The sequence below is a fragment of the Variovorax sp. DXTD-1 genome, from assembly GCF_003984625.1.
Classification (GTDB): Bacteria; Pseudomonadota; Gammaproteobacteria; order Burkholderiales; family Burkholderiaceae_C; genus Variovorax.
The window spans coordinates 56405-110528 of the sequence record NZ_RWKH01000015.1; the positions used below are offsets into that span (position 1 = coordinate 56405).

Genomic DNA, 54124 nt, shown 5'->3' on the forward strand with positions numbered 1-54124 from the left:
GTCACGCTGCAAGACGCCTGGGACCGCGCCGACGTCACTACGCTGCGCTCCATGATGACCGACAGCATGGTCGACGAGATCCGCACGCAGCTGGCCGACCGCGCCAGCCACACCGGCGGCGCCCCGAACAAGACCGAGGTGGTGATGCTCGACGCCAAGCTGCTCGGCATCGAGGAACTGGCCGATGCCTACATGGCCAGCGTGGAGTTCTCCGGCATGATCCGCGAGGACGACTCGGCCGGCCCGGGCCCGTTCCGCGAAGTCTGGAACATGACCAAGCCCGTCAGCGGCAACAGCGGCTGGCTGGTGGCAGGCGTGCAAGCGTTGCAGTAAGCGCATTCCGGCGGCCATGAGGCCGCTTACAGAACCGATAATGGGGACATGGCCACACCATCGTCCCCATTTTCTTTTCTCGACGACCTGTTCAATCGCATCGGCGAACGGCTGCAGCCGCCCGCTTGGGCTGTGCACGAGATCCAGCACCGCGCGGTGCTGTTTCTCAACCACGTGCTGCAGCAGGAGCCCGAGGCCCAGCAGCGGCTGCTGCGGCAGCAGGGGCGGGTGGTGCGCTTCCAGTGGCGCTTCGTCACGATGGAGCTGGTGGCCACGCCCGCCGGCCTGCTCGACCTGGCCCCGCCGGGCTCGGTGCCTGAGCTCACGCTCACCGTCACGGATGAGTCCCCCTTCGACCTGGCGCGCGCCACGCTGCGCGGCGACAAGCCCTCGGTGCAGATCATCGGCGACGTGCAGCTTGCGGCCGAGGTCAACTGGCTGGTCGACCATGTCCGCTGGGATGTCGAGGACGACCTCGCGCGCCTGATCGGCGACGTGCCGGCACACACCATCGCCAACGGCGCCCGCAAGGTGGCGGGCGCGCTGCGCCAGTTCGTCGGCGGCAAGCCCCCGCAAGCCGGCGGTTCGGCGGCCGGCGCGGCGAGCACGGCCGAATGAGGCGCTTCTACCGCGGATTCTTCATCGTCTGGGTCGCGCTGCGCTACGGCCTGGACGAGCTCGTGCTCACGAGCTTCCAGAAGCCCTGGCTGCGCGTGGTGGCGCGGGTCGTTTCCATCGGCCGCAACCTCGACGCGCCGCGCGGCCAGCGCCTGCGCGAGGCGCTCGAGCGGCTGGGCCCCATCTTCGTGAAGTTCGGCCAGGTGCTCTCCACCCGGCGCGACCTGCTGCCGCCCGACATTGCCGACGAGCTTGCCTTCTTGCAGGACCGTGTGCCGCCGTTCCCGTCGTCCGTGGCCATTGCCACGATCGAGCGGGCCTTCCGCCGGCCGGTGGGCGACGTGTTCGTGCAGTTCGACGAGACGCCGATTGCCAGCGCGTCCATCGCCCAGGTCCACTTTGCGACCATCCGCACCAACCAGGGCGAGGTGCGGGAGGTGGCCGTCAAGGTGCTGCGCCCCAGCATGCGCGGCGTGATCGAGAAAGACCTCGCGCTCATGGCCATGATGGCCGGCTGGGTCGAGCGGCTCTCGCCCGACGGCAAGCGCCTGAAGCCGCGCGAGGTGGTCGGCGAGTTCGACAAGTACCTGCACGACGAGCTCGACCTGGTGCGGGAAGCTGCCAACGCAGCCCAGCTGCGCCGCAACATGGCCGAACTCGACCTGGTGCTCATCCCCGAGATGTTCTGGGACTTCTGCCACCCCGAGGTGATCGTGATGGAGCGCATGAACGGCGTTCCCATTGCACAGCTCGACCGGCTGCGCGCGGCCGGTGTCGACATTCCCAAGCTCGCTCGCGACGGCGTCACGATCTTCTTCACCCAGGTGTTCCGCGACGGCTTCTTTCATGCCGACATGCACCCGGGAAACATCCAGGTGAGCCTCGCGCCGGAGACCTTCGGGCGCTACATCTCGCTCGACTTCGGCATCATCGGCACGCTCACCGAGTCGGACAAGGAATACCTCGCGCAGAATTTCGTGGCCTTCTTCCGGCGCGACTACAAGCGCGTGGCCGAGCTGCACCTGGAAAGCGGTTGGGTGCCCGAAGGCACCCGCATCGACGAGCTGGAGGCGGCAATCCGCACCGTGTGCGAGCCGTATTTCGACCGGCCGCTGAAGGAAATCTCGCTCGGCATGGTGCTGATGCGGCTGTTCCAGACCTCGCGGCGTTTCCACGTCGAGATCCAGCCGCAGCTGGTGCTGCTGCAGAAAACCCTGCTCAACATCGAGGGCCTGGGCCGCCAGCTCGACCCGGAGCTCGATCTCTGGCACACCGCCAAGCCCTTCCTCGAGAAGTGGATGGTCGACCAGATCGGCCCCAAGAAGCTGTTCCAGCAGCTCAAGGCCGAGGCGCCGCGCTACGCAAAACTGCTGCCGCAACTGCCGCGGCTGCTGCACGATTTCCTTGAAAATCGGCCCGCCGACAACCGCCGCGAACTGCTCGAACTGCTGGCCGCGCAAAAGCGCACCAACCGGTTGCTGCAGACCATCATCTACGGTGGCATAGGATTTGTATTGGGATTGCTCGCCATGCAGTTGCTGGTGCGCGTGAAGTTGTTCTAGAGGAGAGTCTCCGTGTTGCTGACGCTGGTTGTCGTTTATCTGCTGGTCACCATTGCGATCGGCCTCTACGCCGCCAAGCGGGTGAAGAACACCACCGACTTCGCCATTGCGGGGCGGCACCTGCCGCTCTTCATGATCGTGACGACCACCTTCGCCACCTGGTTCGGCTCCGAAACGGTGCTCGGCATTCCGGCCAAGTTCATCGAAAGCGGGCTGAGCGGCGTGGTCGAAGACCCGTTCGGCGCGGGCACCTGCCTCATCCTGGTCGGGCTGTTCTTTGCGGGCAAGCTCTACCGCATGACCTTGCTGACCATCAGCGATTACTACCGCGAGCGCTACGGCCGCGGCGTGGAGGTGGCCTGCTCGCTCATCATCATGCTGAGCTACCTGGGCTGGGTGTCGGCGCAGGTCACGGCGCTGGGGCTGGTGTTCAACGTGCTTTCCGCCGGCGCCATCAGCATTCCGCTGGGCATGGTGATCGGGGTGGTCTCCATCCTGGCGTACACCCTCTTCGGCGGCATGTGGTCGGTGGCGGTGACCGACTTCATCCAGATGATCATCCTCGTCGCGGGGCTTGCCATCATTGCGGTGTTCGCCGGCAACATGGCCGGCGGCGCGGACAAGGTGGTGGCCTTCGCGGTCAGCAAGGATCTCTTCAAGTTCTGGCCCGAGCCCAACTGGCACGACATGGTGTTCTTCCTTGCCGCAGCCATCACGATGATGCTCGGCTCCATTCCGCAGCAGGACGTGTTCCAGCGCGTCATGTCGGCCAATGGCGTCAAGGCAGCGACGCGGGGGCCGGTCATTGGCGGCGTGGCGTACATCCTGTTCGCCTTCGTGCCCATGTTCCTGGTGGCCAGCGCGCTCCTGATCATGCCGGAGCAGACGGCCGCGCTGCTGAAGGACGATCCGCAGAAGGTGCTGCCGACCCTGGTGCTCGAGAAGATGCCTTTCGTGATGCAGGTGCTGTTCTTCGGCGCGCTGCTGTCGGCCATCAAGTCGACCGCCTCGGCCACGCTGCTGGCGCCGAGCGTTACCTTCACCGAGAACATCTGGCGCCAGTTCCGCCCGTCGGGCACCGACCGCCAGAACCTCATGACGATGCGCATCACGGTGCTGGTCTTCAGCGCGGCCGTGCTGGCCTACGCGATCCGCATGCAGGGCACGCCCATCTACGAACTGGTGTCGGGCGCCTACCAGGTGCCGCTGGTCGGCGCCTTCGTGCCGCTGGTGTGCGGACTTTACTGGCGCCGCGCTACCACGCAGGGGGCACTCGCTTCGATCCTGTTCGGCATCGGCACCTGGCTGCTCTTCCTGTCGATGCCCTGGAGCGCCGAATTCCCGGCCCAGCTGGCCGGCGTGCTCGCCTCCTTCGGCGGCATGGTGGCCGGATCGCTGGCGCCGCAGTGGGTGACCAACACCCGCACCCCGCACCGGATGCTCGCAGCCTAGGAACGCCCCCCGAAGCGCCTTTGGTGCCTCCCCCCACTGGGGGGCGCACCCGGCGGCCCGGCAGAGCCGGTTCCACGGGTGCACTGGCCGGGCCATGCGGGTTCATGCCTGCAGGGGCACCCTTATAATCGAGGGCTTTGCGAGCGGCCTCTGCTCGGTTTTTGCGCCGCTTTTTTACTCAATTCCATGCCCATTTACGCCTACAAGTGCAGCGCCTGCGGCTTTGCCAAGGACGCCCTGCAAAAAATGTCCGATGCGCCGCTCACGGTGTGTCCGGCATGCGGCGCGAGTGCCTTCGAAAAGCAGGTCACCGCCGCCGGTTTCCAGCTCAAGGGTTCCGGCTGGTACGTGACCGACTTCCGCGACGGCGGCGGCAAGAAGGCCGAAGCCGCCACGGCTGCACCCGCGACCAATGGCGACAGCGCTGCCGCGCCGGCCGCCAAGACCGCGGACGCTTCCAGCCCCGCGCCTGCACCCGCCCCTGCCTCCAGCCCTGCGCCGGCACCAGCTGCCGCGGCCAAGAGCGACTGACGAGCGACCGAGAACAACACACCATGCTCGCCCTGCGCAAATGGCTGTTTTCCGGCTTGCTGGTCATCGTTCCGCTGTTCATCACCCTGGCGGTGCTCAAGTGGATCATCGACACGCTGGACCAGACGCTCTGGGTGCTGCCGCTGGGTTGGCAAACATGGCTGCACGAAAACAACGTGCGCGGCCTCGGCGTGCTGCTCACGCTGGCCATCTTGCTGGGCGTGGGTGCCATTGCAAGCAACTTCGTGGGCAAGCGCCTGCTCGGATGGGGCGACGCGGTGGTGCGGCGCATTCCCGTGGTGCGCTCGATCTACTCGAGCGTCAAGCAGGTGTCGGACACGCTGTTCTCCGAAAACGGCAACGCCTTTCGCACCGCGGTGCTGGTGCAGTGGCCCCGAGAGGGCGTGTGGACCATCGCCTTCGTGACCGGCGCGCCGGGTAGCGACGTGGTCGAGCACCTGGGCGGCGGCGACTACCTCAGCGTCTATGTACCCACAACGCCCAACCCGACGGGCGGTTATTTCGTGATGCTCAAGCGCAGCGACTGCATCGAACTCAAGATGAGCGTGGACGAAGCGCTCAAATACATCGTCTCGATGGGCGTGGTCGTTCCCGGCGGCCCCTCGACCCTCGCGAACAAGTAAGAAACGCGCCTTCGCGGCGCTGGAAATCAAGATATGGCCATGCGTACTCACTATTGCGGTCTTGTGACCGAAGCCCTGATGGGCCAAACCGTCACCCTGTGCGGCTGGGTCAACCGCCGCCGCGACCATGGCGGCGTGATCTTCGTCGACGTGCGCGACCGCGAAGGCTACGTGCAGGTGGTGTGCGACCCCGATCGCGCCTCCACCTTTGCCGTGGCGGAAAACCTGCGCAACGAGTTCTGCGTTCAGATCACCGGCCTGGTGCGCGCGCGCCCCGAAGGCACCACCAACGACCAGCTCAAGAGCGGCAAGATCGAAGTGCTGTGCCATGAACTCAAGGTGCTCAACCCCTCGGTCACGCCCCCGTTCCTGCTGGACGATGACAACCTGTCGGAAACCACGCGCCTCACGCACCGCGTGCTCGACCTGCGCCGCCCGGCCATGCAGCGCAACATGATGCTTCGCTACAAGGTCACGATGGAAACGCGCAAGTTCCTCGACGCCAACGGCTTCATCGACATCGAGACGCCGATGCTCGGCAAGTCCACGCCCGAAGGCGCGCGCGACTACCTGGTGCCTAGCCGCGTGCATGACGGCAGCTTCTTTGCGCTGCCGCAGTCGCCCCAGCTCTTCAAGCAGCTCTTGATGGTGGCCGGCTACGACCGCTACTACCAGATCGTGAAGTGCTTCCGCGACGAAGACCTGCGCGCCGACCGCCAGCCTGAATTCACGCAGATCGACATCGAGACCTCGTTCCTCGCCGAAGAAGAAATCCGCGAGATGTTCGAGGGCATGATCCGCAACGTGTTCCGCAATGCCGCGGGCATCGACCTGCCGGTGTTCCCGACCATGACGTACGCGGACGCCATGTTCAAGTACGGCTCCGACAAGCCCGATCTGCGCGTGAAGCTCGAGTTCACCGAACTCACCGAGCTCATGAAGCGCGTGGAATTCAAGGTGTTCTCCAACGCCGCCACCATGCAGGGCGGCCGTGTGGTGGCACTGCGCGTGCCGGGCGGCGGTGCCGAAGGCGGCCTGTCGCGCGGCGAAATCGACGCGTACCAGGAATTCGTCAAGATCTACGGCGCCAAGGGCCTGGCCTACATCAAGGTCAACGACGCAGCCGCCGGCCGCGAAGGCCTGCAGAGCCCGATCGTCAAGAACCTCGACGACGCCTCGCTGGCCGAGATCATCGCCCGCACGGGTGCCTGCAACGGCGACATCCTGTTCTTCGGCGCCGACAAGGAAAAGATCGTCAACGATGCCATCGGCGCGCTGCGCGTGAAGATCGGCCACAGCGCCTTCGGCAAGAAGGCCGGCCTGTTCGACGACCGCTGGGCGCCTCTGTGGGTGGTCGACTTCCCGATGTTCGAGTTCGACGAGGAAGGCCAGCGCTGGAGCGCCGTGCACCACCCGTTCACCGCGCCGAAGGACGGCCATGAAGACCTCATGGACACCGCGCCCGAGAAGTGCATTGCCAAGGCTTACGACATGGTGCTCAACGGCATCGAGATGGGCGGCGGCTCGGTGCGTATCCACCGCGAGGAAGTGCAGAGCAAGGTGTTCCGCGCGCTCAAGATCAGCGCCGAGGACGCCCAGCTCAAGTTCGGCTTCCTGCTCGACGCGCTGCAATACGGCGCCCCGCCGCACGGCGGCATCGCCATCGGCCTGGACCGCCTGGTCATGCTGATGACCGGCGCCGAGTCGATCCGCGACGTGATCGCCTTCCCCAAGACCCAGCGCGCGCAAGACCTGCTCACGCAGGCGCCGAGCCCGGTCGACGAGAAGCAGTTGCGCGAGCTGCACATCCGGCTGCGCAACGTGCAGCAACCCGCCTGATGCGCCCATGACGACGAGCATCCGGCCCTGGAAGATTCCGGAGTCGGTGCTGGTCGTCATTCATACGCCGGCGCTCGACGTGCTGCTGATCCGGCGCGCCGATGCCAATGACTTCTGGCAATCGGTCACCGGCAGCAAGGACCTGGCCGACGAGCCGCTCATGCTCACCGCCGCGCGCGAGGTGGCCGAGGAAACCGGCATCCAGTGCGGCGAGGGCACGCCGCTGGCCGCGCGGCTGGTCGATTGGCAGCTGAGCAACGTCTACGAAATCTACCCCGGTTGGCGCGCACGCTATGAACCGGGCGTGACGCACAACACCGAGCACCTGTTCGGCCTGTGCGTGCCCGAGCGCCTGGTGCCCACCCTGGCACCGCGCGAGCACACCGACTGGAAATGGCTGCCCTACCGCGAGGCGGCCGACGCGTGCTTTTCTCCGTCGAATGCCGAAGCCATTCTGTTGCTGCCAGAATTTGCCAGATGAACCTGCCGGCACACACCCTTCGGGTCGCGACCTACAACATCCACAAGGGTGTGCAAGGCATCGGGCCGGCAAGGCGGCTGGAAATCCACAACCTGGGGCATGCGATCGAGCAACTGGACGCCGACATCGTCTGCCTGCAGGAGGTTCGCAAGATGAACCGGCAGGCCGCGCTCCGCTTCGAGCGCTGGCCCGAGCTTCCGCAGGCCGACTTCCTGGCGCCCGAGGGCTACACCGCGGTTTATGAAACCAATGCCATCACGCGCCACGGCGAGCACGGCAATGCGCTGCTCACCCGCTGGCCGGTGATCCGCACCGGCCACCAGGACATTTCCGACCACCGCTTCGAACAGCGCGGGCTGCTGCACGTGGTCATCGAGGTGGAGGGCCGGCCCGTGCATGCCATCGTCGTGCACCTGGGGCTCATCAAGGGCAGCCGCGTGCGGCAGGTCGCCCGCCTGCGGGAGTTCATCGAGCGCGAAGTGCCGGCCGGCGAGGCGGTGGTGGTTGCGGGCGACTTCAACGACTGGGGCGCGCGCATGCGCTACGCCATGAACGCCATGGGCCTGCGCGACACCAGCGACCTGCGCGGGTCGCGAACCCTTACCTATCCCTCGCGCCTGCCCGTGGCGCAGCTCGACTTCGTCTATGGGCGGCACCTGGAGCCGGTGGCCTGTTCGGTGCCGCGCGGGCCGATCTGGGCGCGAATGTCCGACCACCTGCCGCTGGTCGCCGACTTTGCGCTGGCATGAGGCGCGCTTTTGCTGGCTTCTCCCTGCTGGGCCTGCAAAATGCGTTCGCTGATACCATGCGCGGATGCTGAGGAAAACCGACGTGGAACCGCGCCCTGACGGAAACAACGACGACGAGGGCACCCCCGTCTCGGTGAAGATCCGCGAACGCCTGACCGCCGCGCGCAAGCGCTTCAACGCCAACGACAACATTGCCGAGTTCATCGAACCCGGCGAACTCGAGTCGCTGCTCGACGAAGTCGAAGTGAAGATGAAGAGCGTGCTCGAAAGCCTGGTGATCGACCTCGAGAACGACCACAACACTGGCAACACCGCACGCCGCGTGGCCAAGATGTACCTCAACGAAGTGTTCAGGGGCCGCTACGTGGCGCCGCCTTCGCTCACCGAGTTTCCCAACGCCGAGCACCTGAACGAGCTGATGATCGTCGGCCCGATCACCGTGCGCAGCGCCTGCTCGCACCACTTCTGCCCGATCATCGGCAAGCTGTGGATCGGCATCATGCCCAACGAGCACACCAACGTGATCGGCCTGTCGAAGTACGCGCGCCTTGCCGAATGGGTCATGGGCCGGCCCCAGATCCAGGAAGAGGCGGTGGTGCAACTGGCCGACCTCATCCAGGAAAAGACCCAGCCCGATGGCCTGGCGCTCGTCATGGAAGCCGAGCACTTCTGCATGGCTTGGCGGGGCGTGAAGGAAATGGACAGCAAGATGATCAACTCCGTGATGCGCGGCGTGTTCCTGAAAGACCCGAGCCTGCGCCGCGAATTCCTCTCCCTGCTGCCGAGGAGGAGCTGAACATGCTGGTCCGACTTCTCTACGCCAGCCGCGCCGTCGATACCAGCCCCGAGGCCATCGACGCCATCCTCGCGCAATCGCGCACGCACAACCCGTCTTGCGGCATCACGGGCATTCTTTGCTACGGCGCCGGCACCTTCCTGCAGGCGATCGAAGGCGGGCGCATGGCCGTGAGCGAGCTCTACGGCCACATCCAGCGCGATGCGCGCCACAAGGACGTGGTGCTGCTTCACTACGAAGAAATTTCCGAGCGCCGCTTCGGCGGCTGGACCATGGGGCAGGTCAACCTCTCCAAGCTCAACGCCTCGACGCTGCTCAAGTACTCGGAAAAGCCCGAGCTGAATCCGTATGCGGTCTCGGGCAAGGTCTCGCTGGCGCTGCTCGAGGAACTGATGGCCACCGCGGCCATCGTCGGCCGCCACTGAAGCCAGTGGTGCCCGCGCCAGGCACTCCGCGTTCCCCCGGCCTCGCATAACCCGGAGTGCCGCTCTCCGCCTTCGCATTGATCCTGCTTGCCGGGATCATTCACGCCAGCTGGAACATCGCCGCCAAGAAGGCGAACGGCGACGCGCGCTTCGCGTTGCAAAGCGGCGTCTTCATGGCTGTTGTGTGGGCCCCGGTGGGCATCACGCTGGGCTGGAGCGTGGTGCCGACCTGGGGCTTGAAGGAGTGGGGCTTCGTCGCGCTGAGCGGCGTGCTGCACGTCATCTACTACGTCATTCTGCTTCGCGGCTACCGCAAGTCCGATCTCACCGTGGTCTATCCGCTGGCGCGCGGTTCGGGACCGCTGCTGTCCTCGCTGGTCGCCATCCTGTTCCTTGGCGAGCGCATCAGCCTGGTTGGCGTTGCAGGCATTTCGGGCGTGGTGCTGGGCGTGTTCCTTGTGGCCGGCGGACCGGGCCTGTGGCGCAAGAAGCATGACCCGGCCCAGCGCGCGCGGGTTCACAAGGGCGTCCGCTACGGCGTGCTGACGGGGGCCTTCATCGCGGCCTACACGGTGGCCGACAGCTATGCGGTGAAATTCCTGGCCATGTCCCCGATCCTGCTCGACTACTTCGGCAACCTGGTGCGCGTGGGGCTGCTGCTGCCCGCCGGGCTGCACGACCGCGCCGAAACGGCGCGGATGTGGCGCGCGCAGTGGAAATACGCGCTGCTGGTGGCGATGATCAGCCCCGTTTCGTATGTGCTGGTGCTCTATGCGGTGCAGCAGGCGCCCATTTCCCATGTTGCGCCGGCCCGCGAAGTCTCGATGCTTTTCGCGGCGCTGATCGGTGGCCACCTGCTGCGCGAAGGCGACCGCCTGCTGCGGCTGCTGGGGGTCGCATTCATTGCCGCCGGGGTGGCGGCACTCGCACTGGGGTGAGATGAACGCGCCGCTGCTGTTCGGATGCGATTTTTCTTGCGCGCCCACCTCGCGCAAGCCGGTCGTCGTTGCCGCCGGACGCACCAGCGGGACGGGCGAGCTGGTGCTGACCGGTCTCCAGCGCTTCACCACACTCGACGCCTGGGCCGAGTGGCTGCGCAGCGAGCCGGCGTGGATCGGCGGCTTCGATTTTCCGTTCGGCCTTCCGCGCGAATTGGTCGAGCATCTGCGGTGGCCGCTGGAATGGAACGCGCTCATGGCCCACTATGCGAGCCTGAGCCGCGCGGAGATTCGCGCCACCTTTGCCGCCTTCTGTGCCGCGCGTCCGGTCGGCGGCAAATTTGCGCACCGCGCAACCGATGCGCCTGCCGGTTCGAGCACGTCGATGAAATGGGTCAACCCGCCGGTGGCGTTCATGCTCCATGCGGGCGTGCCGCCGCTCCTGGCTGCCGGCGCGAGCCTTCCGGGGCTGCACATCGGCAGCAACAAAGACCGCGTTGCGCTCGAGGCCTACCCCGGGCTGCTGGCCCGCGAGCTGATCGGCCGCCGAAGCTACAAGAACGACGAGGCGGCCAAGCAGACGCCGGAACGGCTGGCGGCACGCACGAGCCTGCTCGCCGCGCTCGAGGCGGGCACCACGCGCCTGGGCCTGCGGGTGGCGCTCGGCAGGGCGCAACGCACCGAATTGCTGGGCGATGCGCGCGGCGATCACATCGATGCGGTGCTTTGCCTTGTCCAGACCGCGTGGAGCGCACAGCGCGTATCCACGCCCGGGCCCGGTTTCGGCTTGCCGGAGAACTTCGATCCGATCGAGGGATGGATCGTCACGGCCTGAGCCTTCTTGTCCTACAGGGTTTCGCGCCGGCCGCGACTCCCGCGTCGTCGGCCCGAAAGCTAGATTGGGAAGGCGGTCCGGCCTTGTCCGGACCCCCTGCGCGCAACCCGCGCGCGTCAACCGCTCTTCGGAGCGAAACGGAGGATTCCAATGAAAAGAACTGCCCAGACCCTCGCCATGCCGTTTTCACGCACATGGCTCGCCGTGCTGCTGATGGCGGGCGCGGCATTGACGCTTGCCGCTTGCGACGCCTCGGACAACCGCACCGCGGGCGAGAAACTCGACAGCGCCATTGCAAAGACCGAGAAGGCGGCCGAGACGGCCGCCGCCAAGACAGGCGAGGCCGTCAAGGACGCCAAGGCCGAGATCGATGCCTCCGGCACCACTGCCGAGGTGAAGGACGGCATGGCCAACATGACGGACGCCGCAAAGAGAGCAGGCACAGCCGCGAGCGCGACGGTGGACGATGCCGCGATCACCGCATCGGTGGCCGCGGGTCTGGCCAAGGACCCGGACCTGAGCGCGATCAAGATCGACGTGGACACCAAGGCAGGCGCAGTCAGCCTGAAGGGGCCCGCGCCCACGGCCGCCGCAAAGGCTCGCGCCGAGGAAATCGCCAAGGGCGTGCAGGGCGTGACCTCGGTGGACAACCAGCTTGAAGTGAAGAGCTGAACGCGCTCTGCCTCGTCTCAAACAAAAAGCCCGGTTCGTCCGGGCTTTTTTTGTTGCAGAGCCCTCGCGAGGGCTCGTGAAGATCAGTGGCCGAGCCAGTCCTTGAGCTCGTCCGCGTGCTCTTCCTCGTCGGAAAGAATGTCTTCCAGCATGCGCCGGGTGGTCGGGTCCTTGTCGCCGATCAGCGCGATCATCTGCCGGTACGTTTCCACCGCAATGCGCTCGGCCACGAGGTTGGCGCGCACCATGGCCTGCAGGTCGGTCGATTCGTCGTAGCCGGCGTGGCTGCGTTCGAGCAGGTGGGTGGGGGCAAAGTCGGGCTCGCCGCCCAGTTGCACGATGCGTTCCGCAATGCGGTCGGCGTGGGCCGACTCTTCGTTGGCGTGCACCAGGAATTCTTCCGCAATGGCAGGCGACGACACACCGCTGGCGGTGAAGTAGTGGCGCTTGTAGCGCAGCACGCACACCAGCTCGGTGGCGAGCGCATCGTTCAGCAGCTTCACGACATCGTCGCGCCAAGGGCCGTAGCTCGGCGTGACCGCGCCTTCGTCGAGGCTGTTGGCCGCCGCCTCGATGGCTTTTTCGTCGAGCACCAGGTGCTCGTGCTTTGCCGGGTTGGTAACCGGGGAGTTCGCATTCATGGAGGGTCCTTTCGTGGGCTGGTGTTTTTCTGATGCATCAACGTGTTGACGACGTCTGCCACATCGGATGTCTTGAGCACCGCCGCCAGCACTGCCGTGAACGAGAGCAGGCGCCACGGCTTGATCAACACGATGGCGGCGCCCGTGGCGGCAGCAATGGCCATGAGCTTGGCCGGCTCCTTGCGCGCATAGTGCTCGAGCAAGGGGCGTGCGAGCTGGCCCACCGCATGGGCGGGGTGCCGGCGCCACCAGCGCTCGGTCATGCTGCGCGCCATCGACGTCCACCGATGGCGGCTGCTGCGAGGAGGCGTCTCTTGCTGCGCGCCGTCTGCGGCGTACATCTCCGGATGGTCTTCCTGCGCCGCGTACCGCCTGCCGTGGCGGCTGTCGCGCGGCTCGTCGTCTTCGCCGTTCAAATGCCGCACGAGTGCACGGCGCGAAAGCGCAAGGCGCTCCTGCGGCGTGAGCGAACTGCGGTCAGCGGCGTTCATGGCGAGCTCCTGCTTCGTGCAATGCCTGCAGGTCTGCGTCGACCTGGGCGCGAAGATCGTCGAACGCATAGCCCGGGAACGGCCGGCTTGCCACCCAGGCGCAAATCCCGGCGATCACCAGCGCAACGCCCGGCACCGCCACGAGCACCCAATGGAAGCTGCCATGCAGCACGCCCATCAACACCGCAACCCCGATGAGCCCGAGCGCCAGCATGGCGCTCGCGGCGGCGACCGCGCCCGCAACAATGCGGGCGACCAGCCCGTGCCCCGCCTCGGAGGCTTCTTGCCTGACAAGAGCGGCGTAGTTGGCGGCGTGTTCGGCGATGAGTTCCGGATGCCCGAGCACCGTGGAAAAAATCGGATGAAGCATGGTGCGCGGAATCGGTGGAACGGGGCGTCAGCCGATCAGTATTCGTCCCGGCGGCTGCGGCTGGCCAGCACGATGAGTGCGGTAATTGCCGCGCCGGCTGCCGCAGCAATCAGCACCGAACGCACGGGCTGGTCGGAGATGTAGCGGCCGGTGACGTCTGCTGCCTGCTCCAGGCGGCGCTGTGCGCGAGCGCTGGTGGTCGAAGCGGCGTCGAGGCCGCGCTGCACGGCCTGCTGCACGCGTGCCGCCAGCTGTTCGACAGCCGGTTCCGCGTCGCGGCGCAGTTCGCGGACCTTCTCGCCGGCCGCATTCACCGCGTTCTGTGCGTAGGCGCGGGTGGACTCGACAGCCTCGTTGGCGGTCTGGCGTGCGTCGTCGGCGAGTTGTGAGGGAGTCTTGGTCGTGTTCATGATGAGAATTTCCTTTCCGGGGAGATGAATTGCGGGAGGCTGTTGATCGTAACTAAGCTACTTGCGCCTGAGCACGCCGGCCAGGAAACTGGCAATGGCAAGTACGGCGAAGATCACGAAAAGGATCTTGGCGATTCCTACCGCGCTGGCGGCAATGCCGCCGAAGCCGAACACCGCGGCAATCAGCGCAATGACCAGAAACACCACCGTGTAATGCAACATGTGGACTCCTTCGAGACTTCGCTCGTTGTTGTGGGACTGCGCGTTCAAAAAAGATGAAATGAACGGCACAGGAGCAACCTTAAGTGGCGCCCCTGCAAGGCCCTGTCAGCGGCTGGGCGCGGGGAACGTAGGAGACGACCGAGTTCCCCCTTCACCTGCCGTGCACGGGCGCCGCCGTTCGCGCCGGCCGCGCAGCCGGCTGTGCCTCAGAGCGGCTTGACGACCGGCAGCATCGCGCTCAGGCGCGTGCCCTGGCCCGGCGTCGAAGAGATCGTGAGCTTGCCGCGTGCGGCCTCCACCCGGTGCCGCATGCCCGCGAGGCCGTGCGTCGAAGGGTGGATGCGTTGCGGGTCGAATCCCTTGCCGTTGTCGGCAACTTCCACGATCACGTGGTTCTCGTAGTTCTTCAGCACGATCGTCGCCTCGCTGGCTTCGGCGTACTTTCCGATGTTGGTGAGGCTCTCCTGCACCATGCGGTAGATGGTGAGCTGGCGCGATTCGTCCATGGTCACTGGCTCCAGCGCCATCTGCACCTGGATGCCCGAGCGCTCGGCAAATTCGCGTCCGAGGATTTCCAGCGACGCCACCAGCCCGAGGTTCGACAGCGACGACGGCCGGAGGTCCTCGATGATCCGGCGCTTGAGCGCAATGCCGCTGTTCAGCAGCTCGGTCAGGTGCTGCAGCCGCTGGGTGGCGTCCGGCGCCTCCAGCAGCCTGGACTTGAGGCGGGCCACGTCCAGCTTGGCCGCGGTCAGCAGCGATCCGAGTTCGTCGTGCAGCTCCCGCGCGAGATAGCCGCGCTCGGTCTCCCGCACGTCCTGCAGGTGGGTGGCCAGCTCGGCCAGCGAGGCCGTGCGTTCGCGCACCTCGTCTTCGAGCGCGTTGCGCTCGCGCTGCAGCGTTTCCTGCTGGCGCTCGCCAATGGAGCGCAGTGCATGCGTCTGCCGCAGGTACAGGAAGAACGCGATGAGGGCGGCAAGGGCCACGATGGCGGTGCCGATGCGCGAGAGCCGCAGCGACTTCATCACCTGCACCTGGCTTTCCTGCAGGGTCTTGTTGCTGGCCGCCACAAGGTCGTAGGCACTTTTGCGGATGGCGTCCATTTCCTCGCGCCCCACGTCCGTGGTGATGACGAACTTCCAGGCATCCTCTTTGCCGTCCTGCCGCAGGCGCACGCTCATGTCCATTTCGGCTATCTTGCGCAGCACGTGCTTGGAGAGCTCCGCCAATTGGGTACGCTCGGCGGGCCGTTCGGCGTAAAGTTGGCGCAATGTGGCAAGGTATCCATCGACCTGCTTGACGGCCGTGTCGTAGGGTTGCCGGTAGCTGGTTTCGCCGGTCAGGAGGTAGCCTCGCTGTCCGGTTTCGGCATCGAGCATGCTCTGCAGGATCAGGTTGATCGTGGCGCGCACTTTTTGCGCCTCGTCGATGTTCGCAAGGGCCTGGGTCGACTGGCGGTAGCCGGCCTCGTTGATGCCGACGAGGGCCAGCGCAGCCAGCGCCGCGAGCAGCAGGCTCACGGCCATTTTTGGAGGAGCTAGCCAGTACATGAAACTTTCAAAGGTGCTTTCCGCACAAGTTCGTGAATAATTGACAACAATCAGGGGATCGGCATGTTGCGACTTCCTAGGTCGCAACACAACGAAGAAAGTAACAGATGATCAAAATTGGAATTGTGGACGACCACGCTATCGTGCGTTCGGGCCTGCGGCAGTTCTTCTCCGAGCACGTGGACTTGCGCGTGGCCGGCGAGGCCGCCAGCGGGCGCGAGGCCATCGAGCTGGTGCGCACTACGGAACTCGACGTGCTGGTAATGGACCTTTCCATGCCGGGACAGAGCGGCATCGACGCGCTTGCCATGATCCGCGCCAAGGCGCCGGACGTCGGCATTCTCATCCTCAGCGGCTACCCCGAAGAGCACTACGCGATGAACCTCATTCGCCAGGGTGCAAGCGGGTATCTCAACAAGGAGTGCGACCCGATGGAGATCGTCAACGCGATCCGCACCATCTCGCTGGGCCGCCGCTACATCACGCCGGCCGTGGCGGAACTGCTCGCCCGTCAGCTCGACCGCAAGGATGACGCCGCGCCGCACGAGCAGCTCTCGGAACGCGAATTCCAGGTGTTCCTCAAGCTTGCCAAGGGCGAGACCGCCGGAGACATTGCCAAGACGCTGTCGCTGTCGGTCAAGACCGTGAGCACCTACCGCACGCGCCTCATGGAGAAGATGAACCTGTCTTCCAACAGCGACCTCACGTACTACGCGCTGAAGAACAAGCTGATCGATTGAGAAAAGATTCTGCCGGCGGCTGAAGAAGGAGGCGGGGAGGTCCGGCGGGGCTTCTTCTGCCTCTTTTTCATTCCGTGCCGGTGGCGGGGCGATGGGCCACCGCCTCCAGGGTGCAGAAGTCGACCAGCGCGTCGATCTCATTCGATTTGTCGAACACCGCATCCACTCCGAACTCGGCGCAGCGCCGCCGGATGTCGGGCGTTGCGTAGTTGCTGAGCACCACCACCTTCTGGTTCGGCCGGCGCGAGATGCAGGCCTGGAGCACGCCCAGGCCGCTTCCCTGCTTGAGAAAAAGATCGACCACCGCCAGGTCCCACTCGTCGCTGTGGTCCTGCAGCCATTGGCGCGCATGCGCCTCGGTCTCGGCAAAGCCGACAACCGTCGTGCAGGTGAGTTCTTCCAGGGTACCGATGAGGTTTTCACGGATCGTGAGGTTGTCTTCGACGATGTATGTCTGCAATCTGGTATCCATGCCGAACCGCGCTTCCTCTGTTGGCAGGTGTCTTCGCGACCGCCCCTGCTGGCGATTTGCTGCGCATCGAAGATTGCGGCGTCGCCGGCCCGCATCATGCAGGGTTCGGAGGATGTGTGTTGTAGGCGGGTTCCGACGAGGCGGCCACGCGGCGCCCTTCCGTAGGCAATGCCTCACGGTTTCTGCGGTTCATTGCCGACCCGGGCCATCGAAGGGCGGGTATATCCAGACTCCATGGCGACGAACGTCCTTCGCAACCGACCGCTCTGGCTCAAGCTGCTTGCGGCTTTCGTGCTGCTGTTCGCGGCGCTGGCGGTGGTGGTCGCGTTCTTTCCGTGGGACACGTTGCGCGAGCCGATCAACCGCTACGTCAGCGAGAAAACGGGGCGTAAGTTCGAGATCACCCGCCGGCTCGATGTCGGTGTGGGGCTGCGTGGCGCCACCGTGAAGGTCGACGGCATCGAGTTCGCCAATCCCACATGGGCCCGCGATCCCTACCTGGTCAAGGCTGAGCGCGCCGAGTTCGACATCCGGCTGTGGCCGCTGCTCACGCAGAAGATCGTGATTCCGCGCCTGGCACTGTTTTCGCCCACGCTGGGGCTCCAGATGGAGCCGGATGGACGCCGCACATGGGCGCTCGGCAAGGACACCTCCGATCCTGGAACCGTTCCCGACATCGGGCTGATGCAGGTCGACAACGGCACGATCGATTTTCTCGCCACGCACCTGGGTGTCGACCTGCATGCCGACGTGAGCTACGACACGAGCCGCGGCACGCTGCCGCTCAGCTACCACATCAAGGGGCGCTACAAGGGCCAGCCGCTGACCGCCGAGGGGCGCACGGGCAACGTGCTCCAGCTCAAGTCGGCGGGCCAGGAGCCCTTTCCGATGGAGATCAATGCCGCGGCGGGCCAGACCCGCTTCAAGGCCGAAGGCACCGTGACCGACTTCGCCGATCTCGATGGCATCGACGCGAAGTTCGAACTCAAGGGCCAGACGCTCGGTGCCCTGTTTCCGCTGCTCGGCATCGCGCTGCCGGAGACCTCTCCCTATGCGCTGAGCGGCGACCTGCGCAAGCGCGCCAAGCTGTGGGAAGTGGCGGGGCTCAAGGGCAGGCTCGGCCTTTCCGACATTGCCGGCGACATGCGCTTCGACCAGGCCGGAAAGCTGCCGCGCCTCGCGGGGGAATTGCGCTCGCGCCTGATGGACATGGACGACCTGGGCCCCCTCATCGGCTTGCCGCCCACCGAGCGCTCGGCCAAGGCGGTCGAAGGCGTGGCGCCGCCACCCACCATCAAGCAGGCGAAGCGGGCGGCGGGCGACAAGGTGCTGCCCACCGCAACGCTCGACTTCGACCGCCTGCGCGCGATGAACGCCGACGTGAAATACACCGCCGATCGCATCCGCAATGTGCGCGACGTGCCGCTCGACCGCGGCAGCGTGCAGGTTAAATTGACCGACGGCGTGCTCGCCCTGGACCCGCTCGACCTGGGCGTGGCCGGCGGCAAGCTGGCCGGCGCGATCCGCATCGACGCGACCCAGAACCCGGCGGACATTCGCGCCTCGCTCGACCTGCGCAACATGCAGCTCAACCGCGTGGTGCCGAAGATCGAGACCATGCGCAGCAGCTTCAGCCGGCTCGACGGCCGCGTCAATCTTTCGGGGCGGGGCAACTCGGTGGCCAGCTGGCTCGGCGGCGCCTCGGGCGACGTGGCGGCCCTGACCGGACGCGGGCGGTTCAGCAACCTGCTGCTTGAATTCATGGGCCTGGACGGCGCCGAGATCATCAAGTTCCTGCTGCGCGGCGACCAGAACGTCGAACTGCGCTGCGCCGCGATGGCGTTCGACGTCAACAAGGGCGTCATGACCAGCCGCAGCGTGGTGCTCGACACCGCCGACACCGTCTTCTATGCCACCGGCCAGGCCAACCTTGCAACCGAGAAGCTCGACTTCGTGGTGCGGCCCGAGCCGAAGGACGCGAGCTTCCTCTCGCTGCGCACGCCGCTGGTCATCGGCGGCACCTTCGGTTCGCCGTCCGGCGGGGTTCAGGTGGTTCCGCTGGCGGAACGCGGCCTGGCAGCGCTGGTGCTGGGCGCGCTCAACCCGCTGCTGGCGCTGGCGGCGACCATCGAGACCGGGCCGGGCGAAGATGCGGACTGCAAGGGCGTGCTGTCGCAGGCCAACAAGCCCGGCTCCGGCGCAGCCGCCGGCGCGGCAAAGGCCAAGGGCGCGAAGCAGCGCTGAGGCCGGGAAGAGACCAGGAGGGCGCCGAAGGAGCGAGGTGCCCTCAGGCGGCGCCCGCGCGATGCGCGCACACGCTGCAATGCGGGTCTCGCGCAATCTGCAGCGTGTCGAATGCCGTGCGGCGCCCGTCGAACATCAACAGCTTGCCTGCCAGCGACGGCTCGATGCACGCGAGCAGCTTGAGCGCCTCGCTCGCCTGCAGCGTGCCGATGGTGCCCACCACGGGACCGAACACCCCGAGCACGGCGCAGAGCGTTTCCTCGAAGGCCGCATCGGGCGGAAAAATGCACGCGTAGCAGGGAGACGCTTCGTCGCGCGTGTCGTAGACGCTCAACTGGCCGTCGAAACGGATGGCGGCGCCTGCCACCAGCGGCTTGCCTTGCGCCACGCAGGCGCGGTTCACCGCGTGCCGCGTCGCAAAGTTGTCGCAGCAGTCGATCACCACGTCCGCCGCCCCGACCAGGCGCGACAGCAGCGCCTCGTCGGCACGGGTGGCGTGCGTTTCGATGGAGATGCCGGGATTGATGTCGCGCATGGCCTGCGCGGCCGATTCGACCTTCAGGCTGCCCACCCGCGCATGGGTGTGGGCCACCTGACGCTGGAGGTTGGTCAGGTCGACCTCGTCGTCGTCCACCAGCGTGACGTGCCCGACACCCGCCGCAGCAAGGTACAGGGCCACCGGCGAGCCCAGGCCGCCCGCGCCGATGACCAGCGCGCGGCCGGCGCTGACGCGCGCCTGGCCGTCGATGCCGAATTCTTCGAGGAGGATATGGCGCGAATAGCGCAGCAGGTCGTCGTCGTTCATGGTGGCTCACCCCGGCTTGTGCCAAACGAAAAAATACCGCGGCCCGGCAGCGCCGGTTCCGCGGTATTTCCGGATCTGAAAGCGCCGAGCTCCCGATCAGTTCTCTTTTTTCTCTTCCTTGTTGTCGACGATGACCTGCGTCTTGCTGACCAGCACCGGCTGGCCCTTGAGGCGGTTGAGCGCCTGCATCAGCGGAAAATCCTTGTCGGTGCCGAACTCGGGCACCTTGCGGTCCTGCGGCGGCTTCTTGGCTTCTTCCTCGAGGCGCTTGCGGGCTTCGTCGCGGGCCTTTTCGCGTTCCGGGTCCTTCGTCTCGGGGCCCTGGCCGCTGGCCAGGTGCTTTTCGAGGTCGGCCTCGCGCATGCGCAGGGCGGCGAAGGGGCTGCCCTCGGCGCTCTCGTCGATCAGCACGTTGGGCACGATGCCCTTGGCCTGGATCGAGGTGCCGCTCGGCGTGTAGTAGCGCGCCGTGGTGATCTTCAGGCCCGTGTCCGGGCCGAGCGGGCGCACCGTCTGCACCGAGCCCTTGCCGAAGGTCTGGCTGCCCATGATGGTGGCGCGCTTGTGGTCTTGCAGCGCGCCGGCGACGATCTCGCTGGCCGAGGCCGAGCCTTCGTTCACCAGCACCACCAGCGGCACGGTCTTCAGGGCCGCGGGCAGGTTGCGCAGCGGGTCGCTGCCGGAGCGACGCTGGTAGAACTCGGGCGCCGCCTTGTAGACCGACTTGCTTTCGGCCAGCTGGCCGTCGGTGGAGACCACGGTCACGTTCTCGGGCAGGAAGGCGGCCGAGATGGCCACCGCCGCGTCGAGCAGGCCGCCGGGATCGTTGCGCAGGTCGAGCACCAGGCCCTTCAGGTTGGGGTCTTCCTTGTAGATTTCCTCGACCTTCTTCACGAAGTCGTCCACCGTGCGTTCCTGGAACTGCGAGAGGCGGATCCAGCCGTAGCCGGGCTCCATCACCTTGCCGCGCACCGACTGGGTACGGATTTCCTCGCGCGTGATCGTCACCGGGAAGGTGCGGCTTTCGTCCTTGCGGAAGATGGTCAGCAGCACCCTGGTGTTGGCCTCACCGCGCATGCGCTTGACGGCCTCGTTGAGCGACAGGCCGCGCACGGCCGTGTCGTCGATCTTGGTGATCAGGTCGTTCGGCTTCAGGCCCGCACGGAAAGCCGGGGAGCCCTCGATGGGGGACACCACCTTGATGAGGCCGTCTTCCTGCGAGATTTCGATGCCCACGCCGACGAAGCGGCCGGTCGTGCCTTCCCTGAATTCCTTGAAGGACTTCTTGTCGAAGTACTGGGAATGCGGGTCGAGGCCGGCCACCATGCCGGAAATGGCGTCGGAAATGAGCTTCTTCTCATCGACGGGTTCGACATAGTCGCTCTTGACCATGCCGAAAACGGCGGCGAGTTGCTGCAATTCCTCGAGCGGGAGCGGCGCGAGCGAGCCGCGTGCGACCGTCTGCAACGAGACGGTGGTCAAGACGCCGGCAACGGCGCCGGCGGCGACCCAGCCGGTAATCTTCAATTTGTGGCCCATCATGAGTGATTGTCCTTGTCGGCTGTCGAACCAATATACACAGCTTGGAAGCAAATTGCCTGCCGGGGTTCCACGGGGGAGCGCGGCCGAGGGGTTTTAATTCTTCAGCCCTTGCCTTGCGAGGCAACCGCCGCGGCGGCCTTTTCGGCGGCTGCGGCGTCGCCCAGGTAGTAGTGCCGCAGGGGCTTCAGGTCGTCGTCGAGCTCGTAGACCAGCGGAATGCCGTTGGGAATATTCAGGCCGACGATCGCGTCGTCCGAAATTCCGTCGAGGTACTTGACCAGCGCCCGGATCGAATTGCCGTGCGCGGCCACCACCAGGCGGCGCCCGGTGCGGATGGCCGGCGCCATCGATTCGTTCCAGAACGGCAGCACGCGCGCCACCGTGTCCTTCAGGCACTCGGTCAGCGGAATCTGCTCGGGCGAGAGCTTGGCGTAGCGCACGTCGCTGCGTTCGCTGCGCGGATCGTCGGCTTCCAGGGCCGGCGGCGGGGTGCCGTAGCTGCGGCGCCAGACCAGCACCTGCTCATCGCCGTATTTCTTGGCGGTTTCGGCCTTGTTCAGGCCCTGCAGGGCGCCGTAGTGGCGCTCGTTCAGGCGCCACGAGTGCACCACGGGCAGCCAGGTGCGGTCGAGTTCGTCGAGGGTGTGCCAGAGCGTGCGGGTGGCGCGCTTGAGCACGCTGGTGTAGGCCACGTCGAAGTCGTAGCCCTCGGCCTTGAGCAGCCGGCCGGCCTGCTTGGCCTGCTCGATGCCGGTTTCGGTCAGGTCGACGTCGGTCCAGCCGGTGAAGCGGTTTTCGAGATTCCAGGTCGATTCGCCGTGGCGGATCAGTACCAGTTTGTGCATGTGGGAGGCCTTTGGCAGCGCTTGGGAAAACCAGCATTCTAAAATCCCGGGTTTGCCATCCAAGGAACCCCCGTGAAATTGATCGAATTCGTCACCGCGAACTGGATGCTGATCCTGATTGCACTCAGCTCGGGTGGCATGCTGGCCTGGCCGCTGATTCGCGGCGGCGCCGGCGGCGGCACCCTCACGGCCCAGGGCGCGGTGCACCTCATCAACCGCGAACGCGCGGTGCTGGTGGATGTGCGCGAACCCGAAGAGTTCGCCACCGGCCACATGATCGGTGCCAAGAACGTGCCGCTGAACCTGCTGGAAGAAAAGCTGACCGGCACGGTCAAGAACAAGAATGTGCCGCTGCTCTTGGTGTGCGCCACCGGAGCCCGCGCCCAGCGCGCCGTGGCCATGGCCAAGAAACTCGGTTACGAGCAGGCCCAAGCCGTCTCCGGCGGCCTCAAAGCGTGGAAAGAGGCTAACCTGCCGGTTGAAAAAGCCTAAGTCTTCCCAAGGTACAGCGTATGCAAGCCGTCAAGATGTACACCACCGCGTTCTGCCCGTACTGTGTTCGTGCGAAGCAGATCCTCAAGTCCAAGGGCGTCGACGAGATCGAAGAAATTCGCATCGACACCGATCCCGAGGCCCGCAGCACCATGATGGAAATCACCCAGCGCCGCACGGTGCCCCAGATTTTCATCGGCGACACCCACGTGGGCGGCTGCGACGACCTGATGGCGCTCGATAGCCGTGGCGGCCTGGTGCCCCTGCTGCAAGCCGCCTGAAGACGAATCAGCCGGGTGTCACGGAAGCGGTCCGGGCGCCGGGCGATAATCGCCTGCTCATTCATCTGCAGCCCGCTGCGGGAACCTCTCCCCGGCGGGCATTGTTTTGATTCTCGAAAGTTCAGCCATGGCCGACCAGCAAGCCCAAGATCCCATCTTCCAGATCCAGCGCGTCTACCTCAAGGACCTGTCGCTCGAACAGCCCAATTCGCCCGGCATCCTGCTCGAACAGGAGCAGCCCACGGTCGACATCCAGCTCGGCGTGGACGCCCAGCCGGTCGCTGAAGGCATCTTCGAGATCACCGTGTCGGCCACCGTGCAGACCAAGATCCAGGACAAGACCGTGTTCCTGGTCGAAGCCAAGCAGGCCGGCATCTTCGAGATCCGCAACCTGCCCGAAGACCAGATGGGCCCGATCCTCGGCATTGCCTGCCCGCAGATCGTCTACCCGTACCTCCGTGGCAACGTGGCCGACGTGATCCAGCGCGGCGGCTTCCCGCCCGTGCACCTGGCGGAAATCAACTTCCAGGCCATGTACGAGCAGCAGCAGGCGCAGGCCGCCGGCCAGCCCGCCCCGACGCTCGCACAGTAAACCGGCACAACGCCGCCAACGCCGATGAAGATCTGCGTTCATGGCGCCGGTGCCTGGGGCACGGCGGTGGCCGTCAATGCGGCCCTCAACACCGCCGTCGGCCACGAGGTCACGCTCTGGGCGCGCGATGCCGCCCAGGCAAATGCCATTTCGAAGGGGCGCGAAAACAGCCGCTACCTGCCGGGGTTGGCGCTGCCGGCCTCGCTCGGGGTGCGGGCCGGCGACATCGGCCAGGCGCATGCCGGCGCCGACCTCGTCATCGTGGCCACGCCCATGGCGGCCCTTCGTGAACAGCTCATTGCGCTGCGCGGTTGCACCGTGCCCGTTGCGTGGCTCTGCAAGGGCGTGGAGCCCGCGCTCGACGCTTCTTCCCCCACTTCCTTCGGCCTGCTCGCCCATGAGATCTGGGCCCAGGTCGCTCCAGATTTGATAGCGGGCGTGCTCAGCGGCCCGAGCTTCGCGCAAGAAGTGGCCGAAGGCCGCCCCACCGCGCTGGTGGCCGCGAGCCCGCATGCGGCGGTGCGCGATGCGCTGGTCGATGCCTTCCACGGCCCGGCCCTGCGCGTCTATGCCAACGACGACATCGTCGGCGTCGAGGTGGGCGGCGCGGTGAAAAACGTGCTGGCCATTGCCACCGGGCTTTGCGACGGCCTGGCGCTGGGGCTCAATGCACGCGCCGCGCTCATCACGCGCGGCTTGGCCGAAATGACCCGCTTCGGGCTGGCGCTCGGCGCGCGGGCCGAGACTTTCATGGGCCTTTCGGGCCTGGGCGACCTGGTGCTGACCTCGACCGGTGACCTGTCGCGCAACCGCAAGGTAGGCCTGCTGCTAGCGCAAGGGCAGACCCTGGCGCAAGCCGTCGCCTCGCTCGGCCATGTGGCCGAAGGCGTGTATTGCGCGCGCACCGTGGTGCAGCGCGCGCGCGGCCTGGGCGTGGAAATGCCCATTGCCGAAGGCGTGGTTGCGCTGCTCGACGGCCGGGTGAGCCCGCGGGAAGCCGTCGCCTCGCTCACCGGCCGCGATCCGGTGCCTGAAACCGTCCGGGCGCACGGGTCCCGCGGTTCACCCTGACAAGACGGAAGAGACAAAAAGAGCCATGAGCCCTCGCTTTGATTTTTCGGCGCCGGCCGTGGCCGCGCTGGCCCAGGCCGACGCCGCACGCGCCTTGCAGGAAGACGTGGCCGACGGTGACCTGACCGCCTCGCTGGTCGACCCCGGCCGCCGGGCCCGCGCCCGCGTGCTGGCGCGCGAATCGGCCGTGCTGTGCGGTGCGCCGTGGGTGGAAGCCACGCTGCGGCAACTCGATCCGCAGGCCCGCATCGAGTGGCTGTGCGGCGAAGGCGAGCGCTGCGCGGCCGACCAGACGGTGCTCGAAATCGAGGGCTCGGCCCGCGCGCTGCTGACGGCCGAGCGCACCGCGCTCAATTTTCTTCAGCTGCTGAGTGCGGTCGCCACCAAGACCGCGCTGTATGCCGACGCCGTTCGCGGCACGCGCGCAAGCATCGTCGACACCCGCAAGACCCTGCCGGGCCTGCGCCTGGCGCAGAAGTACGCGGTGCGCACCGGCGGCGGCGTGAACCACCGCATCGGTCTTTACGACGCGGTGCTCATCAAGGAAAACCACATTGCGGCGGCCGGCGGCGTTGCCGCGGCACTGCGTGCCGTGGCGCCGGTGGCGGATCGCGCGGCCTTTGTCGAGGTCGAGGTCGAAACGCTGGCGCAGCTGCAAGAGGCATTGGACGCTGGCGCGCGCATGGTGCTGCTCGACAACATGGACTTGCCCACGCTGCGCGAAGCCGTTCGCATCAACGACGCGGCCGGCAACGAACGCAAGGCCGTGCTCGAAATATCGGGCGGCGTCACGCTCGAAGGCCTGCGCACCCTGGCCGAAACGGGGGTAGACCGAATCTCGGTCGGCGCACTCACCAAGGACGTGAAAGCCATCGATTTTTCGATGCGCTTCCAGGAAAGCTGAGGGCGGCGGCCGTGGCTTCTTCTTTCGTCATCGACGTCGACTACGAACAGCCGGTGGCAGAAGCCGGATCGGCCTGCGACACCCGCCACGCCTGGGCGCGCGTGCCGCCCGAACCTTCGCCCGATGAGCGCATCGCCCTGAAGGAGCGCATTCGCCGCCTGCTGCGCGAGCGCAATGCGGTGATGGTGTCGCACTTCTACGTGCACCCTGACCTGCAGGACCTGGCCGAGGAAACCGGCGGCATCGTGAGCGACTCGCTCGAGATGGCGCGCTTCGGCCGCGACCACGCGGCGCAGACGCTGGTGGTGTCGGGCGTGCGCTTCATGGGCGAAACCGCCAAGATCCTCTCGCCCGAGAAGCGCGTGCTCATGCCCGACCTGGACGCCAACTGTTCGCTCGATCTCGGCTGCCCGGTCGATGAGTTCAGCGCGTTCTGCGACCAGCACCCCGACCGCACCGTGGTCGTCTACGCCAACACCAGCGCGGCCGTGAAGGCCCGCGCCGACTGGCTCGTCACCTCCAGCTGCGCGCTCGACGTGGTGAGCGCGCTGCACGCGCAAGGCCGCAAGATTCTCTGGGGCCCGGACCGCCACCTGGGCGACTACATCCAGCGCCAGACCGGCGCCGACATGGTGAGCTGGAACGGCGTCTGCATCGTGCACGACGAGTTCAAGGCGCTGGAACTCGAACTGCTCAAGAAGGCGCACCCCGCCGCGAAGGTGCTGGTGCATCCGGAGTCGCCGGCCGACGTGATCGCACTGGCCGACGCGGTGGGATCGACCTCGGCGATCCTGAATGCGGCACGGCGCATGGACGCGAAGGAATTCATCGTCGCCACCGACAGCGGCATGCTGCACAAGCTGCGCACGCTGAACCCGGAAAAGACCTTCATCGAGGCGCCCACGGCCGGCAATGGCGGCACCTGCAAGAGCTGCGCGCATTGCCCGTGGATGGCAATGAATGGGCTCGCGGAGTTGGCGAATGCGCTGGAAACCGGCGCGGGCGAAATTCAGGTCGATCCGGCGCTCGGGCTGCAGGCGCGGGTGCCGATCGATCGGATGCTGGCGTCTACTGCGGGCCTCAAGAACGGCCAGGCGCCCGGAAGCTTGGTGGCAGGCATCGGCGCCGCCTGAGGTGTTGTTCCCTCTCCCCGAGGGGAGAGGGAGCAACAGACCTCAAAACTCCAGCGTGCAGCTGTCCCCCAGCGCCTCGCGCCACACACGCACCCGCGCGAGCGAGGGGCGAAATTCCGGCAGCGCGTCCGCAATGAACAGGCACAGGTTTTCCAGTGTCGGCGGATGCAGCCCCGCCACGTCGTCCAGCAAGTGATGGTCCAGCAGCTCGCGCACCTCGTCCAGCCGGCGGCGCAGAAGCCCCAGGTCGACCACCATGCCCGTGACCGGATCGCGCTGGCCCGCAAGCCACACTTCGGCGTGGTACGTATGGCCGTGAATACGGCGGCTGCCTTCGACCTCGATGTCGCGCTTCAGGGTGTGGGCGGCGTCGAAGAAAAAGCGTTGGCTGATGGTGAATCGCATCTGGAAAGTCTCTCCGCGCTCAGCGGATACCGGTGATCTTGTGGGTTTGTACGCTGAGGCGCCACACGGGCTGACGCATGCATTCGGCAATGCACAGTTCGGTGTTGGCCACGCGGTCGGGCCCGTCCATCGGCTGGAGGAAACGGTGCGTGAACTCGCCGGTGCGGGCCATGGTGTCGAGGTCGAATTCGGTCTGCGGCCAGACCAGCTTCAGCTCCTGTCCGCGCTGCTGGACCCAAGGTGCACCGGCCTTGGGGCTGATGCAGAGCCAGTCGATGCCTTCGGGCGCGGCGACCGTGCCGTTGCTTTCCACGGCAATGCGAAAGCGCCGTGCATGCAGCGCGTCGACCAGTGCGGCGTCCACCTGCAGCAGCGGCTCGCCGCCGGTGAGCACCACCAGGCGGTGCTCGGCATCGCCGGCCGGCCATTGCGCGGCGATGGTGTCGGCCAGCAGCTCGGCGTTCTTGAACTTGCCGCCCAGCGTGCCGTCGGTGCCCACGAAATCGGTGTCGCAGAAACGGCAGACGGCCGTATCGCGATCTTCCTCGCGGCCCGTCCACAGGTTGCAGCCCGCAAAGCGGCAGAACACGGCCGGCATGCCCGCTTGGCCGCCTTCGCCCTGCAGGGTGTAGAAGATTTCCTTGACGCTGTAGGTCATGAAGCCGGCGCCTCGATTTCGAGGTTGTCGATCAGCCGCGTGCCGCCCAGCCGTGCCGCGGCCAGCGCCACGAGCGGTTCGCCAGTCAGCCCGAAAGTGGGCGCCTGCAGATCGGCGCGGCGGCGCAATACAAGATAGTCCGGTTGCCAGCCGCGCTCTGTCAGCGTCTGCATTGCCCGCGCTTCGATTGCGGCCAAATCGCGTTCGCCGGCTTGCACGGCTGCGGCCATGGCCTTTAGCGCCTTCGAGAGCTGCACGGCCTCCGCGCGCTCGGTCTCGCTCAGGTAGCCGTTGCGCGACGACAGGGCGAGGCCGTCGTCTGCGCGGAAGGTTTCGCTGCCGACGATCTCGATGGGCAGTGCGAACTGCCGCACCATGTGGCGGATCATCATCAGCTGCTGGTAGTCCTTCTTGCCGAACACGGCCACGCGCGGCTGCACGCACTGGAAGAGCTTCATCACCACCGTGCACACGCCCACGAAGAAGCCCGGGCGGAAGTGGCCTTCGAGGATGTCGGCCAGTGCCGGATCCGGGTGCACCTTGCAGGTCTGCGGCTCGGGGTAGAGCGCTTTTTCGTCGGGCGCGAACAGCACGTCGCAGCCGGCCGCGCGCAGCTTCTCGCAGTCGCTGTCCCAGGTGCGCGGATAGGTGTCGAAATCTTCATGCGGCAGGAACTGCAGGCGGTTGACGAAGATGCTCGCCACCGTCACGTCGCCCAGCGGCTTGGCCTGCTTGATCAACGCGAGGTGGCCGTCGTGCAGGTTGCCCATGGTGGGAACGAACGCGGGGTGCCTGAAAGCGGCCAGATGGCTGCGCAGCTCGGCGATGGTGTGTGCGATGTACATGGTCTGTGCTCCTTACCAGGCGTGGAGTCGATCGTCGGGGAAGCTGCCGTCTTTCACGGCCTGCACGTAGGCCTTGAGGGCGGGCAGTACGCCCGGCGCGTCGGCCATGAAGTTGCGCACGAACTTCGGCATCTTTCCGAGGTTGATGCCCAGCATGTCGTGCAACACCAGCACCTGGCCGGCGGTGCCCTTGCCCGCGCCGATGCCGATGGTGGCGCAGTGCTTCAGTTCATCCGTGAGCTCCGCGGCCAGCGCGGCCGGCACCATCTCGAGCACCAGCATCGTGGCGCCGGCATCCTGCAATGCGTGGGCATGCTGCTTCAGCAGCGCGCCGGCCGCATCGCCCTTGCCCTGCACGCGATAGCCGCCCAGCGCATGCACGGTCTGCGGCGTGAGGCCCAGGTGGGCGCAAACCGGAATGCCGCGCTCGACCAGGAAGCGCACCGTCTCGGTGGTCCAGCCGCCGCCTTCGAGCTTGACCATGTGCGCGCCGGCCTGCATCAGCACCGTGGCGCTGGCGAGCGCCTGTTCGCGCGATTCCTGGTAGCTGCCGAAGGGCAGGTCGGCAATCAGCCAGGCCGTGCCTTGCACGCGGCGCAGGCCGCGCGAAACGCTGTCGGTGTGGTAGCGCATGGTGTCCAGGCTCACGCCCACCGTGCTGTTCAGGCCCTGGCAGACCATGCCGAGCGAATCGCCGACCAGCAGGCAGTCGACACCTGCCGCATCGGCCATGGCCGCGAAGGTGGCATCGTAGGCGGTGAGCATCGAGATCTTCTCGCCGCGCGCATGCATGTCGGCCAGGCGCGGCAGGCTCACGGGCTTGCGCGATGCGGGCAGCGAGGCCGAGGGCAGCGTGCCGTAGGGCGTGGCGGCCGCTGGCGTTTCGGAAGGGGTTGCTGTGGTGTTCGACATGGTTGGGTTTCTCCCTGCGGGCGTCGGTGGCCGGGCATCCTTGAATGAAGAAAAAGTTGAAAGCGGGTGGGGCGGTCAGCGGACCGGCGGCGTCAGTACCGTCGGCGCGCAGGGCTCGGCGAGCGAAGGATAGTCGCGGCTGAAATGCAGCCCGCGGCTTTCGTGGCGGGCCTGCGCCGAGCGAACGATGAGTTCGGCCACCTGCACCAGGTTGCGCAGTTCCAGCAGGTCGCGCGTGACGTGGAAGTGGGCGTAGAACTCGTGAATCTCGGCCTGCAGCAGCGCGATGCGATGGCTCGCGCGCTCCAGCCGCTTGTTGGTGCGCACGATGCCCACGTAGTCCCACATGAAGCGGCGCAGCTCGTCCCAGTTGTGGGAGATGACCACGGCCTCGTCGGCGTCGGTCACGCGGCTATCGTCCCACTGGGGCAATGCAACGCCGGCGCGCCCCGGGGCCGCCGCAATTGCACCGGCCGCGGCGCGCGCGAACACCATGCACTCGACCAGCGAGTTGCTCGCCAGGCGATTGGCGCCGTGCAGGCCGGTGCAGGCGGTTTCGCCGATGGCGTAGAGGCCGGGCACGTCGGTGCGGCCGGCCAGGTCGCTCAGCACGCCGCCGCAGGTGTAATGCGCGGCCGGCACCACCGGGATGGGCTCGCGCGTGATGTCGATGCCCAGTTCGGCGCAGCGCGCGAGGATGTTGGGAAAGTGCTCGTTCAGGAACGCCGGGCTCTGGTGCGAGATGTCCAGGTACACGCAGTCGAGCCCGTGCTTCTTCATTTCGAAGTCGATGGCGCGCGCCACCACGTCGCGCGGCGCGAGTTCGGCGCGTTCGTCGTGCCTGGGCATGAAGCGCGTTCCTCCCGCCGATTCGGGCAGCTTCAGCAGCCCGCCTTCGCCGCGCACGGCCTCGCTGATCAGGAAAGACTTCGCGTGCGGGTGGTACAGGCAAGTGGGGTGGAACTGGATGAACTCCATGTTCGACACCCGGCAGCCCGCGCGCCAGGCCGCCGCAATGCCGTCGCCGGTGGCCGTGTCGGGATTGGTCGTGTACAGGTAGACCTTGCCGGCGCCGCCCGTCGCGAGGATGGTGTGCGGCGCGCGAAAACTCAGCACCTCGTCGGTTTCGTCGTCGAGCGCGTACAGGCCCAGGCAAGCCGGGTCGTCCAGCCCCAGCTTGGGCCCGGTAATCAGGTCGACCAGCGTGTGGTGCTCGAAGAGGGTGATGCTCGGCGTGCGGCGCACGCGCTCGATCAGCGTCTGCTGCACGGCCGCGCCGGTGGCGTCCGTCACGTGCACGATGCGGCGCTGGCTGTGGCCGCCTTCGCGCGTCAGGTGCAGCCCACCGTCGGCTTCGGCGGAAAACGGCACGCCGAGTTCGCGCAGCCAGTCGATGGCTTCGGGCGCATGCTCGACGACGAAGCGCGTGGCCTCGGGATCGCAGAGCCCGGCGCCGGCCACCAGCGTGTCTTCCACGTGCGCATCGAAGCTGTCGCCCGCGGCCAGCACGGCCGCAATGCCGCCCTGCGCCCAGGCGCTGGAGCCGTCGTTCAGTGCGCGCTTGGTCAGCACCGCCACGCGGTGCGTCGGCGCCAGGTGCAGCGCCGCCGAGAGGCCTGCGAGGCCGCTGCCGACGATGAGGACGTCGAAGTCGCGCACGGCGGAGTTCACGGGGACGGAAACCGGTAAGGTCAGGCCGGCGAGTAGGCCAGTCGGACGTAAATGGGAGCGAAGGCCTCGGCCTGCGTGATGTCGATCAGCGTTTCTTTCGCGAGCTCGAGCATCGCGATGAAGGTGACGATCAGCACCGGCGCACCGCGCGACACGTCGAACAGCTTTTCGAATTCCACGAAGCGCTGTCCCTGCAGGTGCCGCAGCACGATGCTCATGTGCTCGCGCACGTTGAGTTCCTCGCGCGAAATCTTGTGGTGCTGAATGAGCTTGGCGCGCTTCATGATGTCGGCCCACGCGTCGCGCAGCTCGACCACGTTCACGTCGGGGAAGCGGGGCTTGAGCGATTGCTCGATGTAGACCTGCCCCTTCCAGAAGTCGCGCCCGTAGGTCGGCATGGCGCTGATGGAGGCGGCTTGCAGCTTGGTCTGCTCGTATTCGAGCAGGCGGCGCACCAGCTCCGCGCGCGGGTCTTCGGCCTCTTCGCCTTCCGCCACCTTCTTGGGCGGCAGCAGCATGCGCGACTTGATCTCGATCAGCATCGCGGCCATCAGCAGGTACTCGGCCGCGAGCTCCAGATTGGTCTGGCGAATCTCGTCGACGTAGCTCAGGTATTGCCGCGTGAGCCCCGCCATCGGGATGTCGAGGATGTTGAAGTTCTGCTTCCTGATGAGGTAAAGCAGCAAGTCCAGCGGGCCTTCGAAGGCCTCCAGAAAAACCTGCAGCGCCTCGGGCGGGATGTACAGGTCCTTCGGCATCGCGAACAACGGCTCGCCATAGAGCCTGGCGAGCGCGACCTGGTCGACCACCTCGGGCATGCTGGCCACGAGCGTGTCGTTGTCCTCGTTGTCCTTCATTGCGCGCTTGCTATCATTTCAATAGCTGCGGGCGCGATGACGGCCAACGATGGGTGCCGGCTGGGCACCATTACTTGCTTTGGGTCTGGTAGACGTACGGCTGCTGCGGCACGCGGGCTTCGCTGTATTCCTCGAGCAAGCTGCGGTCGAGGTGTTTGTCCCACAGCAGGGCCCGGCCGGCGCGCTGTTCGGCTTCCAGCGTCGGCTTCTTTTCTTTCATCTCCTCGATGAAGCTGGTGATCTCGGAGGTGTAGTGGGGGCGGCGGAAAATGGACATAGACTGGACCTTTGTAGCGCGAATTTTACCGGGGATGGCATGAAGCGACGACAACAGTGGCGGATCGGCACGGCAGCGGCCTTGCTGGCGGTGGTTATGGGGCTTGCGGGATGCGACCCGCAGCGCATCGACGAACTGGAGGAGGGCGTGTCCACCGAGGCCGATGTGCGCGCCCGGTTCGGCGAGCCCGAGAACATCTGGGACGTGCCCAATGGCCGCGTGCTCGAGTACAACCGCCAGCCGCAGGGCCAGAAAAACTACATGATCACCATCGGCGCCGACGGCAAGATGAGCGCGCTGCGCCAGGTGCTCACGCCCGAGAACTTTGCCAAGGTGCAGCCGGGCATGATGATGGAAGACCTGCGCAAGCTGCTCGGAAAGCCTGCGAAGGTCACGCCCTACGCGCTCCGGCGCGAAACCGAATGGGAATGGCGCTGGGTCCAGCCCCCGAATTCGCCCATGGTGTTTACCGCCACGCTCAACGACGACCAGCGCGTGGTGCGCAGCGGGTCGTCGCCCGACCGGAGCACCGAGGCGAACTGAGACCTGAACGGCCTTAGCTTTCCGCTGCGTGCGGCTGGCCGCTCGTCAGCTCGTCGGCAAAGCCCGAGCGCACGATCACCTCGAGCGGCTGCGGCTGCAGCGACTCCAGGCGCAGCAGCCCGTCGCGCGCCAGCACCGCCCGGTGCAACTGGCGCAGCGCATCGACGCCGGTCGCGTCCAGGTAGATCAGGTGCGTGGCGTCGAGCACCACCGTCATGCCGCGCGGCGCGCTCTCGGCCGCGTTGACTGCCTCATCCAGCTTGGCCGCCGCGCCGAAGAACAGCGCGCCGTAGAGCCGGTAGGTGAGCACCGGCGGCTGCATCGTGACCAGCTCGACGCTGAAAAGCCCGCTCATGCGGCGGATAAAAAGCGCGCAGGCCAGCACGATGCCCACCTGCACTGCGACGGTCAGGTCGAAAACGACCGTGAGAAAGAAGGTGCCGAGCATCAGCAGCCGGTAATGGCGGCTGAAGTGCCGCAACTGGCCGGGCGTGAACTCGCGCCACTCGCCCATGTTCAGGCCCACGAACACCAGAATGCCCGCCAGCACCGCGAGCGGCACATGGCGCGCCAGCGGTGCCGCCAGCAGCACGACCACCATCAGCGTGACCGCATGCACGATGCCCGCGATAGGCGAATTGCCGCCCGAGCGAATGTTGGTCACCGTCCGCGCGATGGTGCCGGTGGCCGGCATGCCGCCGAAGAATGGCGTCACCAGGTTGGCGATGCCTTGCGCCATCAGTTCCTGGTTCGGGTCGTGGCGCGGCTGTCCGCTGATCTGGTCGGCCACCCGGGCGCACAGCAGCGACTCGATGGCGCCCAGCAGCGCGATGGTCAGCGTTGGCGTGACCAGCTGCTTGACGGTTTCCCACGAAAAATCGGGCAGCGCGAAGGCCGGTACGCCTTCGGGAATGCCGCCGAAGCGCGTACCGATGGTCTCCACCGGCAGGTCGAAGCCCCATGACACCAGCGTGAGCGTGACCAGCGCGACGATGGGCCCCGGCATGCGCGCGCCCACCTGCACCGCGCGGGTTCGCGCGATGCGCCCCGCCAGCCGCTGCACCGCGTGCCCCACCTTTGATTCGCCGCGCAGCAGCAGCGGCCAGATCACCAGCCCGGCCACGCAGGCCAGCCCCAACGCGAACGCATAAGGGTTGAAGGTACCGATCTGCAGTGCCATGGCGTGCAACTGCGAGAACACGTCGGCCGGCATCTTCTCCACCGTGAGGCCGAGCAGGTCCTTGAGCTGCGACAGGAGAATGAGCACCGCGATGCCGTTGGTGAACCCGACCACGATCGACAGCGGCACGAAGCGCACCAGCCGGCCGAGCCCGAACAGCCCCGCCGCGAACAGCAGCACGCCGGCGCAGGCGGTCGATATCAGCAGGTTCGCCAGGCCGTAGCGTTCGACGATGCCGTAGACGATCACGATGAAGGCGCCCGCCGGCCCGCCGATCTGCACCGCCGAGCCGCCCAAGAGCGAGATCAGGAAGCCCGCGATGATCGCCGTCCAGATGCCGGCTTCGGGCTTGAGCCCGGAGGCGATGGCAAATGCCATGGCCAGCGGCAGCGCCACGATGCCGACCGTGGCGCCCGCGCCCAGGTCCTTGAAGAAGCGTCCCCGGTCGTAGCCCGCCATGGCGTCCAGCAGGCGTGGGCGAAAGCGGGTGATGTTCAGCGGTGAATGCATGGGCATCCATTGTGTACCCCGCTTCCCCGGCACCGTACGCCGCCCAGCCGGGGCTGGCGGCGTCACCCGCCCGCTGATCGCTCGGCCGGGCTCAGTTGCTGTCGGGAATCACCGCGTCGGCCGCCGCACCCACGGCCTTGCCGGTGATGCGCGCGGTGCCGATGGCGGCATCGGCTGCCAGGCCCACCGCGCCGGCACCCACGCTCACGGCGGTACCTGCCACGGTCATCACCGCGCAGCCGCTCAGCATGGCCGCGAATGACAACAGAAGGATGGTGCGCTTCAGCATGGTGCGGTCCTCTCGAAAATCAGCGAACCCGCATGCCGGGCGTGGCGCCGGGCCAGGGTTCGAGCACATGGATACCCGGGTTGGTTTTTTCGTCGGCATGGCTGGCGGCCAGCACCATGCCTTCGCTGATGCCGAACTTCATCTTGCGCGGCGCCAGGTTGGCGACCAGCACCGTGAGCTTGCCCACGAGCTGCTCGGGCTGGTAGGCCGAGGCGATGCCGCTGAACACGTTGCGCGTCTTTTCTTCGCCCGCGTCGAGCGTGAGGCGCAGCAGCTTGGTCGAGCCTTCGACCTTCTCGCAGGCCACGATCTTCGCAATGCGCAGGTCGATCTTCGCAAAGTCGTCGATGGTGATGGTGGGCGCGATGGCCTCGCCGCCGGGCAGCGCACCGGCCGCGGCTTCCACGGCCGCTGCCGCCACCGGCTCGGGCGCATCGAACAGCTTGTCGACCATCTTCGCGTCGGCACGCTGCATCAGGTGCTTGTACTCGCCGATGGCATGGCCCACGGGCAGCGCCTCTGCGCCGTCGGCCCAGGTGAGCGGCGCAATCTTGAGGAAGGCCTCGACATTCACGGCAAGCGCCGGCAGCACCGGCTTCAGGTACAGCGTGAGCAGGCGGAAAGCCTCGATGCACACCGTGCACACATCGTGCAGACGCGCCTCCTGGCCTTCTTTCTTGGCGAGCTCCCAGGGCTTGTTCTGGTCGACGTACTCGTTCACCTTGTCGGCCAGTGCCATTACCTCGCGCAGCGCGCGGGCGTAGTCGCGGCCGTCGTAAAGCGAATGAAGTTGCGGCGCCGCGTCGCGCAGCGCAAACAGCAGGGCGTCGCCGTCGGCCGAAATCTCGCCCAGCTTGCCGCCGAAGCGCTTGCCGATGAAGCCCGCCGCGCGGCTCGCAATGTTGATGTACTTGCCGACCAGGTCGCTGTTGACGCGCGCCACGAAGTCTTCGGGGTTGAAGTCGATGTCTTCGTTGCGGCCGTTGAGCTTGGCCGCGATGTAGTAGCGCAGCCATTCGGGGTCGAGCCCGATCGAGAGGTACTTGAGCGGGTCGATGCCGGTGCCGCGACTCTTGCTCATTTTTTCGCCGCTCACCGTCAGGTGGCCGTGCACGTACACCGCATCGGGCGCCTTGCGGCCGCTGAAATGCAGCATCGCGGGCCAGAAGAGGGTGTGGAAGGTGATGATGTCCTTGCCGATGAAGTGCACCTGCTCCAGGTCCGGGTCGGCCATGTACTCGGTGTACGAGATGCCGTCGCCGCCGAGTTCGATGCAGCGCTTGTCGAGCAGGTTTTTCAGCGAAGCCAGGTAGCCCACGGGCGCATCGAGCCACACGTAGAAGTACTTGCCCGGCGCATCGGGAATCTCGATGCCGAAGTAGGGCGCGTCGCGGCTGATGTCCCAGTCGCCGAGGCCGCCCTTGCCTTCGTCGTCCTTGTAGAGCCACTCGCGGATCTTGTTCTGCACCTCGGATTGCACGTGGCCGGGGGCGGCGGTCCAGTCCTTCAGGTAGGCCTCGCAGCGCGGGTCCGAGAGCTTGAAGAAGAAGTGGTCCGAGCTGCGCAGCTCGGGCTTGGCGCCCGAGAGGGCCGAGTAGGGGTTGATCAGCTCGGTGGGCGCGTACACGGCGCCGCACACCTCACAGTTGTCGCCGTACTGGTCTTTTGCGTGGCAGTTGGGGCATTCGCCCTTGATGAAGCGGTCGGCCAGGAACATGCCCTTGGCCGGGTCGTAGAACTGCTCGACGCTCTTGGTGCTGATGAAGCCATTGGCGCGCAGGTCGCGGTAGATGTCCTGAGCGAGCTGGTGGTTCTCTGGCGCGTCGGTCGAGTGCCAGTTGTCGAACGAGATGTAGTAGCCGTCGAGATAGGGCTTGCGGCCCGCGGCGATCTCGGCCACGAAGGCCTGCGGCGTCACGCCGGCCTTGTCGGCCGCGATGGTGATGGCCGCGCCGTGCGCGTCGTCGGCACAGACGAAGTTGACCTCGGCGCCATTCATTCGCTGGTTCCGCACCCAGATGTCGGCCTGGATGTATTCCATCATGTGGCCGATATGGAACTTGCCGTTGGCGTATGGCAGGGCGGTGGTAACGAAGAGCTTGCGCGGGGCGGACATCGGGGAGGGCGCTTTCGGGGAGTGGCTGACTGGCTTCGGAGGCGGCCAGGGGCTGCATCCGGGAACCGGGCATTTTAGGTGGCAGCATCGCCCCATGCCGAACACCCTCGATCTCACCGCCTACATTGCCGGGTTTACCGCCTCGCCCCTTGCGCCGTGGAGCGGCCTGATGCCCTGGGAAATCACCACACGGGCCCCGGAAATCGTTCGCGGCCTGCTGGCGGCGCTGCCGGAAGGCGAATTTGCCGTGCAGGACGAGGTGGCCGTTCACCGCAGCGCCAGCGTGGAGCCCGGCGCAGTGCTGAAAGGCCCGCTGATTCTCGGCGCCCGCTGCTTCGTGGCGGCGGGCGCCTACCTGCGCGGCGGCAACTGGGTGGGCGAGCGCTGCACCATCGGGCCGGGCACGGAGCTCAAGTCTTCCTTCGTGTTTCCGAGCACGGGTATCGCGCACTTCAATTTCGTCGGCGACTCGGTGCTGGGCGCGGGCGTCAACCTGGAGGCCGGCAGCATCGTCTGCAATCACCGCAACGAGCGTGCCGCGAAGGAAATTCTGGTTCGAAGCGGCGAGGGCGGCGCATTGAAAGCGATTGGTTGCGAGAAGTTCGGCGCCCTCATCGGCGACGGCGTGCGCATCGGCGCCAACGCGGTGATTGCCCCCGGCGCACTGTTGCGGCCGGGCCTCGTGGTGGGCCGCGCCTGCCTGATCGACCACGAGCTGCCGGACCCCAAGTGACCCGAAAGCCCGCGGGGTGTCTCCCGTGCGACGTATGCTCCACCCCGCGCATTTCGCCAACGCTCCGCCCTGATATGGCGAAGAGATATACAAGATAGATACACAGAAAGCGAGTTTTCCGATGACCACCCCCATTCCCGCAACCCTGATTCCCGGCGATGGCATCGGCCCCGAAATCGTCGACGCCACGCTGGCCGCTTTCGATGCGCTGAAGGCTCCTTTCGAGTGGGACCGCCAGATTGCCGGCCTCGGCGGCGTCAAGGCCTCTGGCGATCCGCTGCCTCAGGCCACGCTGGACAGCATCCGCCGCACCCGCCTGGCGCTCAAGGGCCCGCTCGAAACACCGTCGGGCGGCGGCTACCGCTCGTCGAACGTGCGCCTGCGCGAAGAGTTCCAGCTCTACGCCAACCTGCGCCCCGCCCGCACCATCGTTCCGGGCGGCCGCTTCGACAAGATCGACCTGATGGTCGTGCGCGAAAACCTCGAGGGCCTCTACATCGGCCACGAGCACTATGTGCGCATCGACGGAGACCCGCACGCCGTGGGCATGGCCACCGGCATCAACACGCGCCAGGGCTGCCTTCGCCTGCTCGAATACGCGTTCGAGACCGCCATTGCCACGGGCCGCAAGAAGGTCACGCTGGTCCACAAGGCCAACATCATGAAGGTGCTGACCGGCCTGTTCCTGGAGACGGGCCTCGACCTGTACGAGAGAAAGTACAAGGGCAAGTTCGAGCTCGACTCGATCATCGTCGACGCCTGCGCCATGAAGCTGGTGCTCAACCCGTGGCAGTTCGACATGCTGGTGACCACCAACCTGTTCGGCGACATCCTCTCCGACCTGGTGGCCGGTCTGGTCGGCGGCCTGGGCATGGCACCGGGCGCCAACATCGGCGCCGATGCCGCGATCTTCGAGGCCGTGCACGGCTCCGCGCCCGACATCGCCGGCAAGGGCATCGCCAATCCGACCGCGCTGCTGCTGGCCGCCGCGCTGATGCTCGAGCACGTCAAGCTGCCCGACCTGGCCACGCGCCTGCGCAAGGCCATCGACGACACGCTCAACATCGACAAGGTGCGTACCGGCGACCTCGGCGGCACCGCCAACACGGCGGCGTTCACCAAGGCGCTGGTCAGCCGCATCCAGAACGGCTGAGGCGCAGGCGGCTTTCCATTACTTCATGAGAAAGCTGCTGCTCCTGCTGGCGCTTTGCGCGGCCGGCGTGGCCAGTGCGGCCGGCATGGCCAGCGCGGCAGCCGCGGCGGAAGATCCGCCGCGCTACACCGTCGTCAGGGTCGACCTGCGCACGGAACGGCTCGAGCTGTTCCTGCGCGACGACACCGGCGTCGAGTTCAAGAGCCTCGAACGTCTCGAAGCCTGGCTTGCGGGGCGCAACCGGCAGCTGCTGTTCGCGATGAATGCCGGCATGTACCACGCCGACTTCTCGCCCGTGGGCCTGCTGGTGCAGGAGGGGCGCGAGGTTTCACCGCTCAACCTGTCGGCCGGCGCGGGCAACTTCTTTCTCAAACCGAATGGCGTGTTCCTGGTGTCCGATGCCGGGCCGCGCGTGGTCGAATCGTCGGAATATCCGGCGCTTGCGAAGAGCGGTGTTCGGCTGGCGACCCAATCGGGCCCGCTGCTGCTGCGTCATGGCGCGGTGCATCCGGCCTTTATTCCCAATTCGGATTCGCGCAAGATTCGCAACGGAGTGGGCGTGTCTGGCCATACGGCAATTTTCGTGATCAGCGAGCAGCCGGTGAACTTCTACGAGTTCGCGCTCTATTTCCGCGACGTGCTGCATTGCCGCGATGCGCTCTACCTCGACGGCACCGTGTCAGCGCTGTATTCGCTTGCTTTACGGCGCAGCGATCTCACGAGGGAGCTGGGCCCGATATTCGGCGTGACCGCACCGTGAACCGGCCGTTGCCACCAATGATTTCATTCAGAATTTTCGAATCATGACCCAGGCCCTACCCATTCTTTCGCTGGTCGAAACCCGCGTGCTCGGCGTGCTGGTCGAAAAGCAGCGCACCGTGCCCGACAGCTATCCGCTCACGCTCAATTCGCTGGTTTCGGGCTGCAACCAGAAGACCAGCCGCAACCCGGTGCTCGACCTCAGCGAGGCGCAGGTGCAGGCCGCCATCGACAGCCTGAAGGGCTACAGCCTGGTGGCGGAAACCAGCGGCGGCCGGGCATTCCGCTACGAGCACAACATCGATCGTGTGCTGCGCGTTCCGTCGCAGTCGGTCATCTTGCTTACCGTGCTGATGCTGCGCGGCCCGCAAACGGCCGGCGAGCTGCGCATTGCCTGCGACCGCATGCACAACTTCGCCGACATCTCGTCGGTCGAAGGATTCCTTGACGAACTCGCGGAACGGCCGGCCGGTGCGCTGGTCGTCAAGCTCGCGCGCCTGCCCGGTGCGCGCGAAAGCCGCTGGGCGCATCTGCTGAGCGGTGCGCCGGCCGAAGAGGTCGCCGGACCTGGCGGCGCTTCGGCCGATGGAGCCTACGCGCCGCACGACGCATCGCTCGGCGAGGTTGCGGCGCTCAAGGCCAACGTGGCGCGGCTCGAGGCCGAGCTTGCGTCGCTCAAGGCGCTGTTGGGGCGGGTGTGTTCCGAACTCGGGATTTCCGAGGCGGGGTAGCGGGTGCGCCGTCAGCAGCGGCCGGTTGTGCGTTGCGCCTGAACTGCGGTATCTTGCGCAGCACATGAAACATACATGCCCGAGTTGCCGCGAGCCGGGAATCGGCGAGTTGGCCAAGCGCTGGTCGAGCCGCGGCGGCCCTGCCACTTGTGAAGCCTGCGGTGCTCTCAGCCATGTGCTGGCAAGCACTTCGAGCGGCATTTGGGCCGCGGGCGTCGTGATTCTCGTGGTGTCGCTGATCGGCGCGCTCGGCCTGCATTCTTCCCTGTTCTTCTTCAGTGGACTGGTGCTCGCCATTGCTTGCAACCTGTGGGCATGGAAGCGTGCAAAGCTGGTGCCGATCTCGAAGGAAAGTGCAGCCCGTGCGACGACCGCGAACTGGTTCGTCACGGGCATCATCGTTCTCTTCGGACTCAATTGACTCAAGTGCCAGGACATTCAACTCACTCGGCGAGCGACCCGCGCTCCGCAGCCTTCATCCAAGACGGTTTCCTTCGCGTCGACAACGCCTTCTCTCGTGAACTCGCAGAGGAGGCCCGCGCGATTCTCTGGCGGGATACCGGATGCAATCCGGACGATCCGTCGACCTGGACCAAGCCCGTTGTCAGGCTTGGCATGTACCCGCAGCGGCCTTTCGTCGAGGCCGCCAATACACCGCGCCTGCACGATGCCTTCAACCTGCTCGTCGGCCCCGGCCGATGGCAGCCGTGCCGCAGCATGGGCACCTTTCCCGTGCGCTTTCCTTCGGCCGAAGATCCAGGCGACGCCGGCTGGCACATCGACGTGAGCTTCGGGCTGGAGAACCCGGACTTCATGTCATGGCGCGCGAACGTTTACTCCAAGGGGCGGGCACTGCTGATGCTCTTCCTGTTCTCGGATGTGGGCGAGCACGACGCGCCCACGCGTATTCGCGCCGGCTCGCATGCCGATATCGCCCGCATGCTAGCGCCGGCGGGCGAGGAAGGCCTGTCGCTCGGTGAACTGGCGCGCAACGGCTTTGCCGAGTCCGCCGCGCGGCCCGAGGTGCTGGCGACGGGCGCGGCGGGCACCGTGTACCTGTGCCATCCGTTCCTCGTGCATTCGGCCCAGCCGCACCGCGGCACGCAGCCGCGCTTCATGGCGCAACCGCCATTGCTTCCCGCACAACCGTTCAATCTCGATGCGCCGCCGCAGGCGCGCTGCCCGGTCGAAGAAGCGATCGTGCGGGCGGTGAACGGCTAGCCGGGCACTACAGGCGTCATGACCGGCGCCACTTGCGCAGGCTGCTGCGCCTTGCTGGCCAGCTGCAGCAATTCGTCGACCTCCCAATGGTCGTCCGCATGCGCACCGTACTTGCAGGCCACGATGCGGCCCTCTGCATCCACAAGAAAATCCGCGGGCAGGCCGAGGATGCCGTTCTCCGCCCTTCTGTAGAAGCGTCCGGTCGTCAGCACCCACCGCAGGCCGCTCCAGAAGACGCGGGGGTTCAAGAGCGCCTTCGCGGATGTTTCGACGCCGTACGCCTTGAAGTGCTTCTTGCCGGCGTCGGCAACGCAGTCGAACGGCAGCTGCGCCTGGTACTTGAGCATTTCTTCGCGCGAGGAATGAAAGAAGACGACCTGGCGAATTCCCACCGCGGCAATTTCCGCCTGGCGCCTGCCCATGGTGAGCAGGTGGAAGTTGCACACGGGGCAGCCCGCGAACCGCCGGAACTGCAGGTGCACATGGCGCGACATCGGGTCCGGAAGATCGACCGGCTTGCCATGGATCGTGCTTGCCGCAATGACGGGGACTACATCCCCGGACGCGAGTTTCATTCGAATTTCCTTTAACGTACGATGTACGTATTTGAATATACTCGCCTCTTTCAAACTGCGTCAACATTCGCCTCCATGGGACGACCCGCCAAATTCACGCATTCGCAACTCCAGGCCGCCGCACTGGCCCTTGTCGACAGGGAAGGCCTTGCGGGGCTTTCCATGCGTGCGCTTGCCGCCGAACTCGGCACGGGCGCCATGACGCTCTACAACTACGTGAAGCAGCGCGAGGACATCGATCTGCTGGTGGTGGAGGCGGTGATCGGCGAGGCTCACTGGGCGCCCGACGCCTACCCGCAGTGGCAGGACGAAGTCCGTGCGATCGCTACCGCCTTGTGGCAGGCCGTGCGAGCGCATCCGCACGCCATTCCGCTGATCCTCACGCGCCGAAGCCGGTCGCCGGCGGTGTTCGAAGTGACCGAGGCGATGCTGCATGCGCTCGCTCGCAGCGGGCGCTCGGGGGAGGGGCTGCTCGTTGCGTTCCGCGCCGTGTCGGCGCTGATCACGGGGCTTGCGCAAGCCGAGCTGGCGGGCCCGCTGGCGCTGCAGGCCACGGAGTCGGCGGAGCTCACCATCGCGCGCTTCAGGGCCTTGCCAAAAGACCGTTTCGCGCACCTGATCGACATTGCGAACGCGGCCGCAGGCAGCACGGCCGACGGCGAATTTCACGCGAGCCTAGATCTGCTTTTGGCGGGCCTGTCCGCAAACGGCGGCGGCGGGCGCTGACCTGCCTCAGGCGGCGGCGTTCCACCCGAAGAACCGCAGCACTTCATCCTTCTGCCGCATTGCGTCGGCCCGCCCGAGCGCCATCAGCTCGCGCGTGTAGCCCGACTCGAACAGCAGGTAGCTCGCAAGCGCGCCGCCCTTCACGTCGGCCGCAACCTTGGAGCCACCGAGCAGGTGGCGCACCGCGCCGGGCAGCGCGTCGACATGGCGCGCCGCAATCACGTCGAGCCGCTCCGACGGAGAAATCACCAGCAGGTCGAGTGGGCGCAGCGAGCTCGACTTGCGGGCTTCTTCGGGAATGAGGCCGAGGGTGTGGTTGATGCGCCGCAGGCGTTCGATGTCCACCGCCAACGCGTCCAGAAAGATGCTCGACAGCGCATGGCCCGCGATCTGTGCCATCGTCGGATAGCCGCTGTAGGTGTTGGGCGCGTCGGTGTCGCGCGGCTCGTGCATGCGGCCGGCGCCAATCACCAGGATGCGCTGGGCGCCCAGGTGAATTGCCGCTGCAATGGGCGCCGACTGACGCATCGAGCCGTCGCCGAAATACTCGGTATGCCCCTGCATCGGCAGCGCCGTCGCCGGAAACACGAAGGGAATGGCCGACGAGGCCAGCAGGTGCGCGTGGCTGATGCGGTCGCGCACGGAAAGCCGCTGCGAGCGCACCCACGGTTCCATCGGCACCGCGGCCTCGAAGAAGGTGACGTGCTCGCCCGAGCTGTAGCTCGACGCGGTGACGGCCAGCGCCTGGAGGTGGCCTTCCTGCATGAGCTGCGGCAGGCGCTCGAGCGGCACCATGCGCGCCAGCAGGTCGGCCAGCGGCGCGTTATCGAGCAGGGAGCGCGGCTTGATGCGCATCCAGTTGGCCGCAAATCGCCCCAGGCCGAGCAGCATGCGCCAGCGCGTGCCGCTGCCGAGGACCGAGAGCGAATCGGCGCGGTAGACCTGCCCGGCGCGGAAGTCGCGCCAGACCTGCGCAATGTGCGCGACCGCGCCGTCGAAATCGTCGGCGCCGCAGGCCAGTGCAGCGGCGTTGATGGCGCCGGCCGAGGTGCCGGTGATCACGGGAAAGGGATTGGGCTGGCCTGCGAAGCCGGCGGTTCGCCGAATCTCGGAAATGGCTTCGAGCACGCCGACCTGATAGGCAGCCCGGGCGCCGCCGCCGGTGAGCAGGAGACCGGTGGCGGGGGGTGTCTCGGGCATCTTCTTGTTGCTGTTTTCTGTTGAAAAGGGGGCTTGCGCCCCGGGGTTCTCGGGAAATTCTGCCTTGCCGGGCCGCCGGCGTTGCCCCCAGGTGCAGGAAGGCGAAGCCGCACGAAGTGCGCGGAGGCGCCGGGCGAGCCACTAGACTACCCGCCATTCAGGAGTTAGATCAATGGCACTCACCCCAGAAGGGCTCATGGACGCGCTCAAGGCCGTCCAGGACCCGAACACCGGCAAGGATTTCGTGGCGACGCGCTCGCTCAAGAACCTGCAGATATCGGACGGCGACGTGTCGTTCGACCTCGAGCTCGGCTACCCGGCCAAGAGCCAGCATGCGGCCCTGCGCAAAGCGCTGGTGGCGGCCGCCAAGACGGTGCCGGGCGTGAGCAACGTGTCCGTCAACATCGTCACCAGGGTCATCAGCCATGCCGTGCAGCGCGGCGTGCAACTGATGCCCAACGTGAAGAACATCATTGCGGTGGCGTCCGGCAAGGGCGGCGTGGGCAAGAGCACCACGGCGGCCAACCTGGCGCTGGCGCTGGCCGCCGAAGGGGCGGCCGTCGGGCTGCTGGACGCCGACATCTACGGCCCGAGCCAGCCGATGATGCTGGGCATCGAGGGCCGGCCCGAGAGCGAAGACGGCAAGACCATGGAGCCGCTGGAGAACCACGGCGTGCAGGTCATGTCGATCGGTTTCCTGGTCGACCAGGACGAGGCCATGATCTGGCGCGGCCCCATGGCCACCCAGGCGCTGGAGCAGCTGCTGCGCCAGACCAACTGGAAAGATCTGGACTACCTGATCGTCGACATGCCGCCCGGCACCGGCGACATCCAGCTGACCCTTTCGCAACGTGTGCCGATGACCGGCGCGGTGATCGTCACCACGCCGCAGGACATCGCGCTGCTCGACGCCAAGAAGGGCATCAAGATGTTCGAGAAGGTCGGCGTGCCGATCCTGGGCATCGTGGAGAACATGGCGGTGCACATCTGCTCGAACTGCGGCCATGTCGAGCACATCTTCGGCTCCGAAGGCGGCAAGAAGATGGCCGCGCAGTACGAGATGGAATACCTGGGCGCGCTGCCGCTGGACATCAACATCCGCCTGCAGGCCGACAGCGGCAAGCCCACCGTGGTAGCCGACCCCGACGGCGAGGTGGCCGGCATCTACAAGGCCGTTGCGCGGCAAGTGGCCGTGGGCATTGCCGAGAAGGCCAAGGACTTCTCGTCGAAGTTTCCGACCATCTCGATCAGCAAGAACACCTGACGCATGGTGCGCTCGCCCAGCTTCAGTGAACGTGTGCCGGAGCAGGCGAAGTGAACCTGCTGGCTTCGATGCGCTACCTGGTGGCGCTGAGCGAGCACAAGCATTTCGGGCGCGCGGCGCAGGCCTGCCACATCACGCAGCCGGCGCTCTCCAACGCGCTGCGCTCGCTCGAAAGCGAGTTCGGCGTGGTCATCGTGAAGCGGGGGCGCGTGTACGTGGGCCTCACGCACGAGGGCGAGCGCGTGCTGGCCACCGCGCAGCGCATGCTGCGCGACAACGAGGTGCTGCTGCAGGAATTGCGCAGCGAAGAGGGCCAGCCGCGCGGGCGGCTGCGCATGGCGGCGGTGCCCACTGCCATTCCGATGCTGTCGCGCTTTGCCGCGATGCTGCACGAGTTGCACCCGGGCATCGTGCCGGCCGTGCTGTCGATGAGCTCGCAAGAGCTGGAAACAGGGCTCGAAAGCCTTTCGGTCGACCTGGCGCTCGGCTACACCGAGCGCATGCACCTGCCGGGCATCAAGCTCACGGCCTGGCCGCAGAGCGTGGAGCACTACTACCTGCTGCGGCGCGCCGAACGGCCCTCGGCCGACCGGTTGCGCATCGGCCAGCCGATGTCGTGGGCCGATGCCGGCAAGCTGCCGCTGTGCCTGCTCACGCCCGACATGCACAACCGCTCCATCATCGACCAGGCGTTGCGCGAAGCCGACACGGCCGTGGCGCCGGCCATCGAGACCAACTCGGTACTTACCCTTGCCCTGGCCGTGCTGGCGGGCACCGTGAGCAGCGTGCTGCCCGGCGCCATGGTCGCGGCCGTGCGCAGCTACCGCGAGCTGGAGGCGCTGCCGCTCGTGGGGCCGGAGGTCAAGACGCCGCTCGGTTTCATGACCCAGACCGGCGTGCGCCCCTCGCGGGCGCTCGATGCCGCCCTCGTATTCCTGCAGACGCCGGGCTGGCGGGAGCAGGTGCGGCTGCACAGCGGCGCGCTCGGCGAATAACTGGCCGGCGGGCGCGGCCGGCTCGGGCCCGGCGCACCATTTAGTTATTGAATCGATCGATGCGCCGATCGAATTTGACGGGCCCAGGGTGGCCCCACACACTCGGTCAGCCCTCAAGCATTGGGGGCAGTTCCGAGACATCGAGAAAAGGCCCAGGCAGTGAACAACCACCCAGCCACGACCCGCGAGACAACCAAGGCGGCCCCCACGCACACCATCGTGCCGCTTGCCACCGCCGACGAGATGCGCGAGCGCATCCGCCGCAAGAGCAAGCTGAAGGGCCGGCAGCCCGAGGAGGCGGCGCTGCTCGAAGTGCGCACGCTCATCGGCGCGCCCCCCGCCGAGGGCCACCGGCGCGACCTGCTCATCGAGCACCTGCACAAGCTGAACGACGCTTTCCGCTGCCTGCACGACCGCCACCTGGTGGCGTTGGCGAAGGAAATGAACATCCCCATGGCCGAGGTGTACGAGGTCGCGACCTTCTATCACCACTTCGAAGTGGTGCGCGGCGGCGACGAAGCGCCGGGCCTTACCGTGCGCGTATGCGATGGCCTGGCCTGCGAACTGGCCGGTGCCAAGGATCTGCTGGCGCGGCTGCCCGAATTGCTGGGCGTCGACGGCGACGATGTGCGCGTGATTGCGGCGCCCTGCGTCGGCCGCTGCGAGCAGGCGCCCGCGGTGGTTGTCGACCGGCAGGCCGTGCCGCTCGCGACGACTGCCAAGGTGCTGCAAGCCCTGAAGTCCGACCCCGATGAAGCCACGGTCGCGTATTTCGACGCGGCCGAGTTCGCGCTCAAAAGCGTCTCGCCGCTGCCCGGCGCCATCGAGCGCATGCCGGCGTTCACCGACTACGCCACCTACCGCGCGAACGGCGGCTATGCCCTCGCTTCAGCGCTGGTCAACGGCGAGGAAGACGCCGAGGCCATCATCAAGACGATGGAAGACTCGGGCCTGCGCGGCCTGGGCGGCGCGGGCTTTCCGGCCGGGCGCAAGTGGCGCATCGTGCGCGACCAGCCTGCGCCCCGGCTCATGGCCGTGAACATCGACGAAGGCGAGCCCGGCACCTTCAAGGACCGCACGTACCTCGAGCGCGATCCGCACCGCTTTCTCGAAGGCCTGGTGGTGGCGGCGCAAATCGTCGGCATCGAGCAGTGCTACATCTACCTGCGCGACGAATACCACGACTGCCGCGCGCTGCTGGAACGGGAGCTGGCCCGGCTTCAGGCCGATCCGCCGTGCGCGCTGCCGCGCATCGAGCTTCGGCGTGGCGCGGGCGCCTACATCTGCGGCGAAGAGTCGGCCATGATCGAAAGCATCGAAGGCAAGCGCGGCGAACCGCGCATGCGTCCGCCCTACATCGCGCAGGTGGGTCTGTTCGGCCGGCCGACGCTGGAGCACAACTTCGAAACCCTCTACTGGGTGCGCGACATCGTCGAAAAAGGCGCGGCCTGGTTCAGCGGCTTTGGCCGCAATGGCCGCAAGGGGCTGCGCAGCTTCAGCGTGAGCGGCCGGGTGAAGCACCCGGGCGTCAAGCTCGCGCCGGCCGGCATCACCGTGCAGGAGCTCATCGACGAATACTGCGGCGGCATGCTCGACGGCCACTCGCTGTATGCCTACCTGCCAGGCGGCGCGTCGGGCGGCATTCTGCCGGCGCGCATGAACGACATTCCGCTCGACTTCGACACGCTGCAGCCCTACGGCTGCTTCATCGGATCGGCCGCCGTGATGGTGCTGAGCCAGCACGACCGCGCACGCGATGCCGCGCTGAACGTGATGCGATTCTTCGAGCACGAAAGCTGCGGCCAGTGCACGCCATGCCGCGTGGGCACCGCCAAGGCCGCGGCGCTGATGCAGGCCCCCACGTGGGACAACACCACGCTCGAAGACCTCGCTCAGGTGATGGGCGACGCTTCCATTTGCGGACTCGGACAGGCGGCCCCCAACCCGATCCGCTGCATCCAGCAATATTTCCCCGAGGAGGTGGCATGAACGCCCCGTCCAAGCTCGCGGAGCTCATGCCGCAAACCATCGAATTCACGCTCGACGGCCAGCCCATCCAGGCCTTTGGCGGCGAAACCATCTACAAGGCGGCCGAGCGCCATGGCGTGGAGATTCCCCACCTGTGCTTCAAGGACGGGTACCGCGCCGACGGCAACTGCCGCGCCTGCGTGGTCGAGGTGAAGGGCGAGCGCACGCTGGCGCCCAGCTGCTGCCGCAACGTGACGGCCGGCATGGAAGTGAAGGCCACCAGCGAGCGCGCCCTCAAGAGCCAGAAGATGGTCGTCGAGATGCTGCTGTCCGACATGCCCGACCAGGGCTACAAGTGGATCGGCGACGACGCCACCCAGCAGCACGGCGAGCTCAGCGCCTGGGCCAGGAAGCTCGACATCGCGGTGCGCCCCGAACTCAAGGCCCTGCGCCGCGAGCAGCCCAAGACCGACATCTCGCACCCGGCCATGGCCGTCAACCTGGACGCCTGCATCCAATGCAACCGCTGCGTGCGCGCCTGCCGCGAAGAGCAGGTCAATGACGTCATCGGCTATGCCATGCGCGGCGCGGACAGCAAGATCGTGTTCGACCTGGACGACCCGATGGGCGACAGCACCTGCGTGGCCTGCGGTGAATGCGTGCAGGCCTGCCCCACGGGCGCGCTCATGCCCAAGAGCCACATCGGCTCGCAGGAGGTCGATCGCAAGGTCGATTCGGTGTGCCCGTTCTGCGGCGTGGGCTGCCTCGTGACCTACAACGTGAAGGACGAGAAGATCGTCAGCGTCGACGGCCGCGACGGCCCGGCCAACCACAACCGCCTGTGCGTGAAGGGCCGCTTCGGTTTCGACTACGCGCACCATCCGCAGCGCCTGACCAAGCCGCTGATCCGCAAGGCCGGCGTGCCGAAGGACTTTGGCGATACGCCGCGCCCGGACGACTGGAGCGAGTATTTCCGCGAGGCCACCTGGGAAGAAGCGCTCGCGCTCACTACCGGCAAGCTCTCGGGCCTGCGCGACACCTACGGTGCCAAGTCGCTCGCGGGCTTCGGCTCGGCCAAGGGCAGCAACGAAGAGGCCTACCTGTTCCAGAAGCTCGTGCGCACGGGCTTCGGCAGCAACAACATCGACCACTGCACGCGCCTGTGCCACGCATCGAGCGTGGCCGCGCTGCTCGAAGGCGTGGGCTCGGGTGCGGTGAGCAACCAGGTCAACGACGTGGAGCATGCGGGGCTGATCTTCGTCATCGGCTCCAACCCCACGGCCAATCACCCGGTCGCCGCCACCTGGATGAAGAACGCAGCCCAGCGCGGCGCGAAGATCGTCTTGGCCGACCCGCGCCGCACCGACATCAGCCGCCATGCCTGGCGCACGCTGCAGTTCAAGGCCGACACCGACGTGGCCATGCTCAACGCGCTCATTCATGCGGTGATCGACGAAGGCCTGGTCGACCAGGAGTTCGTGCGCACGCGCGCCAGCAACTACGAGGCACTGCGCGAGAACGTGAAGGGCTACAGCCCCGAGGCGATGGCACCCATCTGCGGCGTGCCGGCGGAAACGCTGCGCGAAGTGGCGCGCGCCTTCGCCACCGCCAAGGGCGCGATGATCCTCTGGGGCATGGGCATCAGCCAGCACGTGCACGGCACCGACAACGCGCGCTGCCTCATTGCGCTGGCCACCGTCACCGGGCAGATCGGCAAGCCCGGCTCGGGCCTGCATCCGCTGCGCGGCCAGAACAACGTGCAGGGCGCGAGCGACGCGGGGCTGATCCCGATGATGTTCCCCAACTACCAGCGCGTCGACAACCCGGCGGTGCATGCGTGGTTCGAAGACTTCTGGGGCACCTCGCTCGATGCCACGCCGGGCTACACCGTGGTCGAGATCATGCACAAGGCGCTGGCGCCCGACACCGATCCGCACAAGGTGCGCGGCATGTACATCATGGGCGAGAACCCGGCCATGAGCGACCCCGACCTGAACCATGCGCGCCATGCGCTCGCGAGCCTGGAGCACCTGGTGGTGCAGGACATCTTCATGACCGAGACCGCGTGGCTCGCCGACGTGGTGCTGCCCGCGAGCGCCTGGCCCGAGAAGACCGGCACGGTGAGCAACACCGACCGCATGGTGCAACTCGGCAAGCGTGCGCTCAACCCGCCGGGCGATGCGCGGCCCGATCTCTGGATCATCCAGCAGATCGCCAAGGGCATGGGCCTTCAGTGGAACTACGAGGGCGAAGAGTCCGGCGTGGCGGCGGTCTACGAGGAAATGCGCCAGGCCATGCATGCGGTGATCAGCGGCATCAGCTGGGAGCGGCTGCAGCGCGATTCGAGCGTGACCTACCCTTGCCTGAGCGAGGAAGACCCAGGCCAGCCGACCGTGTTCATCGACGACTTCCCGACCGCCGACGGCCGCGTGAAACTGGTGCCCGCCGACATTATTCCGGCCAACGAGCGGCCCGATGCCGAATACCCGTTCGTGCTCATTACGGGCCGCCAGCTGGAGCATTGGCACACCGGCAGCATGACGCGCCGCGCCACCGTGCTCGATGCGCTCGAGCCCATGGCCACCGCGTCGATGAACCAGGCCGATCTGGTGAAGCTGGGGCTCCAGGCCGGCGACGTGATCACCGTGCAGTCGCGGCGCGGCGAGGTGGCCATCCACGTGCGGCGCGACGACGGCACGCCGAACGGCGCGGTGTTCGTGCCCTTCGCGTACTACGAGGCGGCGGCCAACCTGATGACCAATGCCGCGCTCGATCCGCTCGGCAAGATTCCCGAGTTCAAGTACTGCGCGGTGCGCATTGCGCGAGGCGGCCAGCCGATGGCGGCGGCCGGCTACGGAACCGGGTCTGGGGTGCCGGCGGCAGTGGATTGACGCGGGCGGTGGCGGGCGGAGCGTGGGCGCGGGCATGGTTTAACCTTTGCGCCCCAGTTCCACCGCACCGCTCATCACCACCGGCATGAAAACCAGAGTCCAGTTCCGCCTGCGCATCTACAGGGACGACAGCATTGCCTTCGGCCCCGGCAAGATCGACGTGCTGGAAGCCGTGGCGGAAACCGGATCGATCTCGGCCGCAGCGCGCAAGCTGGGCATGTCGTACCGGCGCGCCTGGATGCTGATCGACGAGATGAACAACGCCCTCAGTTCCCCGGCCGTGAACACCGCGGCCGGGGGGGCGCGCGGCGGCGGCACGGCGCTCACCCCGGTGGGCGAGGAAATCGTGAAGCGCTACCGTGCCATCGAGAACGCGGCGCGCCTCGCGACGGCGAAGGACGTCCTTGCGCTGACGCGCCTGCTGGCGCCCTGATCTTCCGCAGTTTTCTCCCGTATTCCTGAACCGCCGGAGCCCTTCCAAAGGGCTCGGCGGCGGCGCATGCAACAATTGCGTTGTATCTTCATGAATACGACGCACGCCCTCATTGCCTCGACCGACTGGTCCCCTCTGGTGCTGTCGCTCAAGGTGGCCGCGGTCGCGACCCTGCTGGCGCTCGTTGCCGGCGTGGCGCTCGGCTGGGTGTTCGCGCGCAAGCGTTTTCCGGGCCGCACGGTGCTCGAAGCGGTGTTCATGCTGCCGCTGGTGCTGCCGCCCACAGTCATCGGCTACGCCATCCTGGTGGCCGCGGGGCGCCACAGCCCCCTTGGCCGCTGGCTGCGCGAGCACCTCGACTACAGCATCATCTTCAGCTGGCACGGCGCCGTCGTCGCATCTGCCGTGGTGGCGCTGCCGCTGGTGTTGAAGTCGGCCAGCGCCGCCTTCGCAGGCGTGGACCGTTCGCTCGAAGCCGCCGCCAGCACGCTGCGCCAATCGCCGTTCTCGGTTTTTTGGCGCGTCACGCTGCCGCTGGCCTGGCCTGGCATCCTGGCCGGCACGCTGCTCGCGTTCGCGCGGGCCATGGGCGAGTTCGGCGCCTCGCTCATGGTGGCGGGGTCCATTCCCAAGCAGACGCAGACTTTGTCGATGGCCATCTACGACGCCGCGCAATCCGGCAACGACGACCTGGCATTGCTGCTGGTGGCGGTGACCTCGCTGCTGTCGATCACCGTGCTGGTGCTGTCGAACCGGTTTTTCTCGCTGCGCTGAGCGGACCCTCCCCAACCCCGAAGACCACATGCGCACGCTCCGTCTCCTTTCTCTTCTCTTGGCCATGGCACTGCCGCTGGGCGCGGCGGCGCAGCAGATCACCGTGTCCGCCGCGGCCAGCCTGACGGATGCATTCAAGGAGCTGGGCCCCAGGTTCGAAGCCGCGAAGCCGGGCGCCAGGGTGCGCTTCAATTTCGCGGCCTCGGGCGTGCTGCTGCAGCAGATCGGGCAGGGCGCGCCGGTCGATGTGTTCGCGAGCGCCGACCAGGAAACCATGGACCGCGCCGCCGTGCAGAAGCTCGTCGATGCGGACACGCGCCGGAACTTCGCCGGCAACAGCCTGGTGTTGGTCGAGCCGCTCAGGGATGCGGCCGGCGTGAAATCGCTGCAGGACCTTGCCGGCGCGGGCGTCCGAAAAATCGCAATCGGCAAGACGGCCACCGTGCCGGTGGGCCGCTACACGCGGCAGGTGCTGGAGGGGGCAGGGCTCTGGAGCGTGCTCGAGCCGAAGTTCGTGCAGGCCGACAGCGTGCGCCAGGTGCTCGACTATGTGGCCCGCGGCGAGGTCGAGGCCGGGTTCGTCTACCGTACCGACGCGGCCATGGCGGGCGACAAGGTCAAGACCGCGTTCGCGCCCGCAGGCCACATGCCCGTGACCTACCCCGCCGCCGTGGTGGCCGACAGCAGGCAGAAGGCATTGGGTGCGGACTTCATCGCCTTTCTTTCCAGCGATGCCGCGCGCGAAGTCTTCGCGCGCTACGGATTCACCAGGCCATGATCGACGTCGACCTGAAGCTCACGGTCACCGACGGCACGCGCCGCTTCGACCTGGCGGCGCGCTTCGCGACCGACGTGCCTTTTGCCGCGCTGTACGGTCCCTCGGGCGCGGGCAAGACGCTCACGCTGCAGGCCATTGCGGGGCTGCTGCATCCCTCCGAGGGCCATGTGCGGCTCGACGGCCGCACGCTCTACGATTCCGCCCACCGCATCGACGTGCCGGCGCCGGCGCGGCGCATCGGCTACCTGTTCCAGAACTACGCGCTGTTTCCGCACCTGTCGGTGCGCGAAAACGTGGCTTTCGGCCTGACCGCATGGCACCGGCGCAAGCTGCCGCCGCGCGAGGCTGAAATGGTGCAGTCGCTGCTCGAAGGTTTCGGCCTCGCGGCGCTGGCCGACAGCCGGCCGCAAAAGCTCTCGGGCGGCCAGCAGCAGCGGGTGGCGCTCGCCCGCGCGCTCGCCTGCCAGCCGCAGGTACTGCTGCTCGACGAGCCCTTTGCCGCGCTCAACCCCATGCTGCGCAGCGAATTGCGCAACGAGCTGGCCCAGGTTCGCCGCCAGTGGGGCATTCCGGTGCTGATGATCACACACGACATCGAGGACGTGCTGGCCCTGGCCGATGTGGCCTTCGTCTACAACAACGGCCAGGTGGTGCGCGAGATCGATCTGCACAACGCCGAAAGCCGCGATTTCGCGCTGCGTGAAGTGGGCGGCGTGCCGGCCGCGGAAGCCACGCCGCTGCACCGAAAACTGCGCAGCCTGCTGCTGCACGGCACTTCCGGCGCTTGAGCCATTTGGCGCGGATGACCCTCGGCGCGAAAGCGGCATGCGGCGGCGCTACGATCGGCGGATGAATCCTTCCATTGACGTTGCCGTCGTGATGCGCCGCGAGCGCGTCGACAGCCGTTGGCAATCCTGGCGCTGGATTCTCGAAAGCGTCGGCCCCGACCAGCCTGGTTTCGGCACCGAGCCGCGCCTGCT

The 54124-nt window shown here is 66.7% G+C and carries 61 protein-coding genes (2 of these 61 cut by a window edge); 39 read left to right on the forward strand and 22 right to left on the reverse strand.

Features of this window, described 5'->3' with window-relative positions; translation table 11 throughout:
- The 14 genes from EJI00_RS15385 to EJI00_RS15450 all read left to right on the forward strand — a co-directional run.
- Positions 1-333 carry the final stretch of a Tim44 domain-containing protein gene (locus EJI00_RS15385; RefSeq protein WP_126748375.1) on the forward strand. 693 nt of this gene lie to the left of the window's left edge, so 333 of the gene's 1026 nt are visible here — the last part of the coding sequence; the start codon falls outside the window, past its left edge; the stop codon is at positions 331-333.
- A gap of 48 nt (positions 334-381) precedes the next feature.
- Positions 382-951, forward strand: coding sequence for an SCP2 domain-containing protein (locus EJI00_RS15390; RefSeq protein ID WP_126748376.1), 570 nt, complete (start codon positions 382-384; stop codon positions 949-951).
- Complete coding sequence (gene ubiB, locus EJI00_RS15395) at positions 948-2513, forward strand: ubiquinone biosynthesis regulatory protein kinase UbiB (protein WP_126748377.1); 1566 nt, start codon at positions 948-950, stop codon at positions 2511-2513. The genes EJI00_RS15390 and ubiB overlap by 4 nt, the downstream gene beginning before the upstream one ends.
- A 12-nt stretch (positions 2514-2525) precedes the next feature.
- Positions 2526-3965, forward strand: coding sequence for a sodium:solute symporter family protein (locus tag EJI00_RS15400; RefSeq protein WP_126748378.1), 1440 nt, complete (start codon positions 2526-2528; stop codon positions 3963-3965).
- Positions 3966-4151: 186 nt separating this feature from the next.
- Positions 4152-4496, forward strand: coding sequence for an FmdB family zinc ribbon protein (locus EJI00_RS15405; protein ID WP_126748379.1), 345 nt, complete (start codon positions 4152-4154; stop codon positions 4494-4496).
- A 23-nt stretch (positions 4497-4519) separates the two neighbouring features.
- The gene (locus EJI00_RS15410) at positions 4520-5140 is read left to right on the forward strand and encodes a DUF502 domain-containing protein (protein ID WP_126748380.1); all 621 of its coding nucleotides are present in this window, start codon (positions 4520-4522) and stop codon (positions 5138-5140) included.
- Positions 5141-5173: 33 nt separating this feature from the next.
- Positions 5174-6979 (forward strand): aspartate--tRNA ligase, encoded by a 1806-nt coding sequence (gene aspS, locus EJI00_RS15415; protein WP_126748381.1) that lies wholly within the window; start codon positions 5174-5176, stop codon positions 6977-6979.
- Between the two features lie 7 nt (positions 6980-6986).
- Entirely contained in the window at positions 6987-7460 is a 474-nt protein-coding gene (nudB, locus tag EJI00_RS15420; protein WP_126748382.1) for a dihydroneopterin triphosphate diphosphatase, read from the forward strand.
- Positions 7457-8209 (forward strand): endonuclease/exonuclease/phosphatase family protein, encoded by a 753-nt coding sequence (locus tag EJI00_RS15425; protein WP_126748383.1) that lies wholly within the window; start codon positions 7457-7459, stop codon positions 8207-8209. The genes nudB and EJI00_RS15425 overlap by 4 nt, the downstream gene beginning before the upstream one ends.
- Positions 8210-8273: 64 nt before the next feature.
- The gene (folE, locus tag EJI00_RS15430; protein WP_126748384.1) at positions 8274-9005 is read left to right on the forward strand and encodes a GTP cyclohydrolase I; all 732 of its coding nucleotides are present in this window, start codon (positions 8274-8276) and stop codon (positions 9003-9005) included.
- Positions 9006-9007: 2 nt separating this feature from the next.
- Positions 9008-9430, forward strand: a complete 423-nt coding sequence (locus EJI00_RS15435; protein ID WP_126748385.1) for a BLUF domain-containing protein — start codon at positions 9008-9010, stop codon at positions 9428-9430.
- Between the two features lie 56 nt (positions 9431-9486).
- Positions 9487-10368: an EamA family transporter gene (locus EJI00_RS15440; protein WP_126748386.1), complete on the forward strand. Its 882-nt coding sequence runs from the start codon at positions 9487-9489 to the stop codon at positions 10366-10368.
- A 1-nt stretch (position 10369) separates the two neighbouring features.
- Positions 10370-11203, forward strand: coding sequence for a DUF429 domain-containing protein (locus tag EJI00_RS15445; RefSeq protein ID WP_126748387.1), 834 nt, complete (start codon positions 10370-10372; stop codon positions 11201-11203).
- 150 nt (positions 11204-11353) lie between these two features.
- Entirely contained in the window at positions 11354-11875 is a 522-nt protein-coding gene (locus tag EJI00_RS15450; protein WP_126748388.1) for a BON domain-containing protein, read from the forward strand.
- Between the two features lie 83 nt (positions 11876-11958).
- Here the strand turns inward: EJI00_RS15450 and EJI00_RS15455 are convergent, their stop codons facing one another.
- The 6 genes from EJI00_RS15455 to EJI00_RS15480 form a co-directional block, all read right to left on the reverse strand.
- Positions 11959-12516 (reverse strand): bacterioferritin, encoded by a 558-nt coding sequence (locus EJI00_RS15455; protein WP_126748389.1) that lies wholly within the window; start codon positions 12514-12516, stop codon positions 11959-11961.
- Positions 12513-13007: a hypothetical protein gene (locus tag EJI00_RS15460; RefSeq protein ID WP_126748390.1), complete on the reverse strand. Its 495-nt coding sequence runs from the start codon at positions 13005-13007 to the stop codon at positions 12513-12515. The genes EJI00_RS15455 and EJI00_RS15460 overlap by 4 nt, the downstream gene beginning before the upstream one ends.
- Positions 12994-13377 (reverse strand): phage holin family protein, encoded by a 384-nt coding sequence (locus EJI00_RS15465; RefSeq protein ID WP_126748391.1) that lies wholly within the window; start codon positions 13375-13377, stop codon positions 12994-12996. The genes EJI00_RS15460 and EJI00_RS15465 overlap by 14 nt, the downstream gene beginning before the upstream one ends.
- 35 nt (positions 13378-13412) lie before the next feature.
- Positions 13413-13787 (reverse strand): hypothetical protein, encoded by a 375-nt coding sequence (locus EJI00_RS15470; RefSeq protein WP_126748392.1) that lies wholly within the window; start codon positions 13785-13787, stop codon positions 13413-13415.
- A gap of 57 nt (positions 13788-13844) precedes the next feature.
- Positions 13845-14009 carry a DUF1328 domain-containing protein gene (locus EJI00_RS15475; protein ID WP_126748393.1) on the reverse strand — a complete coding sequence of 55 codons (165 nt, stop codon included), beginning with the start codon at positions 14007-14009 and terminating at the stop codon, positions 13845-13847.
- Positions 14010-14215: 206 nt separating this feature from the next.
- Positions 14216-15535 (reverse strand): CHASE3 domain-containing protein, encoded by a 1320-nt coding sequence (locus tag EJI00_RS15480; protein ID WP_126748474.1) that lies wholly within the window; start codon positions 15533-15535, stop codon positions 14216-14218.
- A 131-nt stretch (positions 15536-15666) separates the two neighbouring features.
- Between EJI00_RS15480 and EJI00_RS15485 the strand changes: the two genes are divergently transcribed.
- Positions 15667-16299 (forward strand): response regulator transcription factor, encoded by a 633-nt coding sequence (locus EJI00_RS15485; RefSeq protein WP_015866882.1) that lies wholly within the window; start codon positions 15667-15669, stop codon positions 16297-16299.
- A 67-nt stretch (positions 16300-16366) separates the two neighbouring features.
- Here the strand turns inward: EJI00_RS15485 and EJI00_RS15490 are convergent, their stop codons facing one another.
- The gene (locus EJI00_RS15490) at positions 16367-16771 is read right to left on the reverse strand and encodes a response regulator (RefSeq protein ID WP_126748394.1); all 405 of its coding nucleotides are present in this window, start codon (positions 16769-16771) and stop codon (positions 16367-16369) included.
- Positions 16772-17005: 234 nt separating this feature from the next.
- Between EJI00_RS15490 and EJI00_RS15495 the strand changes: the two genes are divergently transcribed.
- Positions 17006-19015, forward strand: a complete 2010-nt coding sequence (locus tag EJI00_RS15495) for an AsmA family protein (protein WP_126748395.1) — start codon at positions 17006-17008, stop codon at positions 19013-19015.
- 43 nt (positions 19016-19058) lie between these two features.
- Here EJI00_RS15495 and EJI00_RS15500 read toward each other — a convergent pair whose 3' ends face one another.
- The 3 genes from EJI00_RS15500 to gpmA form a co-directional block, all read right to left on the reverse strand.
- Entirely contained in the window at positions 19059-19820 is a 762-nt protein-coding gene (locus tag EJI00_RS15500) for a HesA/MoeB/ThiF family protein (RefSeq protein WP_126748396.1), read from the reverse strand.
- Positions 19821-19916: 96 nt separating this feature from the next.
- Positions 19917-21359, reverse strand: a complete 1443-nt coding sequence (locus tag EJI00_RS15505) for a S41 family peptidase (protein ID WP_126748475.1) — start codon at positions 21357-21359, stop codon at positions 19917-19919.
- A 104-nt stretch (positions 21360-21463) separates the two neighbouring features.
- Complete coding sequence (gene gpmA / locus EJI00_RS15510) at positions 21464-22207, reverse strand: 2,3-diphosphoglycerate-dependent phosphoglycerate mutase (RefSeq protein ID WP_126748397.1); 744 nt, start codon at positions 22205-22207, stop codon at positions 21464-21466.
- A gap of 105 nt (positions 22208-22312) precedes the next feature.
- On the opposite strand from gpmA, the gene EJI00_RS15515 reads away from it, so the two are divergent.
- The 6 genes from EJI00_RS15515 (at position 22313) to nadA (ending at position 26680) form a co-directional block, all read left to right on the forward strand.
- A complete protein-coding gene (locus EJI00_RS15515) occupies positions 22313-22699 on the forward strand; it encodes a rhodanese-like domain-containing protein (protein ID WP_409514025.1) in 387 nt (128 codons plus the stop codon).
- 20 nt (positions 22700-22719) lie between these two features.
- The gene (gene grxC, locus EJI00_RS15520; protein WP_126748399.1) at positions 22720-22980 is read left to right on the forward strand and encodes a glutaredoxin 3; all 261 of its coding nucleotides are present in this window, start codon (positions 22720-22722) and stop codon (positions 22978-22980) included.
- Positions 22981-23107: 127 nt separating this feature from the next.
- Positions 23108-23572 (forward strand): protein-export chaperone SecB, encoded by a 465-nt coding sequence (gene secB / locus EJI00_RS15525; RefSeq protein ID WP_126748400.1) that lies wholly within the window; start codon positions 23108-23110, stop codon positions 23570-23572.
- Between the two features lie 24 nt (positions 23573-23596).
- Positions 23597-24643, forward strand: a complete 1047-nt coding sequence (locus tag EJI00_RS15530; protein WP_126748401.1) for an NAD(P)H-dependent glycerol-3-phosphate dehydrogenase — start codon at positions 23597-23599, stop codon at positions 24641-24643.
- 25 nt (positions 24644-24668) lie between these two features.
- A complete protein-coding gene (gene nadC / locus EJI00_RS15535) occupies positions 24669-25547 on the forward strand; it encodes a carboxylating nicotinate-nucleotide diphosphorylase (RefSeq protein WP_126748402.1) in 879 nt (292 codons plus the stop codon).
- 11 nt (positions 25548-25558) lie between these two features.
- The gene (nadA, locus tag EJI00_RS15540) at positions 25559-26680 is read left to right on the forward strand and encodes a quinolinate synthase NadA (protein ID WP_126748403.1); all 1122 of its coding nucleotides are present in this window, start codon (positions 25559-25561) and stop codon (positions 26678-26680) included.
- A gap of 42 nt (positions 26681-26722) precedes the next feature.
- Here nadA and EJI00_RS15545 read toward each other — a convergent pair whose 3' ends face one another.
- The 7 genes from EJI00_RS15545 to EJI00_RS15575 form a co-directional block, all read right to left on the reverse strand.
- Entirely contained in the window at positions 26723-27085 is a 363-nt protein-coding gene (locus EJI00_RS15545) for a 6-carboxytetrahydropterin synthase (RefSeq protein ID WP_126748404.1), read from the reverse strand.
- A 19-nt stretch (positions 27086-27104) separates the two neighbouring features.
- Positions 27105-27743 (reverse strand): 7-carboxy-7-deazaguanine synthase, encoded by a 639-nt coding sequence (queE, locus tag EJI00_RS15550; RefSeq protein ID WP_126748405.1) that lies wholly within the window; start codon positions 27741-27743, stop codon positions 27105-27107.
- A complete protein-coding gene (gene panC, locus EJI00_RS15555) occupies positions 27740-28588 on the reverse strand; it encodes a pantoate--beta-alanine ligase (RefSeq protein ID WP_126748406.1) in 849 nt (282 codons plus the stop codon). Before panC ends, queE begins: the two co-directional genes overlap by 4 nt.
- A gap of 12 nt (positions 28589-28600) precedes the next feature.
- Positions 28601-29500 (reverse strand): 3-methyl-2-oxobutanoate hydroxymethyltransferase, encoded by a 900-nt coding sequence (gene panB, locus EJI00_RS15560; protein WP_126748407.1) that lies wholly within the window; start codon positions 29498-29500, stop codon positions 28601-28603.
- 75 nt (positions 29501-29575) lie between these two features.
- On the reverse strand, positions 29576-31159 hold the full coding sequence (gene nadB / locus EJI00_RS15565) for an L-aspartate oxidase (RefSeq protein WP_126748476.1): 1584 nt from the start codon (positions 31157-31159) through the stop codon (positions 29576-29578).
- A gap of 32 nt (positions 31160-31191) precedes the next feature.
- The gene (locus tag EJI00_RS15570) at positions 31192-32028 is read right to left on the reverse strand and encodes a segregation and condensation protein A (protein ID WP_126748408.1); all 837 of its coding nucleotides are present in this window, start codon (positions 32026-32028) and stop codon (positions 31192-31194) included.
- A 70-nt stretch (positions 32029-32098) separates the two neighbouring features.
- A complete protein-coding gene (locus tag EJI00_RS15575; protein ID WP_126748409.1) occupies positions 32099-32305 on the reverse strand; it encodes a DUF3460 family protein in 207 nt (68 codons plus the stop codon).
- A 39-nt stretch (positions 32306-32344) separates the two neighbouring features.
- Between EJI00_RS15575 and EJI00_RS15580 the strand changes: the two genes are divergently transcribed.
- A complete protein-coding gene (locus tag EJI00_RS15580; protein ID WP_126748410.1) occupies positions 32345-32848 on the forward strand; it encodes an outer membrane protein assembly factor BamE in 504 nt (167 codons plus the stop codon).
- A 13-nt stretch (positions 32849-32861) separates the two neighbouring features.
- On the opposite strand, the gene EJI00_RS15585 is transcribed toward EJI00_RS15580, so the two are convergent.
- The 3 genes from EJI00_RS15585 to metG form a co-directional block, all read right to left on the reverse strand.
- Positions 32862-34538 (reverse strand): SulP family inorganic anion transporter, encoded by a 1677-nt coding sequence (locus EJI00_RS15585; protein WP_126748411.1) that lies wholly within the window; start codon positions 34536-34538, stop codon positions 32862-32864.
- Between the two features lie 91 nt (positions 34539-34629).
- On the reverse strand, positions 34630-34827 hold the full coding sequence (locus EJI00_RS15590) for a hypothetical protein (RefSeq protein ID WP_126748412.1): 198 nt from the start codon (positions 34825-34827) through the stop codon (positions 34630-34632).
- 19 nt (positions 34828-34846) lie between these two features.
- Positions 34847-36943 carry a methionine--tRNA ligase gene (metG, locus tag EJI00_RS15595; RefSeq protein WP_126748413.1) on the reverse strand — a complete coding sequence of 699 codons (2097 nt, stop codon included), beginning with the start codon at positions 36941-36943 and terminating at the stop codon, positions 34847-34849.
- Between the two features lie 94 nt (positions 36944-37037).
- Here metG and EJI00_RS15600 point away from each other — a divergent pair, with 94 nt between their 5' ends.
- The 6 genes from EJI00_RS15600 to EJI00_RS15625 all read left to right on the forward strand — a co-directional run bounded on the left by EJI00_RS15600 (position 37038) and on the right by EJI00_RS15625 (position 41540).
- A complete protein-coding gene (locus EJI00_RS15600) occupies positions 37038-37676 on the forward strand; it encodes an LpxA family transferase (protein ID WP_126748414.1) in 639 nt (212 codons plus the stop codon).
- 121 nt (positions 37677-37797) lie between these two features.
- A complete protein-coding gene (locus tag EJI00_RS15605; protein ID WP_126748415.1) occupies positions 37798-38829 on the forward strand; it encodes an isocitrate/isopropylmalate dehydrogenase family protein in 1032 nt (343 codons plus the stop codon).
- A gap of 25 nt (positions 38830-38854) precedes the next feature.
- Positions 38855-39589: a phosphodiester glycosidase family protein gene (locus tag EJI00_RS15610; protein WP_126748416.1), complete on the forward strand. Its 735-nt coding sequence runs from the start codon at positions 38855-38857 to the stop codon at positions 39587-39589.
- A 43-nt stretch (positions 39590-39632) separates the two neighbouring features.
- Positions 39633-40319 (forward strand): YceH family protein, encoded by a 687-nt coding sequence (locus EJI00_RS15615; RefSeq protein WP_126748417.1) that lies wholly within the window; start codon positions 39633-39635, stop codon positions 40317-40319.
- Between the two features lie 64 nt (positions 40320-40383).
- Positions 40384-40740 carry a hypothetical protein gene (locus EJI00_RS15620; protein ID WP_148110637.1) on the forward strand — a complete coding sequence of 119 codons (357 nt, stop codon included), beginning with the start codon at positions 40384-40386 and terminating at the stop codon, positions 40738-40740.
- Positions 40741-40934: 194 nt separating this feature from the next.
- Positions 40935-41540, forward strand: coding sequence for a phytanoyl-CoA dioxygenase family protein (locus EJI00_RS15625; RefSeq protein WP_260590740.1), 606 nt, complete (start codon positions 40935-40937; stop codon positions 41538-41540).
- Here EJI00_RS15625 and EJI00_RS15630 read toward each other — a convergent pair.
- A complete protein-coding gene (locus EJI00_RS15630; protein ID WP_126748420.1) occupies positions 41537-42115 on the reverse strand; it encodes a redoxin domain-containing protein in 579 nt (192 codons plus the stop codon). The genes EJI00_RS15625 and EJI00_RS15630 overlap by 4 nt on opposite strands.
- 75 nt (positions 42116-42190) lie before the next feature.
- Here EJI00_RS15630 and EJI00_RS15635 point away from each other — a divergent pair, with 75 nt between their 5' ends.
- Entirely contained in the window at positions 42191-42841 is a 651-nt protein-coding gene (locus EJI00_RS15635) for a TetR/AcrR family transcriptional regulator (protein WP_126748421.1), read from the forward strand.
- A gap of 6 nt (positions 42842-42847) precedes the next feature.
- Here EJI00_RS15635 and EJI00_RS15640 read toward each other — a convergent pair whose 3' ends face one another.
- On the reverse strand, positions 42848-44041 hold the full coding sequence (locus EJI00_RS15640; RefSeq protein ID WP_126748422.1) for a patatin-like phospholipase family protein: 1194 nt from the start codon (positions 44039-44041) through the stop codon (positions 42848-42850).
- 172 nt (positions 44042-44213) lie between these two features.
- Between EJI00_RS15640 and apbC the strand changes: the two genes are divergently transcribed.
- From apbC to EJI00_RS15685, 9 genes are all read left to right on the forward strand, one after another.
- On the forward strand, positions 44214-45305 hold the full coding sequence (gene apbC / locus EJI00_RS15645) for an iron-sulfur cluster carrier protein ApbC (RefSeq protein WP_126748423.1): 1092 nt from the start codon (positions 44214-44216) through the stop codon (positions 45303-45305).
- 50 nt (positions 45306-45355) lie between these two features.
- Positions 45356-46300 carry a LysR substrate-binding domain-containing protein gene (locus EJI00_RS15650; protein WP_126748424.1) on the forward strand — a complete coding sequence of 315 codons (945 nt, stop codon included), beginning with the start codon at positions 45356-45358 and terminating at the stop codon, positions 46298-46300.
- A 243-nt stretch (positions 46301-46543) separates the two neighbouring features.
- A complete protein-coding gene (locus tag EJI00_RS15655; RefSeq protein WP_185868150.1) occupies positions 46544-48289 on the forward strand; it encodes an NAD(P)H-dependent oxidoreductase subunit E in 1746 nt (581 codons plus the stop codon).
- Complete coding sequence (gene fdhF, locus EJI00_RS15660) at positions 48286-51159, forward strand: formate dehydrogenase subunit alpha (RefSeq protein ID WP_126748426.1); 2874 nt, start codon at positions 48286-48288, stop codon at positions 51157-51159. Before EJI00_RS15655 ends, fdhF begins: the two co-directional genes overlap by 4 nt.
- A gap of 85 nt (positions 51160-51244) precedes the next feature.
- Positions 51245-51592: a winged helix-turn-helix domain-containing protein gene (locus EJI00_RS15665; protein ID WP_126748427.1), complete on the forward strand. Its 348-nt coding sequence runs from the start codon at positions 51245-51247 to the stop codon at positions 51590-51592.
- Positions 51593-51682: 90 nt separating this feature from the next.
- On the forward strand, positions 51683-52366 hold the full coding sequence (gene modB, locus EJI00_RS15670; protein WP_126748428.1) for a molybdate ABC transporter permease subunit: 684 nt from the start codon (positions 51683-51685) through the stop codon (positions 52364-52366).
- Between the two features lie 28 nt (positions 52367-52394).
- Positions 52395-53144, forward strand: a complete 750-nt coding sequence (modA, locus tag EJI00_RS15675; RefSeq protein ID WP_126748429.1) for a molybdate ABC transporter substrate-binding protein — start codon at positions 52395-52397, stop codon at positions 53142-53144.
- The gene (locus tag EJI00_RS15680) at positions 53141-53932 is read left to right on the forward strand and encodes an ABC transporter ATP-binding protein (protein WP_126748430.1); all 792 of its coding nucleotides are present in this window, start codon (positions 53141-53143) and stop codon (positions 53930-53932) included. The genes modA and EJI00_RS15680 overlap by 4 nt, the downstream gene beginning before the upstream one ends.
- 37 nt (positions 53933-53969) lie before the next feature.
- Positions 53970-54124: the start of a DUF3305 domain-containing protein gene (locus tag EJI00_RS15685; RefSeq protein WP_126748431.1), read on the forward strand. The gene runs 415 nt beyond the window's last position; 155 of the gene's 570 nt are visible here — the first part of the coding sequence; it begins with the start codon at positions 53970-53972; the stop codon falls past the right edge of the window.

What these genes read in the sequence shown, in the direction of transcription:
- EJI00_RS15585 (WP_126748411.1), bottom strand. Translation starts at nt 34,538, where the DNA reads ATGCATTCACCGCTGAACATCACCCGCTTTCGCCCACGCCTGCTGGAC.
- EJI00_RS15575 (WP_126748409.1), bottom strand. Translation starts at nt 32,305, where the DNA reads ATGTCCATTTTCCGCCGCCCCCACTACACCTCCGAGATCACCAGCTTC.
- EJI00_RS15635 (WP_126748421.1), top strand. Translation starts at nt 42,191, where the DNA reads ATGGGACGACCCGCCAAATTCACGCATTCGCAACTCCAGGCCGCCGCA.
- nadC (WP_126748402.1), top strand. Translation starts at nt 24,669, where the DNA reads ATGAGCCCTCGCTTTGATTTTTCGGCGCCGGCCGTGGCCGCGCTGGCC.
- aspS (WP_126748381.1), top strand. Translation starts at nt 5,174, where the DNA reads ATGGCCATGCGTACTCACTATTGCGGTCTTGTGACCGAAGCCCTGATG.
- EJI00_RS15390 (WP_126748376.1), top strand. Translation starts at nt 382, where the DNA reads ATGGCCACACCATCGTCCCCATTTTCTTTTCTCGACGACCTGTTCAAT.
- EJI00_RS15545 (WP_126748404.1), bottom strand. Translation starts at nt 27,085, where the DNA reads ATGCGATTCACCATCAGCCAACGCTTTTTCTTCGACGCCGCCCACACC.
- EJI00_RS15480 (WP_126748474.1), bottom strand. Translation starts at nt 15,535, where the DNA reads ATGGCCGTGAGCCTGCTGCTCGCGGCGCTGGCTGCGCTGGCCCTCGTC.
- EJI00_RS15610 (WP_126748416.1), top strand. Translation starts at nt 38,855, where the DNA reads ATGAGAAAGCTGCTGCTCCTGCTGGCGCTTTGCGCGGCCGGCGTGGCC.
- EJI00_RS15495 (WP_126748395.1), top strand. Translation starts at nt 17,006, where the DNA reads ATGGCGACGAACGTCCTTCGCAACCGACCGCTCTGGCTCAAGCTGCTT.
- apbC (WP_126748423.1), top strand. Translation starts at nt 44,214, where the DNA reads ATGGCACTCACCCCAGAAGGGCTCATGGACGCGCTCAAGGCCGTCCAG.
- modA (WP_126748429.1), top strand. Translation starts at nt 52,395, where the DNA reads ATGCGCACGCTCCGTCTCCTTTCTCTTCTCTTGGCCATGGCACTGCCG.
- nudB (WP_126748382.1), top strand. Translation starts at nt 6,987, where the DNA reads ATGACGACGAGCATCCGGCCCTGGAAGATTCCGGAGTCGGTGCTGGTC.
- EJI00_RS15665 (WP_126748427.1), top strand. Translation starts at nt 51,245, where the DNA reads ATGAAAACCAGAGTCCAGTTCCGCCTGCGCATCTACAGGGACGACAGC.
- EJI00_RS15515 (WP_409514025.1), top strand. Translation starts at nt 22,313, where the DNA reads ATGCTGATCCTGATTGCACTCAGCTCGGGTGGCATGCTGGCCTGGCCG.
- grxC (WP_126748399.1), top strand. Translation starts at nt 22,720, where the DNA reads ATGCAAGCCGTCAAGATGTACACCACCGCGTTCTGCCCGTACTGTGTT.
- EJI00_RS15450 (WP_126748388.1), top strand. Translation starts at nt 11,354, where the DNA reads ATGAAAAGAACTGCCCAGACCCTCGCCATGCCGTTTTCACGCACATGG.
- EJI00_RS15620 (WP_148110637.1), top strand. Translation starts at nt 40,384, where the DNA reads ATGAAACATACATGCCCGAGTTGCCGCGAGCCGGGAATCGGCGAGTTG.
- EJI00_RS15410 (WP_126748380.1), top strand. Translation starts at nt 4,520, where the DNA reads ATGCTCGCCCTGCGCAAATGGCTGTTTTCCGGCTTGCTGGTCATCGTT.
- panC (WP_126748406.1), bottom strand. Translation starts at nt 28,588, where the DNA reads ATGTACATCGCACACACCATCGCCGAGCTGCGCAGCCATCTGGCCGCT.
- EJI00_RS15655 (WP_185868150.1), top strand. Translation starts at nt 46,544, where the DNA reads ATGCGCGAGCGCATCCGCCGCAAGAGCAAGCTGAAGGGCCGGCAGCCC.
- EJI00_RS15505 (WP_126748475.1), bottom strand. Translation starts at nt 21,359, where the DNA reads ATGGGCCACAAATTGAAGATTACCGGCTGGGTCGCCGCCGGCGCCGTT.
- EJI00_RS15500 (WP_126748396.1), bottom strand. Translation starts at nt 19,820, where the DNA reads ATGAACGACGACGACCTGCTGCGCTATTCGCGCCATATCCTCCTCGAA.
- modB (WP_126748428.1), top strand. Translation starts at nt 51,683, where the DNA reads ATGAATACGACGCACGCCCTCATTGCCTCGACCGACTGGTCCCCTCTG.
- EJI00_RS15475 (WP_126748393.1), bottom strand. Translation starts at nt 14,009, where the DNA reads ATGTTGCATTACACGGTGGTGTTTCTGGTCATTGCGCTGATTGCCGCG.
- EJI00_RS15455 (WP_126748389.1), bottom strand. Translation starts at nt 12,516, where the DNA reads ATGAATGCGAACTCCCCGGTTACCAACCCGGCAAAGCACGAGCACCTG.
- gpmA (WP_126748397.1), bottom strand. Translation starts at nt 22,207, where the DNA reads ATGCACAAACTGGTACTGATCCGCCACGGCGAATCGACCTGGAATCTC.
- queE (WP_126748405.1), bottom strand. Translation starts at nt 27,743, where the DNA reads ATGACCTACAGCGTCAAGGAAATCTTCTACACCCTGCAGGGCGAAGGC.
- EJI00_RS15625 (WP_260590740.1), top strand. Translation starts at nt 40,935, where the DNA reads ATGTACCCGCAGCGGCCTTTCGTCGAGGCCGCCAATACACCGCGCCTG.
- fdhF (WP_126748426.1), top strand. Translation starts at nt 48,286, where the DNA reads ATGAACGCCCCGTCCAAGCTCGCGGAGCTCATGCCGCAAACCATCGAA.
- panB (WP_126748407.1), bottom strand. Translation starts at nt 29,500, where the DNA reads ATGTCGAACACCACAGCAACCCCTTCCGAAACGCCAGCGGCCGCCACG.
- EJI00_RS15590 (WP_126748412.1), bottom strand. Translation starts at nt 34,827, where the DNA reads ATGCTGAAGCGCACCATCCTTCTGTTGTCATTCGCGGCCATGCTGAGC.
- EJI00_RS15530 (WP_126748401.1), top strand. Translation starts at nt 23,597, where the DNA reads ATGAAGATCTGCGTTCATGGCGCCGGTGCCTGGGGCACGGCGGTGGCC.
- ubiB (WP_126748377.1), top strand. Translation starts at nt 948, where the DNA reads ATGAGGCGCTTCTACCGCGGATTCTTCATCGTCTGGGTCGCGCTGCGC.
- EJI00_RS15600 (WP_126748414.1), top strand. Translation starts at nt 37,038, where the DNA reads ATGCCGAACACCCTCGATCTCACCGCCTACATTGCCGGGTTTACCGCC.
- secB (WP_126748400.1), top strand. Translation starts at nt 23,108, where the DNA reads ATGGCCGACCAGCAAGCCCAAGATCCCATCTTCCAGATCCAGCGCGTC.
- EJI00_RS15490 (WP_126748394.1), bottom strand. Translation starts at nt 16,771, where the DNA reads ATGGATACCAGATTGCAGACATACATCGTCGAAGACAACCTCACGATC.
- EJI00_RS15630 (WP_126748420.1), bottom strand. Translation starts at nt 42,115, where the DNA reads ATGAAACTCGCGTCCGGGGATGTAGTCCCCGTCATTGCGGCAAGCACG.
- EJI00_RS15470 (WP_126748392.1), bottom strand. Translation starts at nt 13,787, where the DNA reads ATGAACACGACCAAGACTCCCTCACAACTCGCCGACGACGCACGCCAG.
- EJI00_RS15615 (WP_126748417.1), top strand. Translation starts at nt 39,633, where the DNA reads ATGACCCAGGCCCTACCCATTCTTTCGCTGGTCGAAACCCGCGTGCTC.
- EJI00_RS15435 (WP_126748385.1), top strand. Translation starts at nt 9,008, where the DNA reads ATGCTGGTCCGACTTCTCTACGCCAGCCGCGCCGTCGATACCAGCCCC.
- EJI00_RS15465 (WP_126748391.1), bottom strand. Translation starts at nt 13,377, where the DNA reads ATGCTTCATCCGATTTTTTCCACGGTGCTCGGGCATCCGGAACTCATC.
- metG (WP_126748413.1), bottom strand. Translation starts at nt 36,943, where the DNA reads ATGTCCGCCCCGCGCAAGCTCTTCGTTACCACCGCCCTGCCATACGCC.
- folE (WP_126748384.1), top strand. Translation starts at nt 8,274, where the DNA reads ATGCTGAGGAAAACCGACGTGGAACCGCGCCCTGACGGAAACAACGAC.
- EJI00_RS15580 (WP_126748410.1), top strand. Translation starts at nt 32,345, where the DNA reads ATGAAGCGACGACAACAGTGGCGGATCGGCACGGCAGCGGCCTTGCTG.
- EJI00_RS15445 (WP_126748387.1), top strand. Translation starts at nt 10,370, where the DNA reads ATGAACGCGCCGCTGCTGTTCGGATGCGATTTTTCTTGCGCGCCCACC.
- EJI00_RS15460 (WP_126748390.1), bottom strand. Translation starts at nt 13,007, where the DNA reads ATGAACGCCGCTGACCGCAGTTCGCTCACGCCGCAGGAGCGCCTTGCG.
- EJI00_RS15605 (WP_126748415.1), top strand. Translation starts at nt 37,798, where the DNA reads ATGACCACCCCCATTCCCGCAACCCTGATTCCCGGCGATGGCATCGGC.
- EJI00_RS15570 (WP_126748408.1), bottom strand. Translation starts at nt 32,028, where the DNA reads ATGAAGGACAACGAGGACAACGACACGCTCGTGGCCAGCATGCCCGAG.
- EJI00_RS15405 (WP_126748379.1), top strand. Translation starts at nt 4,152, where the DNA reads ATGCCCATTTACGCCTACAAGTGCAGCGCCTGCGGCTTTGCCAAGGAC.
- EJI00_RS15485 (WP_015866882.1), top strand. Translation starts at nt 15,667, where the DNA reads ATGATCAAAATTGGAATTGTGGACGACCACGCTATCGTGCGTTCGGGC.
- EJI00_RS15425 (WP_126748383.1), top strand. Translation starts at nt 7,457, where the DNA reads ATGAACCTGCCGGCACACACCCTTCGGGTCGCGACCTACAACATCCAC.
- EJI00_RS15640 (WP_126748422.1), bottom strand. Translation starts at nt 44,041, where the DNA reads ATGCCCGAGACACCCCCCGCCACCGGTCTCCTGCTCACCGGCGGCGGC.
- EJI00_RS15680 (WP_126748430.1), top strand. Translation starts at nt 53,141, where the DNA reads ATGATCGACGTCGACCTGAAGCTCACGGTCACCGACGGCACGCGCCGC.